The sequence below is a fragment of the uncultured Rhodoblastus sp. genome, assembly GCF_903903185.1.
Classification (GTDB): Bacteria; Pseudomonadota; Alphaproteobacteria; order Rhizobiales; family Beijerinckiaceae; genus Rhodoblastus.
The window spans coordinates 1-43,676 of record NZ_CAIUXT010000234.1 but is presented as its reverse complement, the minus strand read 5'-3'; the positions used below and the strand labels follow the sequence as shown (position 1 = coordinate 43,676).

Here is a 43,676-nt window from a genome sequence, read left to right as displayed (position 1 = left end):
GTCGATTGCGATTCAACCGAATCGCAATCGACTCTAGTCTTCGCGGCAGGGGCAACCGGACCCGTTGGAGCCGGTCGCCGACCTTGCCGCCAGAACACCAAATACATAAAATAACAACAGCTTGTGGCGTGAGCCCGAAAACCCGGATGAGCTTGCGGCGCCAGCGACCAGGGAGAGCGTCATGACGCAAATCGAGATCGCCAAGGAAGACGACGGCCGTCGCGGCCGTTATGTCGCCCGCGTTCCGGGCAAGCAAGCCGAAGCCGAACTGACCTTCATCCATTGCGGTCCCGGCCTGATCGGCGCGGAACACACGAACGCCCCCGAAAGCATGAAGGGAACCGGTGCGGCGGCGGCGCTGGTCGACGCTCTGATCGCCGACGCGCGAAGGATCGGTTTCCGGATCGTCCCGCATTGTTCCTATGTCCGCTCCCGGTATGAAAAGTCTCCCGAATGGCAGGACGTGATGACCGTCGCGCCGGGGGAAACGCCAAACCTCGGGTCTTGAGTCGGCGCAGGTCGGCCAAAAACCTGTTCAGAAAACCAGGCCTTGCGCTCCCGCGACGGCTCCGAGAATCGTCAGCGCCGCGATTGCGAGCAAAATCCGATGCAGACGGGACAATCGATGCAAGGCGGCCGACGGATCGCGCGCCGCCAATTCGTCGAAACTGTCCTTAATCAGCGGTTCGACGACGAAGACGAGAATCATAAAGACGAGCCAAAGTCCCAACATCGCGCCCATCCACCAGAAATGGAGATCGCGGAACCGCTCCCACACGTCCATTTTGTAGGTCAACCAGAGTCCGGCGGCTCCGGCGATGGGGATGGAAAGGCGAACCTGCGACGCAAACCGCCGCTCGACAGCGTCGAAAAACGCAAGACCTTCCGCTGCGGACGCGCGGGACAAGGCGTAGGGAAGGACCACGAGCGTCACGAAGCCGACGCCGCCGATCCAATGGACGATCGCGAGAACATGCAGCGCGCGCGCAAGAACCAGGTCGTCCATCGACATCGTTTTCCCCCGCCCCGTTTTTCTCGGCATGAAAAATCCCAGCGGTCACCGGCGGCGTCCCTTCATCATCAAGGCCAGCAGGCCCTTGATCAACAGGTCTGGCGAGGGCGGGCAGCCGGGAATATGCAGATCGACCGGAATGACCTCCGATACGCCCCCGGCGCAGGCGTAACTTCCCGCATAAATGCCGCCGTCGAGCGCGCAGGCGCCGGCGGCGACGACCCATTTCGGCGAAGGCGTCGCATCATAGGTTCGCTTCAACGCCTCGCGCATGTTTTCGGTCACCGGCCCGGTGACCAGCAGCAGGTCGGCGTGGCGGGGCGAGGCGACGAATTTCAGGCCGAACCGCTCCAGATCGTAAAATGGATTGTTCAGCGCATGGATTTCCAGTTCGCAACCGTTGCACGAGCCGGCGTCGACCTGCCGGATCGACAGGCTGCCGTCGAAAAAAGCATCGACGCCCTGCTTGAGTTGGGCGCGCAGTTCGAGCGATTCGGCGTCGTCGGCCGGAGGGCGCGGCTCGGTCAGAGGCGTCCGCCAAATGCTTTGAAGCAGAATGTCGCGCATGAGCGATCCTAAAGATCGTGCCCCGAATAGGAGCAGTTGAAGGATTTGTTGCACAAAGGAAAGTCGGCGACGATATTGCCCTCGATGGCGGCTTCAAGCACCGGCCACTGGAACCAGGACGGATCGCGCAGGTGGCAGCGCTCGATGGTTGCGTCGGGCGCCACGCGCACCCACGCCAGAATGTCGCCGCGAAAACCCTCCACCAGCGCAAGACCCTCCGTCGCGCAGGCCTGTGTTGCGCGCGGCTCGGCGTTGATTCTTCCTGCCGACGGGGCCGACGTCAGGATCTGCTCGATCAGGCCCAGACTCTGTTCGACTTCCTTGATGCGGATCCAGACGCGCGCGTTGACGTCGCCCTCCTGCAGCACCGGCACGTCGAACGACAGCCGATCGTAGGGCGGATAGGCGACATCGCGGCGCGCGTCGAACGAGCGTCCGGAACCGCGCCCGACAAAGCCGCCGCAGGCGAAGCGCCGCGCCAGTTCCCGCTTCAGAACGCCCGATCCCGCTGTTCGATCCTGCAAGGAGGCGGTGTCGTCATAGAGTTCGATCAGTTGCGGCATGGCGAGGCGAACCGTCGCAACGAGTTGGCGAATGACTTCGGCTTCGTTTTCGCCGAAATCGACGCTGAGGCCGCCGGGAACGATGGCGTCCATCATCAGCCGATGGCCGAAGCCGGTGTAACAGGCGCGCAGAATGCGTTCCCGCAGCACGCTGCAATAAGCGAGCATCAGCGCGAAGGCCGCGTCGTTGCAAATGGCGCCAATGTCGCCGATGTGATTGGCGAGACGCTCCAGTTCCGCCATCAATGCCCTGACCGAGACGGCGCCCGCCAAAACCTCGACGCCCATGGCCGCTTCGACGGCGCGCGAAAAAGCCAGCGAACAGGCCACGGTGCTGTCGCCCGAACAGCGCGCCGCGAGCCTCGCCGCGCGCGCGAGCGGAGCGCCCGCCATCAGCCCTTCGACTCCCTTGTGGACATAGCCAAGCCTCTCCTCCAGCCGCACGATGGTTTCGCCATTGGCGGTGAAGCGGAAATGTCCGGGTTCGATGATCCCGGCATGGACCGGTCCAACGGGTATCTGGTGCAGGCCTTCGCCGATGTTTTTCACGAAGTCATAGGCGGGCGGCGTCGTCCGTTCGCCAAGCGGCGGAGTCTGTTGGCCAAGCGGCGGAGTCTGTTGGCCAAGCGGCGCTCGGAGCCGCCAGCGGCCATGGTCGAGCCACGGCCGCTTGTCGACGGCGCCCGAAGCCTCATGGCCGAACAGGTCATGGATCGTCCGCTCAAGCCGGATCGCCGGCGCATGATGGCGGCCGACCGACGGGAATTTTCCATTCGCGCAGGCCAGGCTGGCGACGGCGATCGACCAGGGCTCCGTTGCGAGAACCGCCATATGAACATGGCCGGCGTCCCCCCAAAGCCCGAGCAGCGAAATCTCTCCTTCGGCCAGAAGTTCGGTCAGGGCGCGCCAGCTTGCCGCATCGACGAGGCGCCGTGGCCAGGGGCGGTGATTTTCGATTTCGGGAAAGGCGTCGAGAATTTCGCTCAGGTTCGGCATCGGACCTCCCGGATCAACCCAGCATGACGGCGACATGCTGGAACCAGGCGACCAGCGGCGGCGGGAGATAGATGCCGGCCGCCAGCACCAGCCCGAGATGCATCGCCAGCGGCGCCGACGAGGCCTTGACCGGCGCCAGACTCCCGGTCGGTTCGCCGAAAGCCAGACCGTGCAGCCGCCACAGCAGCGCCCCGAAGGCGATCAGCAGGCCGAGCGTCAGCGGCGCGGCGAGCAGCGGCGCATGGGCGACGGTCGAACTGACGATCAGGAACTCGCTCATGAAAACGCCCGAGGGCGGCATTCCCGCTATGGCCGCGACCCCGACGACAAGGCCCCAGCCGAGCAGCGGGTGGGTGACCGTCAATCCGCGAATATCGCGCATCCTCTGCGTGCCTTTCGCCTGCGCGATCTGCCCGACGGCGAAAAAGATCGCCGATTTGGTCAGGCTGTGCATGGTCATGTGCAGCAGGCCGGCGAAATTGGCCACCGCCCCGCCCATCCCGAAGGCGAAAGCGACGATGCCCATATGCTCGATCGAAGAATAGGCGAACATTCGCTTGATGTCGGAGCGGCGGTACAGCATCAGGCCGGCGAAGACCAGCGACACCATCCCCAGCGTCGCCATCAGCGGTCCCGGCGCGATGGCTCTCGGATTGGCCGCCATCAACAGCTTGAACCGGAGCACCGCATAGAGCGCCACATTCAGCAGCAGGCCGGATAGAACCGCCGAAATCGGCGTCGGACCCTCGGCGTGGGCGTCGGGAAGCCAGGCGTGCAGGGGCGCCAGACCCACTTTGGTGCCGTAGCCCAGGAGCAGGAACACGAAGGCGAGGTTGAGCAGCGCCGGGTCGAATTCCGCGACATGCGCGATCAGCACGGTCCAGATCATGCCGTTCGAGCCTTCGCCGACCACCGGCCGGGCGGCCATGTAGATCAGGATGGTGCCAAACAAGGCGAGGGCGATGCCGACGCTGCCGAGGATGAAATATTTCCATGCCGCCTCGAGCGCCCGGTCGGTGCGATAAATGCCGACCATCAACACCGTCGTCAGCGTCGCGACTTCGATGGCCACCCACATCAGGCCGATATTGTTGGCGACCAGCGCGAGGTTCATCGCGCCGAGCAGCACCTGATACATGGTGTGATAGAAACGCAGGTTCGCTTTGTTCAAATGGCCGGTTTCCAGCTCATGCGCGATGTAGCTGGCGCTGAACAGGCTGGTCGTGAAGGCGACGAATGTGTTCAGGACGATGAAGACGATGTTGAGATCGTCCACCAGCAGGTAGCTCCCCGACGCGGGCTTGTCGATCAACAGCGACGAGGCCGCCAGGAAGGTGACGAACGCCGACGCGACATTCAGCCGGGCGGACAATCGATAGTCCGGCAAAGTCACCAGCACGACGGCCGTCAGCGCCGGCAGGAACAGGATCAGATGGACGTTCTGCAAAAGCAACGCGCTCATATCCTGTTCACCTTTGATCCGTCGAGCGCATGAAGATCCACCGAGTCGAAACGTTCGCGGATGCGGAACAGGAAAATGCCGACAACGATGAGCGCGATCAGGATGGAAAAGGCGACGCTGATCTCGACCACCAGCGGCATCCCCCTGGCGCCCGTCGCGGCCAAAATCAGCCCGTTCTCCAGCGACATGAAGCCGACCACCTGACTGACGGCGTTGCTTCGCGTGACCATCATCAACAGCCCGAGCAGAACCACCGACAAGGCAAAGGCGAGATCCTCGCGCGCCAGCACGTCGGCGCCCTGGGTCACGCGCAGCATGACGACCATCGACAGCGACACCAGCGCGATGCCGGCCAGCATGGTCGGCACCGTGCTGACCACGGTCTCGACCTGGCGTTGGATGCGCAGACGCCCGACAATGCGGTGCAGCGCCAGCGGGATGACGATCGCCTTGAAGATCAGGGTGATCGCGGCGGTAATGTAAAGGTGCGGCGCATCCTGGATATAGGCCTGCCACGCCACGGAGACGGCAAGGACCAGCGCCTGCGCGGCGAACATGTTCAACAGCGCATAGAGGCGATCCTGATAGAGCAGCATGAAGCTGACGAGAACCAGCCCGCCGGCGAACATATGCGCGATGTCGAAATCGAGCCGGTCCATTCTACAACCCTCGCGACATGAAGCGCAGCAGCGTGGCGAGCAAAGCCAGCATCAAGGCCACGCCGATGAAATCCGGCACACGGAAGACACGCATCTTGGCCACCGTCGTTTCGAACAGGGCCAGCAGGAAGCCGGCGCCGGCGAGCTTGCCGACATAGGCGGCGGCGCCGATCGCGTGCGCCGAAAAACCCGCGGCGACCGGCGCCAGTCCCCATGGAACAAAAACGCAGGCGATCAGCGAGATGTAAAGCAGGAGCTTGAGTTGAGACGATAATTCGATCATCGCCAGATGGCGTCCCGAATATTCCAGCACCATGGCCTCATGGACCATGGTCAGCTCCAGATGGGTCGAAGGGTTGTCGACCGGAATTCGGGCGTTTTCCGCTATCGCCACGATCACCAGAGCGATCAGCGCCAAAGCCAGCGAAACCCGCAGGCCGACGGCGGGCGACAGCATGAATCCGGCGACCGTCGATAATTGGGTGGAGCGGGCGATCAGCGCCAGGGTGAATACGATCATGATCAGCGCCGGCTCGGCCAGCGTGGCGAACATCATCTCGCGGCTTGAGCCGAGGCCGCCGAAACTCGTGCCGACATCCATGCCGGCCAGCGCGAGAAAAAACCGCGCGCTTCCCAAAAGCGCGGTGATGGCGATGAGATCCGCCGACCAGTTGAACAACAGGCCGGTGGCGAAGGTCGGAACCAGTGAGGCCGCCACCCAGGTCGTGGCGAAAATGATATAGGGCGCGACCCGAAACAGCCATGACGCGCTCTGCGCGACGACCGCTTCCTTGCGCACCAGCTTGACGAGGTCGAAATAGGGCTGGAGCAAGCGCGGTCCCTGACGCCGCAACAGCCGCGCCTTGGCCTTGCGGATGAATCCGGTCAGCAGCGGCGCCAGCAGCAGCACCGCCAGCATCTGCGAAATCTGGATCGAGAGATCGCGAATCAAGCCCATGACGCCAGAACCAGAAGCAGGAACACCAGAGCCCCGAAAACCAGGCTCAGATATTGCCGGATGGTGAGGAATTGCATGCGGTTGAACCAGGTCGCCAGCCGGTTGACGCCGCCGATGACGGGTGCGTAAAACACCTCCCAGGCGATATCGACCATTTCGACCTTGAAGCGGGCGGGACGCAGTTCGCCGGGAGGCGGCATGTCGAGGCGCTCGGTCGCCCGAAAGGCAAAATTGCCATAAACCCGCCGGATCGGCTGCGAGAAACTGTCCGGCGAATATTGCGTGAGCGGACTGGCGTCGGGAAAACCGCAGTCCCAGGCCGGCGCGCGGCGGATGGCTCTCGAAGCCAGACGGTGGACGACATAGGCCGCCAGCAGCGCCGACATGCCGATGAAAAAGAACACCAGCAGACCGTTATAGGAACTTCGGCTCTCGGCGACCGGCGCGATCGAGACCCATGGAATGGCCGATTGAGACACCAGATTGGCGCCGGTCAGATCGCGCACGACCGGCGTAAGGGCGTCGATGACCTGGCCCGGAAAAATACCCGCCAGCAGGCACAGAACGGCCAGCGCGCCCATCGCGGTCAGGGAGAAGCGGTCGACCTCGACGGCGTTTTCCGCCGCCGAACTGCGCGGGCGCCCGAGAAACGCTATGCCGAACGCGCGGACGAAACAGGCGCCCGCCAGCGCCGCCGCGAGGGCCAGCATGGCGCCGGCGGCCGGGATCAGCAGTTTGAGCGCCCAGCTCAGCAGCGACGGGCTGAGCAGGATCGCCTGGAACACCAGCCATTCCGAGACGAAGCCGTTCAGGGGCGGCAAGGCCGAAATCGCGGCGCAGCCGACAAGCATGAACAGTCCCGTCGCCGGCATGAGGTTCAATAGGCCGCCCAGTTTTCCCATGTCGCGCTCGCCGGTCGAGGTCAGGACCGCGCCGGCGCCGAAAAACAACAGGCTCTTGAACAGCGCGTGATTCAGCACGTGAAACAGCGCCGCCGTCATCGCCAGCGCGGCGGCGACGCTGAAGCCATTGGCCATGAAAACCAGCGACAGGCCGAGGGCGACAAAGACCACGCCGATATTTTCAATGGTGCTGTAGGCGAGGACGCGTTTCAGATCGGTCTGCACCAGCGCGAAAAGCACGCCGATCACGGCCGTCGCCGCGCCGACGACCATTACGGGTATGCCCCACCACCAATCGATCGGTCCAAGCAGGTCGAACACCACCCGGATGAAGCCATAGACCGCCACCTTGGTCATGACGCCGCTCATCAAGGCCGAGACATGGCTCGGCGCCGCTGGATGAGCGAGCGGCAGCCAGACATGCAGGGGAACCAGACCGGCTTTCGATCCAGCGCCGACGAGGACGAGGCCGAGGACGGTCGCGGCGACCAGCGGCGACGGCGCATCGGCGCGCATCTGGGCGAAGGCGTAATGGCCTCCGGGTCCGGCCAGAAGGCCGAAAGCCAGCAACAAGGCGAATGTTCCGATACTGGCCATGACAATATAAACGAGGCCGGCGCGAAGATTTTCATCTTCACGATGATGCGCCATCACCAGCGCCCAGGAAGCCAGCGACATGAACTCCCACGAAACAAGAAAACTGTAGGCGTCGTCGGCGATCAGCACCAGATTCATGCCGGCGAGAAAGGCCGGAAAGAATGGCAGCACCCTCGAGGGTTCGTGCTCGCGCCGGCCATAGCCGAGCGCATAAAGGCTGGCCGATGCCGCGCCGAAATTGACCACCGACAGAAAAAAACTGGCAAGGGCGTCAATTCGAAAATGCGCGCCGACCCAGGGCAGGCCGATCGGCAGCACCAACGTCGAAGGCTCGGCCGCCGTGACGAGACGCGAGAGGGCCGCGCCGAACAGCAGAAGCGAAACGATGAGCGCGCCGGAATAGAGGAAGGCGGAGGCTGAGCGACCGCGCCCGAGAACGATGGCCATCGCGCCCAGCGCGAGCAATGCCGCATCGCCGAGGAGGAAACCGGCGGGCGGCATCAGCAGCGCCCTTGCCGCGCCGCCGTCTTGGCCAGTCTACGGCGGGGCGGAACCTTGCGGGCCCTCAAGCTTGCGCCTTGTCCATCCATCCTCATGCATGATCCATCAGTCTTGATGTGAAATCATCAATAGGCTCAGCCTACGCTCTATATTTTCGCGGTCAATATGACCGCGTTGATTCCGCGAAACTTCTCCTCGCCAACCCGGTTGCGCCTCGACCGACTCACGGCTCCGCGCGACGCAGGGACATCCTTCTCCAAACGCCGCCGCATGTCGATGGGCTGCGCAAGCGGCTGGCGGGTCGATGCACGGCGCTGCGATCGATGATCGGCGTTCGACGTACAATCGGCCAGTTTCGATGTGCGGTAAATTAATTTTGATGTTTTTGACCGCGATCCATAAACTGTCCAAACTGGATCTGCGTGGGGGAGTCGTCGCACCGTGATCAGCGCCTTGCAATTGAGAGCCGCTCGCGCGCTGCTCGGTATCGACCAGCGCCAGTTGGCTGAATTGTCGGGAGTGTCCCTCCCAACCATTCAGCGCATGGAAGCGAGCGAAGGCAACGTCAGGGGCATGATCGATACGCTGACCAAGGTCATAGACGCTCTCGACCGGGCAGGGGTCGAGATCCTTGCCGACAATGCCGAGAGTCGTGGCTTTGGGCGCGGCGTGAGGCTCAAACAGGCGCGCGCCGGCTCCACCTGACCCCGGCGCTTGTCCCCGGCCGATGAGCGCGTTTTCGAACGAAGCGGATTGCTGTCATGGGGGCTTCACCGACAAGCCATAATTTTTAGACGATCCGTTCAATCGGGCCAGGGGGCGCGCCAATTTTGGACAGTCAAACCGCAGTCGAACTGGAAGTTTCACGCCGCCGGCTACTTGCGGCTGCCGGGCTGGCGCCCGGCGCCCTGGCGCTGCTGGCCGCGACCGGCGCGCAAGCGCAAAACCCCGGCGAAAGCGCGAAAGACGCGAATCTTCCGGCGGCGGAGCCAGTCGCGGGCCTGCATCTGCAATTCGGCGCCGACGCCGCTGCGGAAATGACCGTGTCCTGGCACAGTCTTTCGCCGGTGAGCAATCCGCGCGTGCTGCTCGGGACGCTCGACGGCAGGCTGGAGCAGACGGTTGCGGCGAGGACGTCGAGCTATGTCGACGCCAAATCCCAAAAAACCGTCCATGTCCACCACGCCAGATTGCGCGTCCTGCGCCCGGACTCGGCCTATCTCTATGCGGCGCTGCATGACGGCGCGACGCCGGAATTCGCGAGTTTTCGCACCGCGCCGCGTGGCCGGGCCGCCTTCACCTTCACCAGCTTCGGCGATCAGGGCACGCCGACGCTGGGGCGAAGATATGTTCCGCCCGAGGGCGTTACGCTCCCGGCGCCGATCTTCGTCAGCGACAATCTCGGCTCCCCGGCCGCCGCCGACACCACGCTCGGCGTCGAGCGCGTCCGTCCGTTGTTTCATCTGCTCAACGGCGATCTCTGCTATGCCAATATCGCCGAAGACCGCATACGCAGCTGGTGGGATTTCTGGGCGAATAATTCGCGCAGCGCCCGCAACCGGCCCTGGATGCCCTGCGCCGGCAATCACGAGAACGAACGCGGCAATGGACCGATCGGCTATCTGGCCTATCAGACCTATTTCGAAACGCCGGAGGCCTCGGGGCAGACCGAGTTGACGCGCGGACTTTGGTACGCCTTCACGGCCGGTTCCGTTCGCGTGATCAGCCTCGCCAATGACGATGTGGTCTATCAGGACGGCGGCGACAGCTATGTGCGGGGCTATTCCGGCGGCGCGCAGAAAGCCTGGCTCGAACAGGAACTGGCGGCGACCCGCGCCAACCCGGCGATAGACTGGATCGTCGTCTGCATGCACCAGGTGGCGATTTCGACCGCCGAAAGGTTCAATGGCGCCGATCTCGGCATCCGCGAGGAATGGTTGCCGTTGTTCGACAAATATGACGTCGATCTGGTGGTTTGCGGGCACGAGCACCATTACGAACGTTCGCATCCGCTGCACGGTTGCGAGGAAAACCGCACCCTCACGCCGAAGCCGGCGGCGCTGGCGACCGATGTGATCGACGCCAGCAAGGGCGCCGTCCACATGGTGATCGGCTGCGGGGGAACCTCGGCGCCGTCCAACCGACTGTTGTTCGATCCGCCGGCAGCCCGAGTCATCGTCGCGGTCGGCGAACCCGACGCCAGAACGGGAAAACGGCCGCCGGTTTACGTGATCGAAAGCGCGCCCTGGTCGGCGGTGCGCAACATCGGCCATGGTTATGGCTTCGCCGCCTTCACCCTGGACCCCGGCGACGGGCCGGGCGCGGTGACGCGCATCAAAGTGGTCTATTATGACGTGACCGGCCCCGGCGGCCAAATCGCGCCGTTCGAGACCTTTACGCTTGAGCGGCGCCGCCGCGACGGCGCCTGACGCGTTGGGGCTTTGCTTCACCCGGTCGCGGCGACGGCCCCCGACGGAAAGGTTTTGAATTCGCGTCGGCGGCGAGACGACCCGCCGCCAATATTTTGTCATGCGCGCTTGCGTCCGCCGATCATGGCGCGGACGAGATTTTCGCCATGCGCGACGCTGGCGAGAGCGACGCCGGCAATATGCAGGAACACGAGGCCCAACAGCGCATAGACGCTGGCTTCATGTGCGGCCTTCATCGGATGCGAACCCCAGAAGGCGTCGGTCGTCAGCAAAATGCCGGTGGCCGACACGACGGTCAGGAGCCCGAGCAAAGCCAGGATCATCGCGCCGCCCGCCGGATTATGGCCGAGAAAGCGCCGCGCCTTCAATTGCGCGCTGTCGCGAAGAAAGGACAGCACTTCGGCCGGCGGGCGGACGAAGGCGGCGAAGCGGGCGTTTTCAGATCCGATGAAGCCCCAGACGATCCTGAGCGTCACCAGTGCGGCGATCACGTAGCCTGCGGCGATATGCAGCCCGGCGATTTCATCGCCGGTCAGCAAGGCGCAGACGACCAGTGCGACAAGGCTCCAGTGGAACAGCCGAACGAACGGGTCCCACACGGCGACGGTCGCCGGCGGCGTCACGCCGCCGGCTTCCGCGATCATGACCGGAGCCGCCATCAATCGTCATCCTCGTCGTCCTTGTCCGACGATGCCACCTTGCCGCCAACGCTGCCGCCGCCGCTGCTGGCGCTGCCTCCGGAGACGATGACGCCGGTGGTTGGATCGAGGAAAAGCTCATCCTTCTTGCCCAACTTGTCGATCACGTAGAACTCGCCGCAGGCCTTCTTGATTTCGCCGCTTCGGATCTCATAGCCCTGTTCGGCGACTTTGGCCTTCAGGGCATCGAGCGAGAGGTAGTCCGCTTGCGGTTTCGTCGTGCAGGGCCGGCCGAGGCTTTCCGCCCGTGCAAGACCGGCGGTTCCCGCCAAAGCCGCGATGCTCGCCAGTATGAGCCATTTACGCATTTTTCATCCCTTTCCATTCGCGCCCGGCTTCACTGCCCGGGCAATGACGAGGGGTATGAAGGAAAGCCGATGACGGCCTGCTGATGATCCATGTCAGCGATTTGTCATTTGGGATGTGGGATGATCCGCGCGTTGTTTAACCGCATATTCTTTTCCGAAAAGTCTGCAACTTTTCGGCAATATGCTCTGGAACCCCGGGTCTCCCATTTTCATGTCACGGTCGCCTCCTGCTCTCCTTGCGCTGTGCCTGCTGCTGTTCGCCGCCGCCGCGCCAGCCGACGAGTCGCGGCGCGATCAGGATGAAGCGCAGGCGGCGGTAAAGAGCGGCGCCATCCGTCCGCTCGAAGACATCGTCGCCGGCCTGCGCCTCCGCATGCCCGGCGAGATCGTCAAGATCAAGCTTGAGCGCGAGCACGGACTCTGGGTCTATGAGTTTCGCGTGCTGGACTCGCGGGGCCGTCTGCGCGAGGTCACGGTCGATGCGGCGACGGGGGCAATCATGGACGCCGGGGACGACTGATGCGCATCCTTTTGGTCGAAGACGACGACCGGATCGCGCGCGACGTCGAGCGTGCGCTGCTCGCCGCCGGCTATCTGGTCGAGCGCGCGAAAAATGGCGAGGACGCCTGGTTTCTCGGCGACACCGAGGATTATGTCGCGGTCGTGCTCGACCTCGGCCTGCCGGGCATGGACGGCCTTGCCGTGCTCAAGCGCTGGCGCGCCGGCAACCGGACGACCCCCGTGCTGGTGCTGACCGCGCGCAGCTCATGGAGCGAGAAGGTCGAGGGAATCGACGCCGGCGCCGACGATTATCTCGCCAAGCCGTTCCGCATGGAGGAACTACTGGCGCGGTTGCGCTCGGTCATTCGCCGTTCCGCCGGCCACGCCGCCTCCGTAGCCTGCGTCGGCGAACTCCAGCTTGACGAACGCGCGATGAAGGTGAGCGTCGGCGGCGCGCCGGTCGAGCTGTCGCCGCTCGAATATCGTCTGGTCGCCTATCTGATGCTGCGCCGGGGCCGGGTCGTGCCACAGCAGGAACTGATTGAAAACGTTTACGGTCAGGACGAGCAATCGTCCAACGCCATTGAAGTGCTGATTGGGCGAGTGCGCAGAAAACTCGGCGCCCAATGGATCGAGACGCGGCGCGGTTTCGGCTATCTGATGCCGGAAGATGTCGCGTGATCCGCCGTTCGCTCCGCCTCCGGCTGGCGCTGGCCGGCGCGCTGGCCATAACGGTCGCGCTGGCTTTTTCAGGCGCCGGCTTGACGCTGCTGTTCGAGCGGCACGTCTACCGCACCTTGTCGGACGACCTCGACGTCGACCTCCGGCAGATCGTCGGCGGCCTCGATATCGACCCCGGCGGCGCGATCGCGCTGGTCAGACCGCCGCCCGACCCCCGGTTCAACGAACCGCTGTCGGGACTCTATTGGCAGATCGACACGCCTTCAGGCCTCTTGCGGTCCCGCTCCTTATGGGATTTTGCGCTGGCGCCGCCCTCCGACCGCTTGAGCGAAGGACAGACCCATTATCATCAGATCGCCGGACCCGGCGGCAAGCTGCTGTTGGTCGCCGAACGCCGGGTGGAATTTTCCGCTCGGGGCAGGCGCCAGACGGCGCGGGTTTTTGTCGCGAGCGACCTGACGCGGCTGCGCCGGGCGCGCGACGCCTTCCTCGCCGATCTCGTGCCGGGCCTCGTCCTGCTCGCCCTGGTCCTGGCGCTGGCGACCTGGCTCCAGCTCAGTCTCGGCCTTCGACCGCTGATCCGTTTGCGGCGCGAAGTCGCCGACGCCATCAGCGGCGGTCGCCAGCGGCTGTCGCTCGACGCGCCGGACGAAGTCCTGCCGCTCGTTCGCGAAGTCAATGCGCTGCTCGACGCGCAGGAGAAGGAACTGGAGCGCGCGCGCGGCCGCGCCGCCGATCTCGCCCATGGTCTGAAAACGCCGTTGGCGGCTTTGGCGGGCGACGCCCGCAGGCTTCGCGAGGGTGGCGACGGCGAAGTCGCCGGGTCTCTGGAGGAGATAGGCGAGTCCATGCGCCGCCATGTCGAGCGTGAACTGGCCCGCGCCCGCGTCCAGGGCCCGGCGACGCGACGCGGACTCCCGGCGACGCCGCTGCGCGAAATCGTCGAGGCTCTGATCCGAACTCTGAGCCGAACGAATCGAGGCGAAGAAATCAGTTTTGAAAACGAAATCGCCGGCGCCGCCGTCGCGCCGATCGAACGCATGGACCTGACCGAACTGCTCGGCAATCTGCTCGACAACGCCGCGCGCCATGCCTCGACGCGGGTTCGCGTCTCCTGCGCCGACGACGCAGGACGCCCGGTCATTGCGATCGAGGATGACGGTCCGGGCCTCGATCCGGACCATGAAGCCCTGGTCCGCCAGCGTGGCGGGCGCCTCGACCATGGCGGCGGCGCCGGCCTCGGCCTCGCTCTCGCCCAGGACATTCTGGACGCCTATGGCTGGAACATGGCGTTTTCCCGTTCGCCGCTCGGTGGGCTGAGGGTTAGCCTGCGCGTCGTCGGCAGCGCCTGAAGACCAGCGGGCGCCAGGCTTCACGCCGCCCTTGGCGGTTCGCCGAGCGCCGCCAGCGCCCCGCATTCGGCGTCGGTAAAAACGCGGGATCGCGTGTGAAAGCTTATTCCCTCGGGACTCTCGATGGAAAGACCATTGCTGCCGCCCTCGATGACATCGACGATGATCTGCGTATGACGCCAATATTCGAATTGATTGGCCCGGATGTAGAAGGGGCAGCCGCCGATTTCGCCCAGCACGATTGTTTCCGGGCCGAGCCAGACCTCGTCTCTGGGCGAACAAATCGGGGCGGAGCCTTCGCAGCAGCCGGCGGATTGATAAAACGCCAACGGACCGTGTTTGGTTTCGAGACGGGCGATCCACGAAAGCGTTTCGGCCGTCGCTTCAACGCGTGCGGGCGCGGGCATGATTTTCTCCATTTACCGACGATCCGTCCTATATGTACGGCAAAATAATCCAGTCCAGCAGCCAGGACGGAAAGAAAATTTCGAAATACCATCCACATCGAGACGGCGGACGTAACAATTCCCGTTCAGGAACGTTAACACCATGGATGGCGGCGAAAACGCTAGCAAAGCCGTCATTGAAAGGACGAGGGGCGCCGGAGCTTCGCCCCTCAGCGAAAAAGGCGTCGGCGCGAAATCGAAACACATGCGACGGCCTCTCCAGTCGAAGTCCCGTTTCCGGGACGCCGCCCCCGGCAATATAAATCGTTTCAAACAGGAGAATACCCATGAACGCCAAAACCTTCGCCACCCGCTTCGCCGCCTGCGCTTTGTTCGCTTCGGCGGCAATCTTCAGCGCCCCTTCCTTTGCCGAGGATGCGATGAAGGGCGACGCCATGAAAAGCGACGCGATGAAGGGCGACGCCATGAAGGCCGACAAGATGAAGGGCGACGCCATGAAGGGCGACGCCATGAAAGGCGACGCGATGAAAGGCGACGCCATGAAAGGCGACGCCATGAAAGGCGCCAAGTAAGGCGCTATAACGAAAGGCGTCCATGCGTGTTTTCTTGCATGGGCGTCTTGTTTCCATTGCTTGTCGGGCCGCTCCCATGACCGAATCTCTCGCGCTTGCCCCCGCCGCGCCGCATCGAAAAACAGTTTTCGTGCCGCGTCATGCGCTTGTCACGCGCCTCACCCATTGGCTCAACGCCCTGTGCATCTTTGGCCTGCTGATGAGCGGTCTGAATATTTTCATGGCCCATCCGGCGCTCTACTGGGGCCAATATGGAGCGGACGCAGACCGTCCGGCCTTCGAAATCGGCGCGGAGTCGCGCGAGTCTGGCCCGCCAAAGGGATTTGTCCGTTTCGGTGAAGCGACCACTCTCGACACAACCGGCGTGCTCGGCGCGGTCCGCGACGACGATGGCGATTGGCATCAACGCGCCTTTCCCTATTGGGCGACCTTGCCCGCCTCCCGCGATTTATCGATTGCCCGGCGATGGCACTTTTTCTTCGCCTGGCTTTTTGTCGCCAATCTCGCCGCCTATTACGCCTTCGGCCTGATCAACGGCCATCTGCGCCGCGACCTTGTGCCGAGCCCCGCGCAATTGCGGCCAAGCGCCCTGCTGAGCGATGTCATCCATCATCTCAAGCTGCAATTTCCGCAGGGTGAAGCGGCGCGCCATTACAATCCGTTGCAAAAGCTCGCCTATCTCGGCGTGATCGGCCTGCTGCTGCCCCTGGTCGCGCTGACCGGCATGACCATGTCGCCGGGCCTCGATGCGATCTTTCCCTGGCTGATCGACCTGTTCGGCGGCCGGCAATCGGCGCGAACTCTGCATTTCATCGCCGCCAATCTCATCGTCCTGTTCGTCCTCGTCCATCTCGCCATGGTGGTTCTCGCCGGTCCGATCAACGAGATCCGCTCGATGATCACCGGCAAACTCAAGATTGTTTCGCAAGATCCCGACGGGAGCCTCCCATGAGCCGACTTCTGATCCCTCGTCGCAAATTCCTCGGGCTCGGCGCCTTGGGTCTCGGCGCCGCCGCGCTGGGCTTTTCCGGCCGCCCCGCCGACGCCGCGAGCTTCGAGGAACTGATCGCCCATGCACAGAGCCTGACCTATGGCGCGCAGCGCCTGCTTGGCCGCAATGCGCTGGCACGGGAATTTTCCGCGAAGGACATTTCGCCGGTCTTCAAGGTCAATGGCACGCACATGCCCGACACCACGGAATACGAGGCGCTGCTCGCCGGGGATTTCGCCACTTGGCGGTTGCAGGTCGAAGGCCTGGTGGCGACCCCGCTGTCCTTGTCGCTTGCGGATCTGCACGCCCTGCCGCAGCGCACGCAGATCACCCGCCACGATTGCGTCGAGGGCTGGAGCGCCATCGGCCAATGGCAGGGGACGCCGCTCGCGGAAATTCTCAAGCGCGCGGCGCCGCTGCCGGCGGCGCGTTTCGTGGTGTTCCACTGCGCCGATTTCTACGAGCGCGCCGCCGATGGGACCGGCCAATATTACGAAAGCATCGATCTCGTCGACGCCTTTCATCCCCAGACCATTCTCGCTCATAGCCTCAATGGCGAGGCCCTGTCGGTCGGTCATGGCGCCCCCGTTCGGCTGCGGGTCGAACGGCAACTGGGTTACAAGCAGGCCAAATATGTGATGCGCATCGAACTGGTGGAGCGGTTCGACCGCATCGGTCGCGGCAAAGGCGGCTACTGGCCGGATCGCGGCTATGAATGGTATGCCGGAATCTGAGGCCGCCCGGCCCTTGGCAAGCGCGAGCCTTGTTTCGTCGGGGCCGCTTCAGCCGGAATGAACCAGCGCCGAATTGGCGTCGAGCGAAAGATCGACCATCAACTCGTCGGCGAGTTCTTCGAGGTGCTGGCGGAGCAGTTCGACCGGCAGGTCGTCGGGCAATGTCAGCCGGGCGTTGGCCTTGAACATGGCTTCGCCCGAGAACGACCCGCTCACGCATTCGCTTTCGAGTTCGGCGATGCTGACATTATGGGCCGCGAGCACCTGCGAAATGTCGCGGATGATGCCGGGCCGGTCGAGGCCGACCAGATCGAGCCGCAGCGTGCGGCCGCCGATCTGCGCCGGCGCGTCGCATTTCTCGATGATGAAGCGAAGTCCCTGCGCGTCCAGTTTGCGCAGCGATTCGACGAGCGCGTCCGCTTTTTCCGGCGCGATGGAGACCAGCAACATGCCGGCGAACTGGCCGGAAAGGCGCGCCATGCGCGTGTCAAGCCAATTGCCGCCGCCTGCGGCGACCGTTTCGGCCAGTCTGCTCACCAGACCCGGACGATCGCGGCCGATGACGGTAAGGACGAGATGTATCTGCATGTGCGCGTTCCTCTCACGCGGGGAGAATACGCGATAATCCATGCCGCTCAATGTCGGATATCGACAATTTCGGCTTCCCCCGCCGGCGCGGTCCGCGCTAAAACTTGAAATAGAAACCGGCGGTGATGACGTCCATAGCGACGCCGACCTTGGTCTGCCGGAGGGGCAGGGCGTCAAAATCCATGTTCTGGAGCTGGATTCGCCGATATCCGATCCTGAAAACGTCTTTCTCGCTCCAGAGGTATTGGATGCCGCCGCCGGCGACCCAGCCGGGCAGGGTTTGGGTATTGGAGGCGAAGGGCCCTTCGATTGTCGTCTGGGCGAAGGCGAAACCGCCGGTTCCATAGATCATGAACCGGTCGAACGCATATCCCGCGCTCGCCCGGGCCGAACCGACCCAGCCAATGTCGGCTTTGGTCACATTGGCGAAGGGGGTATTGGCGTCGGCCTGCATCAGCGAATAGGAAAGATCGACGGACGGTCCGAAAACCAGATTTCCGGCCTGGAAATTATAACCCGTCTCCGCGCCAAAGGTTACGCCCTGCGCATTTTTCAGGTAACGGCCGCCGGCGCCCTGGAATTGCGCGGTTTGGTAGGCGACGAGCGGCTTGACGAAGAATCCGCTCCAATTGTAGGGCGCGCTCAGGTTCTTGTAATTCGGCAGCAGCCAGTTTTGCGGGGGTGGCAGGCTGCCGAGGCCGCTCAGCGGCGCGGGCAAGGGCAGATCGTCGGCGCGCGCGGGTTCTGCGCACAGACAGGCGGCAGACATCGCCGCCAGCGCGACGCGAAAATTCGAGATTGTCATGAAGCCTCTTTGAAATGGCAAGACCGCGCATTAAACGCCTATGCCGGTTAACAAACATCTCTCGCGCCCGGCAGGATCGCCGACGAAATCCCTTGCGATGGGCGCCGCGCGGCGGGAGCGAAGATCCGCGACCGCCTGCGGTTGGCGGGGCCATCGACGCAACAGCCTGTCCAGCCGCGGCCGGTCGCACGGCTACGAGGGGTTGCGCGAGAATCGCAGGTCGACAACGCCCACGGGCACGCCGAACTTCGATACGACGGCGTTGTTCACCACTTTCCCGTTCGCAGTTCGAACGAGGATATCTTCAAAGTGGACCCTCGTAGGTCCGCCGTCGCCCGGCAAGTCGACATCGTAGGACAGTCGGATGGCGGCGCCGTCTCTGGCGACATCCGCGAAGCCGACGACGTCCTCGCGCGTTCCCCGGTAGCGTCCATCGCCAAGGCTGTGAAAGCGCCACGTCTTGACGCCCTTTTCGCCGTCCGCATAGACGAAGCGCTCGGTAAGCACGAAGGCGCCTCCCTGGCTGGCGCCATCGAGGGTGACCTTGAAATCGCGACGAAGGCCGGTGATCGTATTGCTGAAATAGCCGGTCGCATAGGTCCGTCCCGAAAAGTCGCGCTCCAGCGCCAGCGGACCTGCGCCGTTTTCGACGCTCGCGGGGCGCGTGGCGCAACCGGCCAGCGCTATCGCGGCGGCCAGGGCAAAAGTAGGCAAGGTTGCGCGCATGATCATGCTCCAGTGGAGGCTGGTTCTATCATGTTGACAAGGTTTTAGTCGAACGTAATCGGGCGGGAGGCGAAGTTTGAAGCCCGTCTTGCCGCGCTCGCGCGGGAGGGGATTTTTTGCGGCCCCTGCGCGTTGCTTCCCCGCAGCCCCGCGCTACCCGCCGCCAACCGCGCGCACGGCGAAGGCGCTCGCCATCATCCCGAGGACATAGAGCGGCACGCCGAAGCCGCTGTACCATAGCGCGCGCTCGACGGGGCTGGCGATGAACTTCGCCATCATGGCGATTTGTCCCAGCAGCAGGGCCGCCACGATCGCCGCGAAATAGGGATGGCCCCAGGAAATCAGGAGTCCGATCACGACGACCTGAGAAGCCGCCATGACGAAGCTCGCCGCCCAGGCCGCGGCGTCGGGTCCCAGCAGGACCGGAACGGAGTCGATCCCCATCTGCCGGTCGCCCTTGATCGACTTGAAGTCGTTCAGGGTCATGATGCCGTGCGCGCCGACGCTGTAAAGAAACGCCAGCCAGAGGATCGGCGCCGGGGGCAGGGCGCCGCCGAGCATGGCCGCGGCGCCCGTCATCCAGGCCAAACCCTCGTAAGAGAAGCCGCAGGCGGCATTGCCGAGCCAGCCGTTGCGCTTGAGGCGGAAAGGCGGCGCGCTGTAGGCCCATGCCAGCGCCATGCCGACCGCGGCGGAAATCAGCACCCAAGGTCCGAGCGTCGTCGCCACGAGCAGCGACAGAACGGTCCAGATTCCGGCCACATACAGACCCCATCGGCCGGGGATGCGCCCGGAGGGTATCGGCCGGTCCGGCTCATTGATGGCGTCGACGTCGCGGTCATACCAATCGTTTATCGCCTGGCTCATCGCACAGACCAGCGGACCGGCAAGCACGATGCCGGTCAGGGCGATCCGCCAGTTGGCGAGGATGGGCTGACCGGAGGAAACGACGCCGCAGGCAAACGCCCACATCGGCGGAAACCAGGTGATCGGCTTGAGGAGTTCCAGCACCGCCGAAGGCTCGGGAGTGGTCCGAGCGGGCAAGCGCGGCGTCGGCGGCGCGGACGATCCAAGATCCTTCGTGCTGGTCATGTTTGAGCTTCTCATCCCGCCAAGCGTGAAATGGCGTTGTTACCCGGATTTTATCGCCGCCGCCAATTCGAACCGTCCCTCGCGCGGGCGGAGTTGGTTCCATATGCAACGGGACGGGGTCTCGATGCAACCCGACCGGCCGTCCTGAAAATGGCCCGGACCGGCGCGTCAGGCGCGAGCAGACCGGGGGCGCCGCCGCCGGCGAAAGGGCGGCCGAGCGACCCGCGCGAGGTGGGTCCGGCAAGACTCACCGACGGATCGAACCATGCCGCCGGGCCTCCAGGTTGAACAGCTTTTCCGCGGCAAGCACGGCAAGCGAGGCGTTTCTCGCCGTGGCGTCGGCGCCGACGGTCGCGGCAAGACCCGGCTGATCGTAGAGCGCCGGGCCGCCGACCATGACCCCGATGCTCGAATTTTGTGAACGGCCGCGAATTTCCGAAATAAACCGGGCCAATGGCTCCAGCGCGTTGGTGTTGCTCACGCTCAACCCCAACACCGCAAACCATTCTTTTTCAACGATTTCGAGGATGTGGTCGATCGACGTCGGCCTTTCGGAGCGCACGTTCCAGCCCCAGGCTTCGAGCATTTTCTCGACGATGGTGATCCCGAACGAATGCTGCTTCTCGCCCGGCATGGTGGACATCAGGATCGAACGCTGCTCGATCAGCGCGGGCGCGCCGGAATTGCAGTCCATCCTCGCAAGCAGGCGTTGCAGGCAGCCCATGCCTCGCGTCACGTCCATGAAATCGCATTCGTCGGTTTCCCACATCTGCCCGAGCCGCCGTGCGACGGGTTCGAACAGATCGAGGAATACCTGCTCCATGGAAAGCCCACGCGCAGTGAATTCGGCGACTTGACGCTCGGCGCAGGAGGTGTCCGGCGCCAGCACGAGTTGCGTGAAACTGGAAATATCTTCGGCGCCAAAAGGCGCAACGACGGCGCCGCTTTCCGCGGGGACCTCCAGATGCAGCAACGCGAGCTGCGGTATGATCTGGGTCCCGACCAAAGCCGCGATGCTGGAAAGCGGCTCAAGCTGATCGTCGCCGGCGAGGGTCCGGCGGTCGACGAATTCACGTTGGGGGTCCGACGCGCCTTTGCCGCCCTCGCGGAGCCGCGTCGTTTCAATTTCGAAACCGTAAAACCCGTCACACGAGTCCGTCTGGAAGTGCCCCGCCATAGAACGCCTCGCAAGCCCGAATTTTTTTATGCCCGGCAGCGATACGCCGGCATTCATTGATCGGCAGATTGGCTTTGGCGGCCAAAAGTGTCAAGCATCCACGACAGTGCCGCCCTATCATGAGCCTACTGTTTCTGCCCGGCTTGTTCCCGATGCGGCGCCTGGCTGCGCGCCGGGAAAACATGCCTGAAGTTTGCGTTGCAACATGATCGATATTGCAGCGCGGCGGCGAAATCGACCCAACGTCAACGCGAACGCGTTACCCAGGCGCAAGGGAAGATTTATCCGGAAAGCAGGCGTTGCGGCGGGAAAAACCGACGGCGGCGGCGGGTCGTAAAAACGATCGAACGCCTGTTCCAGGCGGCGCGTTTTCCTGGCGAGCAGAAAGGGCGTTTTGGGCGCGGCGACGAATTCCGGCCACCGCCGAAGCCAGGCTCGTCCTCGGCTGGGATGCGGCGATTTGTCGCGGTCGGAACGGCGCGCGTCGGTCGTTTACGCTCGGAAAAGTGGAATCGCCGGCGGCTTGCGGCTTTGGCCTATCTATTGGGGTCGATCCCATGCGCGGCTTTGGAGCGCCCTTGCTCCGGTTCAATGGGTTGGGCGGTATAGGCCACGGCGCAGGCCCAGATCAAAGCCAGAATGGCCATGGCGGCGAAAAGCCGGGAGGAGAGGCGGCGCGCCGGCGATTGGCCGGCAGGGCGGCGCGGCGCGTGGATGATTTCGAAGGCCATTGTCGCTGCTTCTCCGGCGGGCCAGAGGGGTGTGGCGCGCGCCCGGCCTCCGCCCGCCGCCAAAAAAATAATAAATCTATAAAATAAGTCAAGAAAGCGATGATGAGGGCCCGTAGCGCTTGACAGGAGCGCCCAATAAAAATACAAAACTGGTAGGAAATATAGGCAAAGAGGCTATTCCATGCGCAGATTCTCCGCCATCTCCCTGATCGCCCTGCTGGCGTCGACGTCACTCGGCGGCGCTTTCGCCGCAAATGCCGCTTCACTGGAGGCGGCGGCTGAAAAGCTCGGCGCCGACAGCGCGCGGACGCTGGAATTTTCCGGCGCCGGCCATTGGTTCCAGTTCGGCCAGGCGCCGGTTCCCGGCGGGCCATGGCCGCAATTCGACGTCAGCCGCTATACGGCGACGATCGACTTCGGCGCCGGCGCCGAACATGTCCAGATCGCCCGGCTTCAGACCGTCGATCCCGCGCGCGCCCGCCCGGCGCCGGTGGAACAGAAGGTCGACGCCTGGCTCGACGAGGGCAAGGCGTGGAATGTCGGACTGCCGCCGAACGCCGCGCCCGACGCCGCGCCCGTGGCGACGCCGGCCTTCGCCGCCGTCGAGGAGCGCAGCGCTGAAATCCTGGCGACGCCGCAGGGATTTGTTAAGGCCGCGCTGGCGCATCAGGCCCGGGTCGAACCGGTTTCGGACGGCCTCAAGGTCTCCTTCGCCCTGGGCAAGCATAAATTCGAAGGCCGGATCGATGCGGAAAACCGCGTCGAATGGGTCCGGACCTGGATCGACACGCCGGTGCTCGGAGACACGCTGGTCGAGACGAAATTCAAGGATTACAAGGACTTCGGCGGCGTGCTGTTTCCCGCCGAGATTACCCGCGAGGAGGGCGGCTATCCGGTGCTGCGTCTTGGCGTCGCCTCGGCGAAGCTGAACGGCCCGGCGTCCTTCGCCGTTCCGGAAAATATCGCCAGCGCCCAACCGGCGCCGATCAATGTCAAATGCGACAAGATCGGCGACAACGTGCTCTATCTGACCGGCGGCACGCATCACAGCATCGCCGTGATCGAAAAGGATCATATCGTGCTGATCGAGGCGCCGCTCAACGAGGAGCGTTCGCTGGCCGTGATCAAGAAGCTTTCCGAGGTCGTTCCGGGAAAGCCGATCGCTGCCGTGATCAACAGCCATGTTCATTTCGACCATTCCGGGGGCTTGCGGACCTTCGTCGATCTGGGCGCGACCATTGTCGCGCAGGAACAGGACAAGCCCTATTACGAAAAGGCCTGGGCCAATCCGCGCGAATTGAATCCCGACCTGCTGGCGGTTTCGAAGAAGCCGGCGAAATTCCTGACCTACAAGGATGAACTGAAGCTCGGCGAGGGCGACGGCGAGATCAGGATTTATCGCCTTGCCGGCAGCGGCCACAGCGACGACCTTGCCCTGATCTACCTGCCCCAATCCAAAATCGCGATCGAGGCCGACGCCTATACGCCGGCGGCCGTTGACGCGCCCGCGCCGAAGACGCCCAATCCCTACGCCGTCAATCTCTACGAGAACATCCAGAAGCTCAATCTCGACGTGGAGAAGATCGCCGGCCTGCATGGCGTGCGCGTCGCGACGCTCGACGATCTGCGCGCCTACATCGGCCAGAAGCAGGCCGCCCGCTAAAAAAGGCGGCGCGCTCGCGTTAACAAAAACCCCGGAGGTGATGACCTCCGGGGTTTGCTTTGCGGTTCGCCATCGCGGCGAAAGGGGATGTTTTTGCGATGAAAGCCCTGCATCTGAAGATCGCGCCGGGAACCCTCGCGCTAGCCCTGGGATTTGCTTTCGCGGCGGCGGTTGCCGCCAGGGCCGAGGCGCCCGAAGGATTTGTCTATCTCGCGCCGGAGCAGGTTCCCTTCAAGAGCCCGCTCGGCGCCGGGCCGCAACAGGCGGTGATCTTCGGCGATCCGTCGAAACCGGGCGTCTATGTCGTCCGCGTGCATTTTCCGCCGGGCTTCCATTCCAGTCCGCACTTCCACTCGCAGGACCGCCACGCGACGGTCATCAAGGGCGTTTGGTGGAACGGAACCGGCGAAGAGCTCGATTTCAGCAAGGCGCGACCGATTGCCGCCGGCTCCTATGTCCGGCATCCGGCGGGCGGAATCCATTGGGATGGCGCGGGCGACGAGGAAGTGATCGTCCAGATTACCGGCGTCGGTCCGGTGGAGACGACGCCGGTCGGCAAGCCCGATGCGGGCCGCGACGACCATTGGCCAAAACCGAAATAGCTGTTTGTTCGCGCCGCCCGGGCGACGAACCGCCGCTCGTCGCGATCGGCAATAGTCCGGGCAACGTCCGGCGTCCGGGTCAGAGTTCGCTGACTTGTCGCCGCAGGTTATGCGACGGTTTGAACGACAGCACGCGGCGCGGCGAAATCGTCGCCTCGGCGCCGCTTCTGGGATTGCGTCCCGGGCGCGCGCTTTTCGTGCGCTGGTTGAACGAACCGAACCCCGAAAGCTTGATATTTTCACCGCGCGCGAGCGCGGCTGCAATTTCGGCGAGGATGTCTTCGACAAACTTCCTGGATTCCGCATGCGAAAAGCCAAATTGTCGCACCACGGCGTCGGCAAGATCGGCGCGGGTAATCGTCGTGCGTTGGCCGCCGTCGGCAGGAGTCGACGGCAGCCTTATTTCTCTGTCGCGTAGCACAGAGTTGGTCAGGTTCCGATCGAGAGACATGTGATCAACCTATAAAAGAGGCGCCTTTATACCGCCACGCAGGCCCTTGATATGAAAGCTAAAACCTAAGCTATTGATATCATATGTTAAAATGGACATGCGGTCCAGCCGATCTAAGTGTTTAAACCTTCGACGTAGACTTAACAGATTCGGAATCTACTCATAGCTGGTCGTGAAGGAGGGCCTGGCCCCTGGGGGCTGGCGTCCGGCGGCCCCGGTCTCGCGGGGCAAGCGGCGGACGAAATCCGCCGGTCGATCCGCGACAAGCTCAACCGGAATGGCAGGCTTACGTTGCGGCGGGCGACTCCGCTTCGCCGGACCGGGAGCCGAAAAAGACTTCGCTGAGCTTCATGCCGGCGCGCATCGTCGCCACGAAAAGAGCGGCGCGGGCGACGAGAGAAGTCATCGTCCAGATTGTCGGCGTCGGTCCGGTGGAGACGACGCCGGTCGGCAAGCCCGATTCGGGTCGCGACGACCATTGGCCGAAACCGAAAGTGCTGTTTTTTCCCGTCGCCCATGCGCCGGATCGCCGCTGGTCGCGATCGAAAAAAGCGCACGCAACGTCCGGCGTCATGGTCAGAGTTCGCTGACCAGCCGCCGCAGAATATGCGACGGTTTGAACGACAGCACGCGGCGCGGCGAAATCGTGGCCTCGTCGCCGCTTCTGGGATTGCGTCCCGGGCGCGCGCTTTTCGTGCGCTGGCTGAACGAACCGAACCCCGAAAGCTTGACGTTTTCGCCGCGCACGAGCGCGTCGGCGATCTCGGCGAGGACCCCGTCGACAAACCGCCTCGAGTCCGCGCGCGACAAGCCAAATTGCTGCGCCACGGCGTCGGCAAGATCGGCGCGGCTAATCGTCGTGGTTTGGCCGACGTCGCCCTGCTCCGACGGCAGTTTTTTTTTGCCGTTCGGCGGCACAATGTTGGACGACTTGCCACGAAGAGACATGCGCACCCGGCAGAAGTTTGTGTGAATACGCCACCGCCAGAAGGCTGTGGCTTCGGGTTACGGCTGAAAATTGGGTTTATCGGCCCTTTGGGCCGATAAACCAATAGATCTTGAATCGATCATCCGGCGGCTCCGTCTTTTAATACAACAAGATAGGATCGCATCCCGGTCGCTTCAAGCGAACCACCAACCGAATCAGTCTAGACGTCTTGCGCAGACTTAAAAGCTGCGGATTCTACTGAGAGGAAGTCGTGAACGGGGCCTGGCCCCCAGGGGCCCGCGACCGGGGCCTCGGTCTCGTAGGGCAGGCGGACGAAATCCGCCGGTCGATCCGCGACAAGCTCAACCGCAATGGCCGGCTTACGTTGCGGCGGGCGACACCGCTTCGCCGGACCGAGAGCCGAAACAGACGTCGCTGAGCTTCATGCCGGCGCGCATCGCCGCCACGAAAAGAGCGGCGTGGGCGTCGAGGAAGTCATCGTCCAGATTGTCGGAGTCGGTCCGGTGGCGACGAGGCCGGCCGGCAAGCCCGATGCGGGCGGCAATGACCATTGGCCAAAACCGGAATAGGGGTTTGTTCGCGCCGCCCAGGCGCCGGATGGCCACCCGTCGCGATCGGCAATAGCCCGCGCGACTTACGGCGTTCGGGTCAGAGCTCGCCGACCTGTCGCCGCAGGATATGCGACGGTTTGAACGACAGCACACGGCGCGGCGAAATCGTCGCCTCGGCGCCGTTTCGGGGATTTCGTCCCGGGCGCGCGCTTTTCGTGCGCTGGTTGAACGAACCGAACCCCGAAAGCTTGATGTTTTCCCCGCGCACCAGCGCGTCCGCGATCTCGGCGAGGATGTCTTCGACGAACTTTCTGGATTCCGCATGCGACAAACCGAATTGTCGCACCACGGCGTCGGCAAGATCGGCCCGGGTAACCGTCCTGGGCAGGACCGCGTCGCCATGCGTCCAAGGCTGCCTGTTTTCGCTGTTCGGCAGCACGGAATTGGGCGAGATCCGATCGAGAGACATGTGATCAACCTAAAAATGAGCGGCCTTTTCAACCACCATCCTGACGCCTGACTGGAGCGAGCATCGCACCGTAAAGGGCCATTTTGACTCGCATGAATCGAGCCAGAACAAATGCTAAACTTTCGGCGTGAGTTGGGAAGGTTCGGAATCTAATCACGTCCGGTCGTGAAGGGGGCTTGGCGCGACTCGGCTTCGCCGGGGTCCGGGGACCGAAAACACCTCGCCGCGCTTCATGCCGGCGAGCATCGCCCCCATGAAAAGCAAGGCGCCCGGGTCGAGAAAGCCAATATTGACGATGGCCGCCGCCGGGCAGTGGCTGGCCAGAATCCTGCCCATGCCGAAAATCACGGCGCCGCCAATCGGCCGGAAGTTTCGGAATCTACTCAGATGCGATCGTGAAAGGGGGCTTGCGTCCCGGGTCTCGGTTTCCTGCGGCGCGGGCCGGGGGAAGCTTGCCGGTTGATTCGCAACCAATTCAAACAGAATTGGCGGCTTGCTTTGCGGCGGGCGACTCCGCTTCGCCGGTCGGAGAATCTGAGAAGACGTCGCCGAGTTTCATGCCGGCGAGCATCGCCAGCACGAAAAGGACGGCGCGCGGGTCGAGAAAGCCAATATTGACGATGGCCGGCGCCGGGCAGAGCCCGGCCAGTCCCCAGCCTGTGCCGAAAATCACCGCGCCGCCGACCAGTTTTGCGTCGATTTTGCGGGTTTTGGGAATCTCGAAATTCCGCCCGGCGAAGCTCGACGCGCGATGGCCGGCGATGCGGAAGGCGATGAAGGCCACCGTCACGGCGCCGCCCATGACAAGCGCGAGCGAGGGGTCCCACATTCCCGCGAGATCGAGAAAGGCCAGCACTTTGGCGGGATCGATCATGCCGGAGAGGCAAAGGCCGAGCCCGAAGATCAAACCGGCGACGAGCGGGGAAAGAAAGGCCATGGTTGCGCCTCAGCTCAGGAGATGGCGGATAATGAAGACTGTCAGAAAGCCCGACGCCATGAAGGCGCCGGTCGCCACTGCGGAGCGCGGCGACAGCCGGGCGAGGCCGCACACGCCGTGGCCGCTGGTGCAGCCCTTGCCCAGCCGGCTTCCGAACCCGACCAGCAACCCGGCGGCGATCAGCATCGGAAGGCCGGCCGAAACTCCGGCGCCGACGGTCCCGAACAGCAGGTGGGCCAGCGCCGGCGAAGCGACCAAGCCGAGGATCAACGCCGCGCGCCAAAAAATGTCGCCGCGCCTCGGCGTCAAAAGCCCGCCAATGATGCCCGAGGCCCCGAGGATGCGGCCCTCGACCAGCAGCATCCAGGCGGCGGCAAGGCCGATCAGCACACCTCCCGCGAGGGCGGACCATGGCGTGAAATGAACCCAGTCGATCTGCATGGAACGGACCTTGTCGGCTCGATGACCGCCCCGAGGGTTCCGGCCTGCGAGCTCAATATTTGGCGATCACCGTCTTCGGGGCGTCGAAGTGGTAGGTATAGCCCAGAGTCACCTGGAGTTGCGACATCGAAATATCGATGTTCGAGCCCGGCGTCCGGCCGAACGGCGTGACTTCCGGCCCGGACACGCCGATGCGCGGCGAATAGATCAGCGCGAAGTCGATGGCCGAATTATGGTTCACCGCATAAGTGAAGCCGCCGCTGATATGATTGGTCACCACGCCCGGCGCGAGAATGTTGAACGTCACGTTGGCCGCGGTGATCGGCTGGGTGTTATAGGCGTAGCCGGCGCGCAGGGTCAGAAATTCCAGCGCGCGCCATTCGAGGCCGAGCGCTGCGACATCGACGTCGCGCCAGCCGAAGCCCGGACCATTGGCGCTTCCAAGCGATCCCGGCAGCAGCGGCGAACTTTGATTGGCGACCGATTTCACGCCCGAATAGAAAATATGCTTGTAGTCGGCCATCACGGTGAAGACCGGCGTGATCTTGTAGGCGACGCCCGCGCCGATTTCGCCGGGAACATCGAAATTGCCGCCGCCGGCGAACAGCCCGCGGTAATTTTCGAATGGCGAGCTCCAGATCGGCGTCGAGCCGGCGACCGCGACGGTCAATTGCTCGCTGATGTGGTATTGCGCGCCGGCGCGCAGGCCGCCGCCGACCGAATAGGAGGGCGAGTGGTCGCTCAGCCAGGCCGGGTTGGAGGAAAGTCCGAACTGGCCGAAAGCGCCGAGGCCATAGGCCGAGAACACCTGCACCCCCAGCACCGGCGCAATGCCGAGCGACAGCGCGCCAAAGCGTTGCGCATAGCCGACCGTGATCAGCGCCTGGTTGAGATCGACGCCGGCCTTGCCGCCGCAGAACACGCCGGGCGCGCCGATGGCGCATCTGACGTTGCCGTAATAGGTGGTGTTCATGCCGCCGTTTCCGGTAACGGCGACGCCCAGCGCGGAATCGCCGCTAAGGGGAACGGCGTAGCCGAGCGCCGGGATGACGAAAATGTCGCGGCCGCTCTTGACCGTGCCGGGCGCGACCAGCCCCGTGCCGCTGGCGCTATATTGCCGGGTGGGATTGAACAGCGACAGATCGCCGTTGATCTGGTGACCCACCTCGACGAGGCCGGCCGGATTATTGGCGGTGGTGAAGCCGTCCTGCGAATTGGCGCTGCCCGCGCCGGCCAGCCCCTGTTCGCGCGCGCCCGAACCTTCGAGGAAATAGCCTTCGGTGGCGCCCGCGCCGCCGGTCATCGCCGCGCCGATGACCAGCGCGCCCAGGCCGGCGCGCAGGCCGATGCGGAGCGGGTTTTTCATTTTCGTCGGCATGCCGGAATCCTTTTCATTGGTCTGGCGCGCCGGCTTGCGCTTGTCTGGCAAGCATCGCGGCGGCGCGCCACAAAACACGAATCGTCGATATCTTGAGTGTATCTATAAAAACAGTCAATTAATGGCTGCGACCCATTAACGCCCGCGCGAGAGCGGCGGCAGGCTTGGCCCTTTGTCGCTATGCGCGGCGCCAATTTCCCTTTTGTTTGCGTCGCATAACCCGTCGCCCCGGGCGAAAAAAAGACGCGCGAACCTCTTCGCGCGTCTGGATTCATCGGCTTTTTCGGTGTGACTTATTTCACACGCGCCTGGATTTTCTCCAGTCCGGCTTTGGCGTAGGCCTCGTCCTTGTCCGAACCGCGCGCGCCGCCGACGCCGATGGCGCCGATCACCTCGTCATTGACCTTGATCAGCACGGCCCCGGCGCGGGCGAGATAGTTCGGATTGGCGGCGATCTTGTCGGCCAGCTCCTTGTTGGTCTTGACCTCTTCCGCCAGTTGACCGGAGGGCTCCTTGAAGGCGAGCGCCGCCTGCGCCTTGAAATTGCTGTTCTGCACGGCGCGCGGCCCGGTTCCGTCGGACACCAGCACCGCCTTCAGCACGCCGGCGGAGTCGATGATGCTGACGGCGACTTTCTGCTCGCCGACCCTGGCGGCTTCGAGCGCCGTCTGCGCGGCCTCGAGGGCCAGATCCAGCCCCGGTCCGCGAGCGGGCGGCGGCGGCGGGTTTTGCGGCGCGCCGGCCGGGGCGGGGGCGCCCTGCGCCAGCGCGACGCCGGCGCAGCCAAGGAACCACAGGACAGACGTGCTGAAATTTTTCATTTTTCCAGTTTCTCCAGTTTTGCTTGAAAGGAGCGGGAGCGTTCCGACCGGAACGGCGCCGCAAGGAAATCGCGGTGGGAAAGGGACGGCGGCTCCTGAAAAAGCGATGCGGCGATGGCGCGCAACGCATTTTCGGGACTGTCGAATATTTTGCCGTCCAGCGAAGCCAGGGCGTTTTTCACCGCGAGGAAGCGAAAGCCGTCGCCCTCCTGGGTCAGAATTCCCGAGACGTCGGCGCCGATATCGCGGACAGGGGCTGCGGGCATGACAGGTCCTCGCCGTCGCCGTTTCGTGAAACCGTTTAAAAACAGATGCCTCGGAATGCGCAGGCCCGACGGTCAGGTCCGGCCTGCGCTCCCGAAAAAGTTTGCCGACCTCAATATTTGGCGTTGGTTGCGACCACAGCCGGTTCCGGCTGGGCAAATTTATAGGAGACGCCGGCGCGGAAGACGTTGAAGTTCACGCTCTGCGTGAAAACGCTGTTGGTGAAGGTTTTGTTGCTCGTCGAGAAATGATTCGTATTGTTCTGGAAGTTATAATAGCGATATTCGCCGCGCACGGACCATTGGTTGTTGAGCGCATATTCGACGCCGCCGCCGACATCATAGCCATTGATCGTGTTCGAAACGCTGCCGATCTGCACGCTGTTGAGGGTCAGGGCGCTGTTGTTGGCGGCGAAGGCATAGCCGCCGACCGCGTAAATCAACAGGTTCTTGTAAACATAGCCCAGCCGCCCGTCGGCCGAGATGATGTAGTCGTGATAGGACGATCCGGTAAAAATGTTTGGCGCGAAAGCGATATTGGTGGTCTGGCTTCCCTTGACGCTCAACAGATCGAAGGAGGCCTCGGCGCCGAGGACAAAGGACTGGACCTGGTAATTATAGCCGATATGGCCGCCGCCGATGACGCCATTATTGCCCCAGCTTTCGGAATAACCATTGTTGGGAAGGGTGAGATCGGTGTTGCCGAAAGCGCCGCCCAGTTGCAGGCCGGCATAGACGCCGGTCCAGTTGATGGCCGGCTCCACGGCGACAGGCGCGGATTTCTGGGCCGGCAGATCGGCGGCGAAGGCGGCGCCGGTCAAAGCCGTGAACGCCAGGAGAAGAGCATTTAGCTTGCGCATTTTCGATGTTCCCGATTTGAATCCAACGCGAGGGAAAGGGAGCTCGGCGACGCGCGACCCCGCCCCATCCGGCGGCGCTCACGTTCTTTCCGGGTCTTTCCAGGCCCGGCGCTCTTTCCCAACCATAGTAATCCTATCAAGATAATATTATTATAAGCAAGCCTTTTTTCCTCCACGCGGCCGGTTTTTCCCGCGCCGCCGGCGCGAGCCCCGATGCGCGGGGGCCCGTCGTGTTTACAAAAGGGTGGACGGCGATGAGTCAGGCCGCCGCTCGGAGGGAGGACTGGCGCCCCGATCCGATTGAATCGGATCGGGGCTCCAGTTTCTTGTTTTTACGCGTTTTCTTCACGCGAACCGGTGTCCACTTCGCTGGAAAACGCTCTAGGTGGGTTCTCGCAACAACCCAGCCGCCTCCCTCCTGGACTTGCAGGTCGCGCCGGCAACAAAGCGGAGCTCGGGCCGGGGCTTTTTCAGCGCAGATGCGCCGGCGCCTGCGGATTATTCTCCGGATTGGTGTCGTATTTCGAAACCTTCTCGACGATCCCGCCACCGACGAGCGGCAAGAATTCCGCCTCCAGCGCTTCGGCCTTCTCCTTGGCGTAGACTTGCTCGCCTTCGACGTAGATCGTGAAAATTTTTTGGTGCTTGGCCTTCTTGACCGGGTCCTCGATGGTCGCCTTGGTCCATTTGTAGAGCGGGTAGGTTTCGGGACCCTCGCGTTCCGCTTCCGCGACATAACCGGCGAAAGCGTCGTACTGGCTTTGCAGGGCGGCGCCATGCCGGGCGAGAATATCGGCGACGGGCGCGAGCGAAGGACTGTCCGGCTTGTCGTGGGCGATGGTGGCGTAGGCGTCCGCCAGAAGGACGCGGATCTGATAGTCCCATTGGCTGCTCATCGTCATCTTCCTCATGTTGGCGGCAGGGGGCGCGCTTTGCGGCGCCCGTGGGTGGATCATAATACTATATAATAAATAGGATTAAAGTCGCCGCAAAACAATGGCGGGCCGCGAACGCGCTTTGATTTCGACTGCGGAAGCCGCCCGCAAGCCGAGGAAATCATCGGAGCGAATGCTTGCCATACGGTACGATCTCACAATATCTATGGATCAACCAGATCCGTCCTGGAATGACGAGCGAAAAAGCGGCGCCGGTTTTTCGCCGAAGACTCCCAGGGGCAATCTCGGGCGCTGGCGATTTTGCCGTTCAGGCCGGTCGCATGGGGTAAAAAATTGTCGATTAGTCTCGAAAAACCTGCGAGCGATGCGCCTTGCGCGGTTTCCATCGGCAAGCGGATCGACGCGGAGGGGTTTTGGGCATGAACGCGCCAGTCAAGCCGAGCGCCGGGATCGATGCGTTTCTCAATCTCGAGGAAATCGTCGCGGAGTTGCGCAAGCTGCGCGCCGCTTCGCAGAAGCGCCGCTATCGCGAAGGGCGCCTGCCCGAACTTCCCTCGCGGGAGGCGATGAAAAGCATCGTCGACGGGCTGGTCGCCGCGCTCTATCCAAGGCATTTCGGCCCACCGGAATTGACGGTCGATTGCACCGACGGCTTTTTGCGCTACACCCTCTCGGCGACCTTGCGGTCGCTGCGCGAGCAGGTGCGGCGCGAACTCGATCTCCATTCCGCGCATCCGGAATCCGGTCACGACGAGCATGACCGGCAGGCGCTCGAAATCGTCAAGCAATTCGCCGCCAGCCTGCCCGGATTGCGCGCCTTGCTCGACACCGACATCCACGCCGCTTTTCACGGCGATCCCGCCGCGAAAAGCCTCGACGAGGTGGTTTTCTGCTATCCCGGCGTCAGCGCGATGATCCGCCATCGGCTGGCGCACCAGCTTTATCTTCTCGGCGCGACCATGCTGGCGCGGATTATTGCGGAGGCGTCCCATTCGGCGACGGCGATCGACATTCATCCGGGAGCGCGGATCGGCGAGGGTTTTTTCATCGACCACGGCACCGGCGTCGTCATTGGCGAGACAGCGGTGATCGGCCGCAACGTCCGGCTTTATCAGGCCGTGACGCTCGGCGCGAAAAGGTTCGAAAAGGCGGCCGGCGGCGGCCTCGTCAAGGGACAGCCCCGCCATCCCACGGTCGAGGACGACGTGGTGATCTATGCCGGCGCGACCATCCTCGGCAGAATCACCATCGGACGCGGATCGACCATCGGGGGGAGCGTCTGGCTGACCCATAGCGTGCCGCCGGGAAGCAATATCACCCAGGCGAGGGAACTGAGCGACAGTTTCGACGATGGCGGCGGAATTTGAACCGACCGGCGAGCGCATCCTTCCGGCGCCTGTTCCAGGCCGTCGCGAAAAGCCGGCGCCCGGCCCGCGCCTTTACTTTCCCCGGTTGAAAAGGGCCGTCCCGTCGCTTGATATGGCGCCGGAGAGCAGGCAGACTATGGCGCGCAAGGTCGCCGCGACGGGGCCATGACCCGGCCCGGATCGTGGTCCGGGTAGTCTGCAGGCGGCGAAAATCAGGCTGGGGCCGCCAAACAAGGGGAACGCGGCTTGTTCAAACTGCCTTCGCTGCGGACCGCGACCCTTATCCTTGCCGGCTTCTGCCTGCTGGCGGGGGCGGCGCTGGGGGTCGGCTATTTCCTGTCGCCGCACGTGACCTTGCGCATCACCTCGGGCGTCCCCGACACCATCGGGCAGAAATTCACCGGCGCCTTTGTCGGAGTCATGGCCAAGACCTATCCGCGCCTGCGTTTTGAAACGGTTCAGGTCGCCGATCTGGCCGCAAGCGCCAAGGCGATGGAAGATGGCAAGGCGGACATTGCCGTCGTGCGCACCGACGTTTCGCCGCCTTCCAACGGCCAGACCGTCGCCATCCTGCGCCGGGACGTGGTGGCTTTCCTGGTTCCCGCCGGTTCGTCGATCGGCGATCCTTCGGCGCTGGCGGGCAAGACGGTCGCCATCCCCACCGGGCCGAATCAGGATTTCAACGCCAGGGCGCTCGACACCATCCTCTCCTATTTCAACATTCCGCCGGAGAAAGTGAAAAAGCTGTTCCTGCCGGTCGCCGAGATCGGCCCGGCGATCCACCATAAACATGCCGCGGCGGCGCTGACGATCGGTCCGATCGGGCCGGGCGGTCCGGTCAATGTCGTGGCCTCGATCTCCAAGGCGACCAAAGGCGCGCCGCAACTTCTGGCGATCGATCAGGCCGACGCCATCGTCAAGCGGTTTCCCGGATTCGAATCCATCGATGTTCCCGAAGGCGCTTTCAAGGGCCATCCGGCGACGCCCGACGACACCGTGACCTGCCTTGCCGTGACCTATCGCCTCGTCGTTCCCGAAACCATGCTCAACATCGTCGCCGGCCTGATCGGCAAGGCGGTTTTCGACTCCAAGGCCAAATTGATGGCGGCGACGACGGTGGTCACCCAGATCGAGGCGCCCGACACCGACAGCTCCAGTCCGGTGCTGCCGGTCCATTCCGGCGTTTCGTCCTATCTGAACGATGGCGACCAGAGCTTTCTCGATTCGTTGCAGCAATATGTCTATATCGTCGGCATCCCGCTGAGCCTGCTGGGCTCGCTGGGCGCGGTGCTGTTTGGCCATCGCGCCAGCAAGAAAATGGTCAGCGATCAGTTGCAGGTCTACGAGATTCTGGTGATCGCCGACGCCGCGCGCAACGCCGACGCCGCCGAACTCGACCGGATCGAGGCCGAACTCAACAAACTCGTCGCCGACTGCGTCAGCAAGATCGCCGGGGGATCGTCCGACGCTTCGCAGCTTCCGGCCTCGACGCTGGCGATCGATCACGCGCGCCGCGCCATCGACCGGCGCCGCCGCGAAATCTCCGGGCTGGCCCGCGCGCCGGTGATGCCAACCGAAGAAAATCTGGCCGGATGAGCCATCGCAAAAACACCGTCCGCTCCCGCAGGAAATGTTCTTAAATTTTCTGCCGATCCGCATGGGGCGGATCGCTGCGGCGCAGCAGATAGATCGACCAGACCATCGCGACGATCAATCCGCCCAGAACGCCGAGTTCGATCATCGAGGAGTTGAACAGGCCCTGCGCTTCCGGCGTCCATTTGCCCGGCTCCTGCGCCTGCGCGGATTCGAGCGTGATGACGAGCACGCGGCGAATCGATGCGATCAGCCCGACGACGAGAAACGGCTCGCAAACCAGCGCGCCTTCGTTGAACGAGACTCGCACGGTGTGCAGGATTTCGATGACCATCAAGACCAGAAGGATGCGGTCCATCGTGGCGACGAGCGGCAGCGAGACGCCCAGTTCCTGCGCCGCCTGCACGAGCGCGAACATGGCGCTGACCGTCCCGAGGATGGCGACCAGCGCGAGCAGCAAGCCCAGCACGAGATAGGCCGAGACCTCGATGCGCAGAAACGCCCGGCTGGAAACGCGGCCGATCCAGTTGGATTCCGCGTCGGGCTGTTCGGATTTCTTGCTTTCCATACCGACCCCTCGCCTGCATCGATCAGCGCAGTTTCCGTTTATACGCGAGGGCGTTGCCCCGGGCTATTCGGAAATCTGAACGACGGAGGCGCGCGCGCCGATGCGCCCTTGACCGATCGGGATTGGCGAAACATCATCGCGCCTGTCTTGCGGCGGCAAACCGTGCGGGGCGAGCGCCAAACTGCGCCGGGTTGCGGGATGAATCGGAGCCGCTTTGGCCGGGACGGTGACAACGACACGGACCCTTCTTTCCTGGCTGGCGGGACTGGCAGCACTGGCCGTCGTCGCGCTGGCCCTGCTGTTCTATGCTCCCGACAAGTCGCGCGCGGCGCTGGAGGCGGCCTATCCGGGCGACTACCGCGCGGTTGACGGCGTACGCCTGCGCCTGCGCGACACCGGGCCGCGCGACGCGCCGGCCGTGATCCTGCTGCATGGTTTCGGCGCCAGCCTGGACACCTGGGAGCCATGGGCCGAGGCCCTGTCGGCGCAGTATCGCGTGATCCGTCTAGACCTGCCGGGCTTTGGCCTGACCGGCCCCGACCCCACGGGCGACTATAGCGACGCCCGCGAAATGAAGATTTTGAGCGATCTGATGGACCAGCTGGGCGTCGCGAGCGCCAGCCTTGTCGGCAATTCGCTGGGCGGGCGGATCGCCTGGAACTTTGCCGCCCTGCATCCCGACCGCGTGACCCGCCTCGCGCTGGTTTCCCCCGACGGCTTCGCCAGCGCCGGATTCGCCTATGACCGGGCGCCGGAGACGCCGCTGGTCATGCGGGCGCTGCCCTATGTCGCGCCGCGCAGCCTGTTGAAGGCCAATCTGGCCGCCGCCTATGCGCGCCCGGAGGCCCTGAGCGAGACGACGCTCACCCGGTATCGCGACCTGCTGCTGGCGCCCGGCGTCAGGCAGGCGATCCTGGATCGCACCGCTCAGGTGATCCTGCGCGACCCCGCCCCGACGCTGGCCCGCATCCAGGTCCCGACGCTGCTGCTCTGGGGCGAGAAAGACGGCATGATCCCCATCGGCAACGCGGACGACTATTTGCTCAGCCTGCCCCGGGCGACGCTGGTTCGCCTGCCGAACCTCGGCCATGTGCCGTTCGAGGAAGATCCGGCCGGGTCCCTCGCCCCGTTGCAACGATTTCTCGCCGACGGGAAGCCGTGATCCCTTCTCCATGTTGGCGAAGAGTCCCGACCATCGAGAAGGGAAGTTCCTTCACCGGCTCCAGTTGGGCGGCCTTTTTTCGGCGAAGGCGGCGATCCCTTCCCTCGCTTCGTCGCTCGCGCGCACCTCCGCGATCCGGCGCGCGGTGTCGTCGACCAGCGTCTCGTCGAACGGCCGCCATGCGGCGAACCCGATCAGCGCCTTGGCCGCCGCCAGCGCCTTCGGGCCGCCCTTGGACAGGCTATGGGCCAATTTTGCGATCTTGTCGTCGATATGCTCGACTTCGACAATCTCATGGACGAGGCCGAGCTGAAGGGCGCGGGGGGCGGTAATGCGCTCGGCGGTCTGGAAATAGCGCAGGGCCTGCCGCGGCCCGATGGCGCGCAGCAGATAGGGGCCGATGGCCGAGGGGATCAGCCCGAAACGCACTTCCGAAATGGTGAAAGTCGCGTGATCCGCGGCGACGCAGATATCGCAGGCGGCGGCGAGGCCGGCGCCGGCGCCGAAAGCCGCGCCATGGACGCGCGCAATCGTCGGCTTGGTTGAGCCCGCCAGCAGGCGGAACACTTCCGCGAGGCTTTGGGCGTCGGCGTGATTGGCGGCGTAATCCTTCGCGCCGGCCTCTTTCATCCAGGCGAGATCGGCGCCGGAAGAAAAGCTCTTGCCCCGTCCCGCCACAACGATGACGCGGATGGCGGCGTCGCCCTCAACGGCGACGAGCGCCTCCGTAAGGCCGGCGATCATTGGCGGGTTGAAGGCGTTGTGCTGTAGCGGACGATTCATCCAGATGGTGGCCACGCCGCCGGCCCGTTCGATTTCGACTGTCGCATGAGTCATGGTTGCATCTCCTGCCCGCAATCGCTGTCTGGCGAAAAGGCTCCGGTCCGGGCTGTTCATGACGATTTTTTTCGCCATGACCGAAGTCGAGGACCATAACGATTGCTTTTCCTTCGCTGCTTTTCGGCGCGGCTTCGCTCATACCGGCAGGCGCCGGCCAGCGTCGATTTTGGTCGCGATAATGGCTTGAACCCAACCTTCGGTCAAACCGGCGGCGCAGAAAAAATGGTCTGTTCCGACTCCGCCTTCGTTTCAGATAGGTCTGAATCGAAAACAACTTTGCATTCCGGCTTGTTGCGGAGCCTTTGTCCGAAACCGGCGTCCCGTTCGCCAGCGTCGTGGCCTTGCCGCGGCTCTCGTCCATTCACTCTCTTGCCGTTGTTTCATTATAATCGTCCGCGACTCGCCGTGGCGACCGCTTGGGCGGCGCGGGGCGACAGGAGAGCCGCCAAGGATGCGCCGCGCCCGTCGTTTTTTTGTCCTCGCGCCGGCTTTTGGCGCCCTCGCCCTGACGGGCGCGTCGGCGCAAGCGGCGCCGGCCAATAGTCTGCGGGAATTGATGGCCAGCCTCGATCTTTGTCTTAAAAAATCCTCCTTCGCCCGGCCCGGCGAAATCACGCTTTATTTCAGCCTGCGCCAGGACGGCACGCTGTTTGGCAAGCCGCGCGTCACTTACTTGCAGGCGCCGCTCGATCCCGCCGGCCGGAGACAGTTCCTCGAAAGCGTCGCGAGCGCCTTCGACAGCTGTTTTCCGGCGCAGATCACCACCAAACTCGGTATGGCCATCGCCGGACGGCCGCTGTCGATGCGGATTGTCCTGAGGGGCCCCGACACCGCCATCTGATATCTGCGCCGTGCGCGGATGGCGCGCGGCCATTTCCGCGCAAGCTCCAGATCTCATGCTCCGCCCGAATTAACGGGGCAGGGAAATGGCGGGTAAGGTCGCGCGCCGCGCGTTCGCGGAAATCGAAAGCGGCGTCGTTCTGATTCCGGTGTCCGCAGGCGAATTGATCGACAAGATCACCATTCTGGCGATCAAGACGGAGCGCGTCCAAAATCTGCAAAAGCGACGGATCGCGGCGCGGGAACTGACTCTGCTGCAACGCGCCGCAGCGCCGCTGCTGGACGGCGCAACCAGCCTCGCCGGAACAATCGGGCCGCTGATGGCGCGGCTCGCTTCGGTCAACCGGACCCTGTGGGAGGTCGAGGATGGGCTGCGCGCGATGGAGCGGGCGCAGACCTTCGACGCGCGTTTCGTAGAACTGGCGCGCAGCGTCTATCGCACCAATGACGAGCGGGCCCGGCTCAAGAACGCCATCGCCGCCGCCGCCGGCAGTTGGCTGAGCGAGGTCAAGGAACACCCCGATTATTAGGCCGCCTTCTTCAATATCGCGTCGAACCCCTGCGGGCCGGGCCAGCCGGTCAACAGCTTGCCGCCGAGGAAGAACGACGGCGTGGCGCGCACGCCGGCCTTGTTGAGGAAATGCGCCGCGCCGACCAATATGTCGCGGGTTTGGTCGCTGTCGGCGGTCTCGATCAGTTGGGCGACGTCGAATTGCAGCGCCTGCGCCGCCTTGAGGCCGCTTTCGCCGTCGATGGCGCCGCGCTGCGCGAACATCTGGCGGTGGAAGGCATAGGCCTTGACCGGGCCATGCAGCTTCAACGCCGCCTGTCGCAATTTGGCCGCCTGGATCGAGCCGATCGACAATTGCGGACTGTCGATCAGGCCGAGGCGAAGCCTGTTCTTGGCGACGCGCGCGTCGAGCGTTTGAAAGATCGCTCGGCAATAGGGGCAATTATAATCGAAAATCTCGATCGCCGCCGGACCCGCCCCGGCCCAGGACAGGCCGGGGGCGGCCTCCGGGTCGATACCCGGCGGCAGCGGCGCCGGTTCGAACTCCAGCGCGCGGGAAATCCCCGGACCGGCGAGGGCCAGGGCGAGGCCGGAGAGCAAGCCGCGACGATCCATTCAAGCGTTTCCGTTCCGGCCTCAGCCCACCGAAATGGTCGGCGCGCGTCGGCCGGCCTTGCCCAATTCCTCCAGCACGGCGCGCGCCAGATCGAGATAGGGCTGCGCCTGCGGCGAATCCGGGGCCGAGGCGACGACGGGCGCGCCCCGGTCCGAGGTCTCGCGGACCGCGATGTCGAGCGGCGCCGCGCCAAGAAAACGCATGCCGTTCTTTTGCGCTTCGGCCTGCGCGCCGCCATGCGAGAAAATATCGCTGCGCCCGCCGCAATGCGGGCACAGGAAATAGCTCATGTTCTCGAACAGGCCGAGGACGGGAGTCTTGACCTGGCTGAACATGGCCACCGCCCGGCGGGCGTCGATCAAGGCGAGATCCTGCGGCGTCGACACCACCACGGCGCCGGCCAGCGAGGCGTTCTGCGCCAGCGTGAGCTGCACGTCGCCGGTGCCGGGCGGCATGTCGATGACGAGCACGTCCAGTTCTCCCCAGGCGACATCGTTGAGCAATTGCTTGATCGCCGTCATCACGAGCGGACCGCGCCAGACCACGGCGGCGTCATCGGGCACGAGAAAGCCGATCGACATCAGTTTGACGCCGAATTTCTCGAACGGCTTCAAACTATGTCCGTCGTCGGAAAAGCTTGGCTTGCCGGAAAGGCCGAACAGCAGCGGCACCGAGGGGCCGAACACGTCGGCGTCGAGCAGCCCGACCTTTTGGCCGAGCTTCGCCAGCGCCACCGCGAGATTGGCGGCGGTGGTGGACTTGCCGACGCCGCCCTTGCCCGAGGCGACGCCGATGATTTTCTTGATCCCGGCGAGGCCCGACCCTTGCGCGGGAGCGGGGGCGGGCGGCGCTTTGACCGGCGCCGCCTGTTCGGCGGTCAGGGCGACGAAGGCGGCTTCGACGCCGGGCAGGGCGGCGAGGGCCTTCTGCGCCGCCTGCCGGATCGGCTCCAGCGCCGCCGCGCGATCGGGCGGAACGGTCAAGGTCAGATAGACCTTGCCGTCGCGGATATTGAGGCCGGAAAGCATGCCGGTGTCCGGCAGGGGCGTCTTGCCATCCGGTCCCGCGATCTGGCGCAGCGCCGCCAGCACCTGTTCATTCGTCGCCAAATTTTGCGTCGCCATGTTTCGCCTCGGTTTTCGGTGAATACCAGTTGAGCGTGTCGCGCAGCCGCACGACCTGCCCGATAATGATGATGGTCGGACCGCGAAGACCCGCTTCGACCGCCTTGCCGGCGATGGTCGCGACCGTTCCGGTGACGGTGATCTGGTTGGCGCGGGTGCCGTTTTCGACAATCGCCACCGGAGTTGCAGGATCGGCGCCATGCCGCTGCAATTCCTGCATCAGGACGGCGAGATGAGCGAGCCCCATGTAGATGGCGACGGTCTGGCGCGGGCGCAACAGGCTCGACCAGTCGAGTTCGATCGGCCCCTCCCGGCCGTGGCCGGTGACGAAGACGCAGGACTGGGCGTAGTCGCGGTGGGTCAGTGGAATGCCGGCATAGGCCGAACAACCCGCCGCCGCCGTGACGCCGGGGCAGACCTGGAAGGGAATGCGATGTTCGGCGAGCTTTTCGATCTCCTCGCCGCCGCGTCCGAAAATGAACGGATCGCCGCCCTTGAGCCGCAGCACGCGCTTGCCCTCCCGCGCCAGCCGCACCATCAACTCGCCGATTTCCTCCTGCGGCAAGGCATGGTCGGAGCGGCGCTTGCCGACATAGATGCGCTCGGCGTCGCGGCGCACGCGGTCCATGATCGAGGGATCGACGAGACGGTCATACAGCACGACATCGGCCTGCTGCATCAGGCGGAAGGCTCGAAAGGTCAGAAGATCGGGATCGCCCGGCCCGGCGCCGACCAGATAGACCTCGCCGCGACGGGTCGCGCCACGGGGCGAGCCATCCGGCTCGCAGGCGGCGATTTCGCGCTCCAGCGCCGCCCGCGCGCCGGCCTCGTCGCCGGCGAGCGCCATTTCGGCGATAGGGCCATCGTAAATCCGCTCCCAAAAGCGCAGGCGCGCGCCATGGCCGGTCAACTTTCCCGCCAGCGCGGCGCGCCCCGAGCCGGCCAGCGCCGCCAGCCGGCCATAACCGGCCGGGATCAGCGTTTCCAGACGCGCCTTGAGCATCCGCCCGAGCAAAGGGGCTTCGCCGCCGGTCGAAATGGCGACGACCAGCGGGCTGCGGTCGAGCACCGAAGGCACGATGAAATCGGAAAGTTTCGGCTGGTCGGCGACATTGACCAGCGCGCCCGCAGCGCGCGCCCGCGCCAACAGCTCCGCATCGGGCGCCGCGCCGTCTTCGGGAGCGAAATAGCACAAGGCGCAGCCGGCGAAGATCTCCGCGTCGGCAAGATCGCCGCGCCGGAATTTTCCGCGCAAAACCTCGAATTCATGGCTCAATTCGTCGGCCGCCAACAAAATCTCGGCGCCGGCGCGAAACAGCGTCTCGACCCGGCGGGCGGCCAAAGGCCCGCCGCCGATCACGCCGATGCGGCGCGCCTTGACATCGAGAAACAGGGGTAGGCGGTTCATGACGCTTCCATTTTGATATTTTCGGGCGTTTCAGGCGGCGATCAGGTTTTGCGGATCACGGGCGTCCCAGAATTCTTGCGCGCCAGCCTGCGCCGACGGCTGGTCCGGCGCCAGCCCCATCGTGCGCAGGGCGATGGCCAGCGTGCCGGTCACGGCGGCCTCGCCATAGACGTCGCGGACCTCGCCGCGCCAGACCGCCAGCAGGCGCGACAAATCCATCGCCTCGTCGGGCAATTGGCGCGGTTCCTCGATCAGCGGCGGCCAGCGCTCATCGAAAGCCTCGCCGTTTCGTGTCCCGAGGGTCTCGCAGGGCTTGCCGGGCCGGCGCTCGATTTCGCCGCCCTCGCCGCGAAACACCGCCATATTGCGCTCGCCCAAGAGCAGCGCGGCGTCGCGGTGGGTCGCCATGTAATTGGGGTGGAAAATCCCCTGCAACAAGCAGGGCGCGGCAAAGGGGTTGATCATCCGCGATAAGGTGTGGACCGGCGAGCGAAGCCCGAGAATCCGCTTGAAGCCCATCATCCGCGCCAGCGGCGGGCTGATGTGGACGAGGTCCAGATAGGCGAATTTCTGGCGCGCCAGTTGCGCCGCCGCCTCGTCGAAATTTTTCGCCGGCGCGAGGCCCATCGCGCGCAAAACCTCGCCGGTATAGAGCCGCCCGGCGGTGTGACCGTCGAAACCATGCATGAACACGCCATGGCCATTTTGCGCGAGGCAAAGCGCCGCCAGCAGGAACCACGGCAATTGCCTTTTCTTGCCGGCATAGGACGACCAGTCGACTTGCGCGAGATTGTGCGGCAAGGCGTGCAGGCTTTGCCGCACGGCCTTGACGAAGCCGGCAATCTCGGCGCCGCTTTCCTCCTTGACCCGCAACAGCATCAGGAAGGCGCCGAGCTGTTCGGGCAGAACCTCGCCGCGCAGAATCATCGCCATCGCCTCTTCGGCCTCCTCGATGGTCAGCGGGCGGCTCAGATGCCTGCCGCGCCCGAGAATGGCGACGAACCGTGCGAAAGGATGGGGCGTATGGGGCATGGCAGTCGGCCTTGTAGACATTTTGTCCGCCGGCGACCATAGGCCCGCAAGCGCGACGGGAAAAGGCAGGCGAACGAAGCGCCTTGCGCGAACCAGGAATTCGGGGACCGGATCGAATTGCGCCAGCGCATCATTTCGGAATTTTTCGAGGCCGTCGGGGCGCAATTCGTTTCCTGTCCCCGAATTCCGGCCGTCATTAGCCGCGACCATATTCCAGGCCGACGGCGTTTTCATCGAGACGTCGACAACGCCAAGCGTCCGCGCCTGCGCCCGGTTACAAGCCGTTGGAGGAGTTCGAGGTCGAAAGCAATCGAGCGATGACGGT

At 64.1% G+C, this 43,676-nt stretch carries 52 protein-coding genes; 17 read left to right on the top strand and 35 right to left on the bottom strand.

Annotation, left to right across the window (positions count from 1 at the left end):
• Window positions 1-181 precede the first annotated feature (181 nt).
• Complete coding sequence (locus QZY01_RS21795) at window positions 182-508, top strand: GNAT family N-acetyltransferase (RefSeq protein WP_294541423.1); 327 nt, start codon at window positions 182-184, stop codon at window positions 506-508.
• A 27-nt stretch (window positions 509-535) separates the two neighbouring features.
• Here QZY01_RS21795 and QZY01_RS21790 read toward each other — a convergent pair whose 3' ends face one another.
• The 7 genes from QZY01_RS21790 to hyfB are packed head-to-tail and all read right to left on the bottom strand — an operon-like array spanning window position 536 to window position 8,217.
• Window positions 536-1,012 carry a hypothetical protein gene (locus QZY01_RS21790; protein WP_294541420.1) on the bottom strand — a complete coding sequence of 159 codons (477 nt, stop codon included), beginning with the start codon at window positions 1,010-1,012 and terminating at the stop codon, window positions 536-538.
• Window positions 1,013-1,057: 45 nt separating this feature from the next.
• Complete coding sequence (locus tag QZY01_RS21785) at window positions 1,058-1,579, bottom strand: NADH-quinone oxidoreductase subunit B family protein (RefSeq protein ID WP_294541417.1); 522 nt, start codon at window positions 1,577-1,579, stop codon at window positions 1,058-1,060.
• A gap of 8 nt (window positions 1,580-1,587) precedes the next feature.
• A complete protein-coding gene (locus QZY01_RS21780; RefSeq protein WP_294541415.1) occupies window positions 1,588-3,138 on the bottom strand; it encodes a hydrogenase expression protein HypE in 1,551 nt (516 codons plus the stop codon).
• Between the two features lie 13 nt (window positions 3,139-3,151).
• Window positions 3,152-4,600 carry a hydrogenase 4 subunit F gene (locus QZY01_RS21775; RefSeq protein WP_294541414.1) on the bottom strand — a complete coding sequence of 483 codons (1,449 nt, stop codon included), beginning with the start codon at window positions 4,598-4,600 and terminating at the stop codon, window positions 3,152-3,154.
• On the bottom strand, window positions 4,597-5,259 hold the full coding sequence (locus tag QZY01_RS21770; protein ID WP_294541413.1) for a hydrogenase-4 component E: 663 nt from the start codon (window positions 5,257-5,259) through the stop codon (window positions 4,597-4,599). Before QZY01_RS21770 ends, QZY01_RS21775 begins: the two co-directional genes overlap by 4 nt.
• Before the next feature lies 1 nt (window position 5,260).
• Window positions 5,261-6,217, bottom strand: coding sequence for an NADH-quinone oxidoreductase subunit H (locus QZY01_RS21765; protein ID WP_294541411.1), 957 nt, complete (start codon window positions 6,215-6,217; stop codon window positions 5,261-5,263).
• The gene (gene hyfB / locus QZY01_RS21760; RefSeq protein ID WP_294541409.1) at window positions 6,208-8,217 is read right to left on the bottom strand and encodes a hydrogenase 4 subunit B; all 2,010 of its coding nucleotides are present in this window, start codon (window positions 8,215-8,217) and stop codon (window positions 6,208-6,210) included. The genes QZY01_RS21765 and hyfB overlap by 10 nt, the downstream gene beginning before the upstream one ends.
• Window positions 8,218-8,658: 441 nt before the next feature.
• Between hyfB and QZY01_RS21755 the strand changes: the two genes are divergently transcribed.
• Window positions 8,659-8,922: a helix-turn-helix transcriptional regulator gene (locus tag QZY01_RS21755; RefSeq protein WP_294541406.1), complete on the top strand. Its 264-nt coding sequence runs from the start codon at window positions 8,659-8,661 to the stop codon at window positions 8,920-8,922.
• A gap of 125 nt (window positions 8,923-9,047) precedes the next feature.
• Window positions 9,048-10,646 (top strand): metallophosphoesterase family protein, encoded by a 1,599-nt coding sequence (locus tag QZY01_RS21750; protein WP_294541404.1) that lies wholly within the window; start codon window positions 9,048-9,050, stop codon window positions 10,644-10,646.
• 98 nt (window positions 10,647-10,744) lie between these two features.
• Here the strand turns inward: QZY01_RS21750 and QZY01_RS21745 are convergent, their stop codons facing one another.
• Window positions 10,745-11,305: a cytochrome b/b6 domain-containing protein gene (locus QZY01_RS21745; RefSeq protein WP_294541402.1), complete on the bottom strand. Its 561-nt coding sequence runs from the start codon at window positions 11,303-11,305 to the stop codon at window positions 10,745-10,747.
• Window positions 11,305-11,652, bottom strand: a complete 348-nt coding sequence (locus tag QZY01_RS21740; RefSeq protein WP_294541400.1) for a PepSY domain-containing protein — start codon at window positions 11,650-11,652, stop codon at window positions 11,305-11,307. Before QZY01_RS21740 ends, QZY01_RS21745 begins: the two co-directional genes overlap by 1 nt.
• Before the next feature lie 211 nt (window positions 11,653-11,863).
• Between QZY01_RS21740 and QZY01_RS21735 the strand changes: the two genes are divergently transcribed.
• From QZY01_RS21735 to QZY01_RS21725, 3 genes are read left to right on the top strand one after another with little or no spacing between them, the layout of a single operon-like run.
• Window positions 11,864-12,172 carry a PepSY domain-containing protein gene (locus QZY01_RS21735; RefSeq protein WP_294541398.1) on the top strand — a complete coding sequence of 103 codons (309 nt, stop codon included), beginning with the start codon at window positions 11,864-11,866 and terminating at the stop codon, window positions 12,170-12,172.
• Window positions 12,172-12,834, top strand: coding sequence for a response regulator transcription factor (locus tag QZY01_RS21730; RefSeq protein WP_294541396.1), 663 nt, complete (start codon window positions 12,172-12,174; stop codon window positions 12,832-12,834). Before QZY01_RS21735 ends, QZY01_RS21730 begins: the two co-directional genes overlap by 1 nt.
• Entirely contained in the window at window positions 12,831-14,186 is a 1,356-nt protein-coding gene (locus QZY01_RS21725; RefSeq protein WP_294541393.1) for a HAMP domain-containing sensor histidine kinase, read from the top strand. Before QZY01_RS21730 ends, QZY01_RS21725 begins: the two co-directional genes overlap by 4 nt.
• 20 nt (window positions 14,187-14,206) lie before the next feature.
• Here the strand turns inward: QZY01_RS21725 and QZY01_RS21720 are convergent, their stop codons facing one another.
• Together QZY01_RS21720 and QZY01_RS21715 are read right to left on the bottom strand one after the other, a co-directional pair.
• Window positions 14,207-14,593 (bottom strand): DUF779 domain-containing protein, encoded by a 387-nt coding sequence (locus QZY01_RS21720; protein ID WP_294541391.1) that lies wholly within the window; start codon window positions 14,591-14,593, stop codon window positions 14,207-14,209.
• A 28-nt stretch (window positions 14,594-14,621) separates the two neighbouring features.
• Window positions 14,622-14,921: a hypothetical protein gene (locus QZY01_RS21715; protein ID WP_294541389.1), complete on the bottom strand. Its 300-nt coding sequence runs from the start codon at window positions 14,919-14,921 to the stop codon at window positions 14,622-14,624.
• On the opposite strand from QZY01_RS21715, the gene QZY01_RS21710 reads away from it, so the two are divergent.
• From QZY01_RS21710 to QZY01_RS21700, 3 genes are all read left to right on the top strand, one after another.
• Window positions 14,920-15,165 carry a pentapeptide MXKDX repeat protein gene (locus QZY01_RS21710; protein ID WP_294541388.1) on the top strand — a complete coding sequence of 82 codons (246 nt, stop codon included), beginning with the start codon at window positions 14,920-14,922 and terminating at the stop codon, window positions 15,163-15,165. The genes QZY01_RS21715 and QZY01_RS21710 overlap by 2 nt on opposite strands.
• Window positions 15,166-15,241: 76 nt before the next feature.
• Complete coding sequence (locus tag QZY01_RS21705; RefSeq protein WP_294541387.1) at window positions 15,242-16,117, top strand: cytochrome b/b6 domain-containing protein; 876 nt, start codon at window positions 15,242-15,244, stop codon at window positions 16,115-16,117.
• Window positions 16,114-16,890, top strand: coding sequence for a molybdopterin-binding protein (locus QZY01_RS21700; protein ID WP_294541386.1), 777 nt, complete (start codon window positions 16,114-16,116; stop codon window positions 16,888-16,890). The genes QZY01_RS21705 and QZY01_RS21700 overlap by 4 nt, the downstream gene beginning before the upstream one ends.
• Before the next feature lie 48 nt (window positions 16,891-16,938).
• Here QZY01_RS21700 and QZY01_RS21695 read toward each other — a convergent pair whose 3' ends face one another.
• The 6 genes from QZY01_RS21695 to QZY01_RS21670 form a co-directional block, all read right to left on the bottom strand.
• Window positions 16,939-17,478, bottom strand: a complete 540-nt coding sequence (locus tag QZY01_RS21695) for an ACT domain-containing protein (protein WP_294541383.1) — start codon at window positions 17,476-17,478, stop codon at window positions 16,939-16,941.
• Between the two features lie 97 nt (window positions 17,479-17,575).
• The gene (locus QZY01_RS21690) at window positions 17,576-18,283 is read right to left on the bottom strand and encodes an outer membrane beta-barrel protein (RefSeq protein ID WP_294541381.1); all 708 of its coding nucleotides are present in this window, start codon (window positions 18,281-18,283) and stop codon (window positions 17,576-17,578) included.
• 192 nt (window positions 18,284-18,475) lie between these two features.
• Window positions 18,476-19,009, bottom strand: a complete 534-nt coding sequence (locus QZY01_RS21685; protein WP_294541379.1) for a DUF3833 family protein — start codon at window positions 19,007-19,009, stop codon at window positions 18,476-18,478.
• A 153-nt stretch (window positions 19,010-19,162) separates the two neighbouring features.
• Window positions 19,163-20,101: a chlorophyll synthase ChlG gene (gene chlG / locus QZY01_RS21680; protein ID WP_294541377.1), complete on the bottom strand. Its 939-nt coding sequence runs from the start codon at window positions 20,099-20,101 to the stop codon at window positions 19,163-19,165.
• Between the two features lie 247 nt (window positions 20,102-20,348).
• Window positions 20,349-21,278, bottom strand: coding sequence for a cobalamin B12-binding domain-containing protein (locus QZY01_RS21675; RefSeq protein ID WP_294541375.1), 930 nt, complete (start codon window positions 21,276-21,278; stop codon window positions 20,349-20,351).
• 536 nt (window positions 21,279-21,814) lie between these two features.
• Entirely contained in the window at window positions 21,815-22,009 is a 195-nt protein-coding gene (locus QZY01_RS21670) for a hypothetical protein (RefSeq protein WP_294541373.1), read from the bottom strand.
• A 181-nt stretch (window positions 22,010-22,190) separates the two neighbouring features.
• On the opposite strand from QZY01_RS21670, the gene QZY01_RS21665 reads away from it, so the two are divergent.
• On the top strand, window positions 22,191-23,672 hold the full coding sequence (locus tag QZY01_RS21665) for an MBL fold metallo-hydrolase (protein ID WP_294541371.1): 1,482 nt from the start codon (window positions 22,191-22,193) through the stop codon (window positions 23,670-23,672).
• Between the two features lie 98 nt (window positions 23,673-23,770).
• Window positions 23,771-24,274, top strand: coding sequence for a cupin domain-containing protein (locus QZY01_RS21660; protein WP_294541370.1), 504 nt, complete (start codon window positions 23,771-23,773; stop codon window positions 24,272-24,274).
• Between the two features lie 79 nt (window positions 24,275-24,353).
• Here the strand turns inward: QZY01_RS21660 and QZY01_RS21655 are convergent, their stop codons facing one another.
• The 3 genes from QZY01_RS21655 to QZY01_RS21645 form a co-directional block, all read right to left on the bottom strand.
• On the bottom strand, window positions 24,354-24,725 hold the full coding sequence (locus QZY01_RS21655) for an integration host factor subunit alpha (RefSeq protein WP_342394921.1): 372 nt from the start codon (window positions 24,723-24,725) through the stop codon (window positions 24,354-24,356).
• Window positions 24,726-25,011: 286 nt separating this feature from the next.
• The gene (locus QZY01_RS21650; RefSeq protein ID WP_294541369.1) at window positions 25,012-25,299 is read right to left on the bottom strand and encodes a hypothetical protein; all 288 of its coding nucleotides are present in this window, start codon (window positions 25,297-25,299) and stop codon (window positions 25,012-25,014) included.
• Between the two features lie 2 nt (window positions 25,300-25,301).
• The gene (locus QZY01_RS21645; RefSeq protein ID WP_294541367.1) at window positions 25,302-25,673 is read right to left on the bottom strand and encodes an integration host factor subunit alpha; all 372 of its coding nucleotides are present in this window, start codon (window positions 25,671-25,673) and stop codon (window positions 25,302-25,304) included.
• Between the two features lie 351 nt (window positions 25,674-26,024).
• On the opposite strand from QZY01_RS21645, the gene QZY01_RS21640 reads away from it, so the two are divergent.
• Window positions 26,025-26,243 (top strand): hypothetical protein, encoded by a 219-nt coding sequence (locus tag QZY01_RS21640; RefSeq protein WP_294541366.1) that lies wholly within the window; start codon window positions 26,025-26,027, stop codon window positions 26,241-26,243.
• Window positions 26,244-26,322: 79 nt separating this feature from the next.
• Here the strand turns inward: QZY01_RS21640 and QZY01_RS21635 are convergent, their stop codons facing one another.
• The 9 genes from QZY01_RS21635 to QZY01_RS21595 all read right to left on the bottom strand — a co-directional run bounded on the left by QZY01_RS21635 (window position 26,323) and on the right by QZY01_RS21595 (window position 32,290).
• Complete coding sequence (locus QZY01_RS21635; protein WP_294541364.1) at window positions 26,323-26,694, bottom strand: integration host factor subunit alpha; 372 nt, start codon at window positions 26,692-26,694, stop codon at window positions 26,323-26,325.
• Between the two features lie 153 nt (window positions 26,695-26,847).
• Window positions 26,848-27,168 (bottom strand): DUF6691 family protein, encoded by a 321-nt coding sequence (locus QZY01_RS23895; RefSeq protein ID WP_342394920.1) that lies wholly within the window; start codon window positions 27,166-27,168, stop codon window positions 26,848-26,850.
• A 1-nt stretch (window position 27,169) separates the two neighbouring features.
• The gene (locus QZY01_RS21625; protein ID WP_294541361.1) at window positions 27,170-27,631 is read right to left on the bottom strand and encodes a DUF6691 family protein; all 462 of its coding nucleotides are present in this window, start codon (window positions 27,629-27,631) and stop codon (window positions 27,170-27,172) included.
• Between the two features lie 9 nt (window positions 27,632-27,640).
• A complete protein-coding gene (locus QZY01_RS21620) occupies window positions 27,641-28,072 on the bottom strand; it encodes a YeeE/YedE family protein (RefSeq protein WP_294541358.1) in 432 nt (143 codons plus the stop codon).
• 52 nt (window positions 28,073-28,124) lie between these two features.
• A complete protein-coding gene (locus tag QZY01_RS21615) occupies window positions 28,125-29,450 on the bottom strand; it encodes an outer membrane protein transport protein (protein WP_294541357.1) in 1,326 nt (441 codons plus the stop codon).
• A 293-nt stretch (window positions 29,451-29,743) separates the two neighbouring features.
• Window positions 29,744-30,271 (bottom strand): heme-binding protein, encoded by a 528-nt coding sequence (locus QZY01_RS21610; RefSeq protein WP_294541356.1) that lies wholly within the window; start codon window positions 30,269-30,271, stop codon window positions 29,744-29,746.
• Entirely contained in the window at window positions 30,268-30,537 is a 270-nt protein-coding gene (locus QZY01_RS21605; protein WP_294541354.1) for a hypothetical protein, read from the bottom strand. The genes QZY01_RS21610 and QZY01_RS21605 overlap by 4 nt, the downstream gene beginning before the upstream one ends.
• Window positions 30,538-30,647: 110 nt before the next feature.
• Window positions 30,648-31,394 carry an outer membrane protein gene (locus QZY01_RS21600; protein ID WP_294541352.1) on the bottom strand — a complete coding sequence of 249 codons (747 nt, stop codon included), beginning with the start codon at window positions 31,392-31,394 and terminating at the stop codon, window positions 30,648-30,650.
• Between the two features lie 470 nt (window positions 31,395-31,864).
• Window positions 31,865-32,290, bottom strand: a complete 426-nt coding sequence (locus QZY01_RS21595; protein WP_294541349.1) for a hypothetical protein — start codon at window positions 32,288-32,290, stop codon at window positions 31,865-31,867.
• Window positions 32,291-32,709: 419 nt separating this feature from the next.
• Between QZY01_RS21595 and epsC the strand changes: the two genes are divergently transcribed.
• Together epsC and QZY01_RS21585 are read left to right on the top strand one after the other, a co-directional pair.
• Window positions 32,710-33,657: a serine O-acetyltransferase EpsC gene (gene epsC, locus QZY01_RS21590; protein WP_294541347.1), complete on the top strand. Its 948-nt coding sequence runs from the start codon at window positions 32,710-32,712 to the stop codon at window positions 33,655-33,657.
• A gap of 246 nt (window positions 33,658-33,903) precedes the next feature.
• Entirely contained in the window at window positions 33,904-35,253 is a 1,350-nt protein-coding gene (locus QZY01_RS21585; protein ID WP_294541344.1) for a TAXI family TRAP transporter solute-binding subunit, read from the top strand.
• Between the two features lie 40 nt (window positions 35,254-35,293).
• Here QZY01_RS21585 and QZY01_RS21580 read toward each other — a convergent pair whose 3' ends face one another.
• Window positions 35,294-35,818: a phosphate-starvation-inducible PsiE family protein gene (locus QZY01_RS21580; RefSeq protein WP_294541343.1), complete on the bottom strand. Its 525-nt coding sequence runs from the start codon at window positions 35,816-35,818 to the stop codon at window positions 35,294-35,296.
• A 226-nt stretch (window positions 35,819-36,044) separates the two neighbouring features.
• Here QZY01_RS21580 and QZY01_RS21575 point away from each other — a divergent pair, with 226 nt between their 5' ends.
• Window positions 36,045-36,980 carry an alpha/beta fold hydrolase gene (locus QZY01_RS21575; RefSeq protein WP_294541341.1) on the top strand — a complete coding sequence of 312 codons (936 nt, stop codon included), beginning with the start codon at window positions 36,045-36,047 and terminating at the stop codon, window positions 36,978-36,980.
• 51 nt (window positions 36,981-37,031) lie between these two features.
• Here QZY01_RS21575 and QZY01_RS21570 read toward each other — a convergent pair whose 3' ends face one another.
• Window positions 37,032-37,817, bottom strand: a complete 786-nt coding sequence (locus tag QZY01_RS21570; RefSeq protein WP_294541339.1) for an enoyl-CoA hydratase-related protein — start codon at window positions 37,815-37,817, stop codon at window positions 37,032-37,034.
• Window positions 37,818-38,271: 454 nt separating this feature from the next.
• Here QZY01_RS21570 and QZY01_RS21565 point away from each other — a divergent pair, with 454 nt between their 5' ends.
• Window positions 38,272-38,661, top strand: coding sequence for a hypothetical protein (locus QZY01_RS21565; RefSeq protein ID WP_294541336.1), 390 nt, complete (start codon window positions 38,272-38,274; stop codon window positions 38,659-38,661).
• A gap of 85 nt (window positions 38,662-38,746) precedes the next feature.
• A complete protein-coding gene (locus QZY01_RS21560; protein WP_294541332.1) occupies window positions 38,747-39,190 on the top strand; it encodes a DUF6165 family protein in 444 nt (147 codons plus the stop codon).
• On the opposite strand, the gene QZY01_RS21555 is transcribed toward QZY01_RS21560, so the two are convergent.
• The 4 genes from QZY01_RS21555 to QZY01_RS21540 are packed head-to-tail and all read right to left on the bottom strand — an operon-like array spanning window position 39,187 to window position 43,372.
• On the bottom strand, window positions 39,187-39,786 hold the full coding sequence (locus QZY01_RS21555) for a DsbA family protein (RefSeq protein WP_294541329.1): 600 nt from the start codon (window positions 39,784-39,786) through the stop codon (window positions 39,187-39,189). The genes QZY01_RS21560 and QZY01_RS21555 overlap by 4 nt on opposite strands.
• A gap of 21 nt (window positions 39,787-39,807) precedes the next feature.
• A complete protein-coding gene (locus tag QZY01_RS21550; RefSeq protein WP_294541327.1) occupies window positions 39,808-40,911 on the bottom strand; it encodes an Mrp/NBP35 family ATP-binding protein in 1,104 nt (367 codons plus the stop codon).
• Window positions 40,883-42,319, bottom strand: a complete 1,437-nt coding sequence (cysG, locus tag QZY01_RS21545) for a siroheme synthase CysG (RefSeq protein ID WP_294541326.1) — start codon at window positions 42,317-42,319, stop codon at window positions 40,883-40,885. Before cysG ends, QZY01_RS21550 begins: the two co-directional genes overlap by 29 nt.
• A 30-nt stretch (window positions 42,320-42,349) precedes the next feature.
• Window positions 42,350-43,372, bottom strand: coding sequence for a glycosyl transferase family protein (locus QZY01_RS21540; protein WP_294541325.1), 1,023 nt, complete (start codon window positions 43,370-43,372; stop codon window positions 42,350-42,352).
• Window positions 43,373-43,676: the final 304 nt, after the last annotated feature.

What these genes read in the sequence shown, in the direction of transcription:
- QZY01_RS21795 (WP_294541423.1), top strand. Translation starts at nt 182, where the DNA reads ATGACGCAAATCGAGATCGCCAAGGAAGACGACGGCCGTCGCGGCCGT.
- QZY01_RS21790 (WP_294541420.1), bottom strand. Translation starts at nt 1,012, where the DNA reads ATGTCGATGGACGACCTGGTTCTTGCGCGCGCGCTGCATGTTCTCGCG.
- QZY01_RS21785 (WP_294541417.1), bottom strand. Translation starts at nt 1,579, where the DNA reads ATGCGCGACATTCTGCTTCAAAGCATTTGGCGGACGCCTCTGACCGAG.
- QZY01_RS21780 (WP_294541415.1), bottom strand. Translation starts at nt 3,138, where the DNA reads ATGCCGAACCTGAGCGAAATTCTCGACGCCTTTCCCGAAATCGAAAAT.
- QZY01_RS21775 (WP_294541414.1), bottom strand. Translation starts at nt 4,600, where the DNA reads ATGAGCGCGTTGCTTTTGCAGAACGTCCATCTGATCCTGTTCCTGCCG.
- QZY01_RS21770 (WP_294541413.1), bottom strand. Translation starts at nt 5,259, where the DNA reads ATGGACCGGCTCGATTTCGACATCGCGCATATGTTCGCCGGCGGGCTG.
- QZY01_RS21765 (WP_294541411.1), bottom strand. Translation starts at nt 6,217, where the DNA reads ATGGGCTTGATTCGCGATCTCTCGATCCAGATTTCGCAGATGCTGGCG.
- hyfB (WP_294541409.1), bottom strand. Translation starts at nt 8,217, where the DNA reads ATGCCGCCCGCCGGTTTCCTCCTCGGCGATGCGGCATTGCTCGCGCTG.
- QZY01_RS21745 (WP_294541402.1), bottom strand. Translation starts at nt 11,305, where the DNA reads ATGGCGGCTCCGGTCATGATCGCGGAAGCCGGCGGCGTGACGCCGCCG.
- QZY01_RS21740 (WP_294541400.1), bottom strand. Translation starts at nt 11,652, where the DNA reads ATGCGTAAATGGCTCATACTGGCGAGCATCGCGGCTTTGGCGGGAACC.
- QZY01_RS21735 (WP_294541398.1), top strand. Translation starts at nt 11,864, where the DNA reads ATGTCACGGTCGCCTCCTGCTCTCCTTGCGCTGTGCCTGCTGCTGTTC.
- QZY01_RS21730 (WP_294541396.1), top strand. Translation starts at nt 12,172, where the DNA reads ATGCGCATCCTTTTGGTCGAAGACGACGACCGGATCGCGCGCGACGTC.
- QZY01_RS21720 (WP_294541391.1), bottom strand. Translation starts at nt 14,593, where the DNA reads ATGCCCGCGCCCGCACGCGTTGAAGCGACGGCCGAAACGCTTTCGTGG.
- QZY01_RS21710 (WP_294541388.1), top strand. Translation starts at nt 14,920, where the DNA reads ATGAACGCCAAAACCTTCGCCACCCGCTTCGCCGCCTGCGCTTTGTTC.
- QZY01_RS21715 (WP_294541389.1), bottom strand. Translation starts at nt 14,921, where the DNA reads ATGGGTATTCTCCTGTTTGAAACGATTTATATTGCCGGGGGCGGCGTC.
- QZY01_RS21705 (WP_294541387.1), top strand. Translation starts at nt 15,242, where the DNA reads ATGACCGAATCTCTCGCGCTTGCCCCCGCCGCGCCGCATCGAAAAACA.
- QZY01_RS21700 (WP_294541386.1), top strand. Translation starts at nt 16,114, where the DNA reads ATGAGCCGACTTCTGATCCCTCGTCGCAAATTCCTCGGGCTCGGCGCC.
- QZY01_RS21695 (WP_294541383.1), bottom strand. Translation starts at nt 17,478, where the DNA reads ATGCAGATACATCTCGTCCTTACCGTCATCGGCCGCGATCGTCCGGGT.
- QZY01_RS21690 (WP_294541381.1), bottom strand. Translation starts at nt 18,283, where the DNA reads ATGACAATCTCGAATTTTCGCGTCGCGCTGGCGGCGATGTCTGCCGCC.
- QZY01_RS21685 (WP_294541379.1), bottom strand. Translation starts at nt 19,009, where the DNA reads ATGCGCGCAACCTTGCCTACTTTTGCCCTGGCCGCCGCGATAGCGCTG.
- chlG (WP_294541377.1), bottom strand. Translation starts at nt 20,101, where the DNA reads ATGACCAGCACGAAGGATCTTGGATCGTCCGCGCCGCCGACGCCGCGC.
- QZY01_RS21675 (WP_294541375.1), bottom strand. Translation starts at nt 21,278, where the DNA reads ATGGCGGGGCACTTCCAGACGGACTCGTGTGACGGGTTTTACGGTTTC.
- QZY01_RS21670 (WP_294541373.1), bottom strand. Translation starts at nt 22,009, where the DNA reads ATGGCCTTCGAAATCATCCACGCGCCGCGCCGCCCTGCCGGCCAATCG.
- QZY01_RS21665 (WP_294541371.1), top strand. Translation starts at nt 22,191, where the DNA reads ATGCGCAGATTCTCCGCCATCTCCCTGATCGCCCTGCTGGCGTCGACG.
- QZY01_RS21660 (WP_294541370.1), top strand. Translation starts at nt 23,771, where the DNA reads ATGAAAGCCCTGCATCTGAAGATCGCGCCGGGAACCCTCGCGCTAGCC.
- QZY01_RS21655 (WP_342394921.1), bottom strand. Translation starts at nt 24,725, where the DNA reads ATGTCTCTCGATCGGAACCTGACCAACTCTGTGCTACGCGACAGAGAA.
- QZY01_RS21650 (WP_294541369.1), bottom strand. Translation starts at nt 25,299, where the DNA reads ATGACGCCGGACGTTGCGTGCGCTTTTTTCGATCGCGACCAGCGGCGA.
- QZY01_RS21645 (WP_294541367.1), bottom strand. Translation starts at nt 25,673, where the DNA reads ATGTCTCTTCGTGGCAAGTCGTCCAACATTGTGCCGCCGAACGGCAAA.
- QZY01_RS21640 (WP_294541366.1), top strand. Translation starts at nt 26,025, where the DNA reads ATGGCCGGCTTACGTTGCGGCGGGCGACACCGCTTCGCCGGACCGAGA.
- QZY01_RS21635 (WP_294541364.1), bottom strand. Translation starts at nt 26,694, where the DNA reads ATGTCTCTCGATCGGATCTCGCCCAATTCCGTGCTGCCGAACAGCGAA.
- QZY01_RS21625 (WP_294541361.1), bottom strand. Translation starts at nt 27,631, where the DNA reads ATGGCCTTTCTTTCCCCGCTCGTCGCCGGTTTGATCTTCGGGCTCGGC.
- QZY01_RS21620 (WP_294541358.1), bottom strand. Translation starts at nt 28,072, where the DNA reads ATGCAGATCGACTGGGTTCATTTCACGCCATGGTCCGCCCTCGCGGGA.
- QZY01_RS21615 (WP_294541357.1), bottom strand. Translation starts at nt 29,450, where the DNA reads ATGCCGACGAAAATGAAAAACCCGCTCCGCATCGGCCTGCGCGCCGGC.
- QZY01_RS21610 (WP_294541356.1), bottom strand. Translation starts at nt 30,271, where the DNA reads ATGAAAAATTTCAGCACGTCTGTCCTGTGGTTCCTTGGCTGCGCCGGC.
- QZY01_RS21605 (WP_294541354.1), bottom strand. Translation starts at nt 30,537, where the DNA reads ATGCCCGCAGCCCCTGTCCGCGATATCGGCGCCGACGTCTCGGGAATT.
- QZY01_RS21600 (WP_294541352.1), bottom strand. Translation starts at nt 31,394, where the DNA reads ATGCGCAAGCTAAATGCTCTTCTCCTGGCGTTCACGGCTTTGACCGGC.
- QZY01_RS21595 (WP_294541349.1), bottom strand. Translation starts at nt 32,290, where the DNA reads ATGAGCAGCCAATGGGACTATCAGATCCGCGTCCTTCTGGCGGACGCC.
- epsC (WP_294541347.1), top strand. Translation starts at nt 32,710, where the DNA reads ATGAACGCGCCAGTCAAGCCGAGCGCCGGGATCGATGCGTTTCTCAAT.
- QZY01_RS21580 (WP_294541343.1), bottom strand. Translation starts at nt 35,818, where the DNA reads ATGGAAAGCAAGAAATCCGAACAGCCCGACGCGGAATCCAACTGGATC.
- QZY01_RS21570 (WP_294541339.1), bottom strand. Translation starts at nt 37,817, where the DNA reads ATGACTCATGCGACAGTCGAAATCGAACGGGCCGGCGGCGTGGCCACC.
- QZY01_RS21565 (WP_294541336.1), top strand. Translation starts at nt 38,272, where the DNA reads ATGCGCCGCGCCCGTCGTTTTTTTGTCCTCGCGCCGGCTTTTGGCGCC.
- QZY01_RS21560 (WP_294541332.1), top strand. Translation starts at nt 38,747, where the DNA reads ATGGCGGGTAAGGTCGCGCGCCGCGCGTTCGCGGAAATCGAAAGCGGC.
- QZY01_RS21555 (WP_294541329.1), bottom strand. Translation starts at nt 39,786, where the DNA reads ATGGATCGTCGCGGCTTGCTCTCCGGCCTCGCCCTGGCCCTCGCCGGT.
- QZY01_RS21550 (WP_294541327.1), bottom strand. Translation starts at nt 40,911, where the DNA reads ATGGCGACGCAAAATTTGGCGACGAATGAACAGGTGCTGGCGGCGCTG.
- cysG (WP_294541326.1), bottom strand. Translation starts at nt 42,319, where the DNA reads ATGAACCGCCTACCCCTGTTTCTCGATGTCAAGGCGCGCCGCATCGGC.
- QZY01_RS21540 (WP_294541325.1), bottom strand. Translation starts at nt 43,372, where the DNA reads ATGTCTACAAGGCCGACTGCCATGCCCCATACGCCCCATCCTTTCGCA.